Below are 56,776 nucleotides of genomic sequence, written 5' to 3' on the forward strand. Positions count from 1 at the left end.
TCCGGCGGTGCGGGCGCGGCCCCGCCGCCCCCTTCCGGGGTGCGCTTGCGGGTGGGTTTGTCGGTCGCCACGTCGCTCGTCACGCGGTCATCGTATTGACCGCGAGGCGGTGCGGTGCCCACCACGGGGGAGGATGGTGCCGTGGAACATGAACCCAGCGGTGTCCTCGTGCTTGCCGGTACTCCGATCGGCGAGGTCGGCGACGCGCCTCCCCGGCTGTCCGCGGAGCTCGCCGCCGCCGATGTCGTCGCGGCCGAGGACACCCGCCGTCTGCGCAGGCTCACGAACGCGCTGGGCGTCGAGATCCCCGGGCGGGTGGTCTCCTATTTCGAGGGCAACGAGTCGGCGCGTACGCCCGAATTGGTGCGCGATCTGCTCGGCGGCGCGCGTGTCCTGCTGGTCACCGACGCCGGCATGCCGTCGGTCTCCGACCCCGGCTACCGCCTCGTCGAGGCCGCCGTCGCGGAAGGCGTGCGGGTGACGGCCGTGCCCGGCCCGTCCGCCGTGCTGACCGCCCTGGCGCTGTCCGGCCTCCCGGTCGACCGGTTCTGCTTCGAGGGCTTCCTGCCCCGCAAACCGGGTGAGCGGGCCGGCCGTCTGCGCTACGTGGCCGCCGAGCCGCGCACGATGGTCTTCTTCGAGGCACCGCACCGCGTCGCCGACTCCCTCGCGGCGATGGCCGAGGCCTTCGGCGGCGAGCGGCGCGCGGCCGTCTGCCGCGAGCTGACCAAGACGTACGAGGAGGTACGCCGCGGCCCGCTCGCCGAACTCGCCGCCTGGGCCGTCGCCGGCGTACGCGGCGAGATCACCGTCGTGGTGGAGGGCGCGCCGCCCGCGAAGCCGTCCGATCTGGGACCCGACGAGCTGGCCGCCCTCGTGGCCCGCCGGGAGGATGCCGGCCAGCACCGCAAGGAGGCGATCGCCGAGGTCGCCGCCGAACTGGGGCTGCCCAAGCGCGAGGTCTTCGACGCGGTGGTGGCCGCGAAGCGCAAGGGCTGAGCCCCGGCCGCCCACTCGCGGGGACGCGCGTCAAGCGCGGGCAACGGGTCGGTAGCACAATGGGAGTGTTCGGCCCAAGCAGGCCCCAACTTCTTCATTCTCCTCACTAGAAGATGCCAAGGCCGCGTAACCACTGGTGCGCGGGGCCGCACCGGGCGCATTTCCTGGGAGTCGGGGCCGAGGAACCACCGAACCGTCGGTGGGAAGGCCGCGCGAGGAGGTCGCCATGAACCAATCGACCATCGTGCACGAGGCGTACTCGTTCGTGTGTCTTGGCTGCGGCCACGGCTGGGAGCGCGCGTACGAGATCCACCACGTCACCGACCTGCAGGGCAAGCAGGTCTGCCACTACTACCACGACGGCAACCGCGTACCGTCGCCGTTCAGCCGCCCCAGCTGCGAGCACTGCGAAGGCGCTCGCCTGCGGATCCTGCCCGCGGGCCGGGTCGCGTCCGCGGCGGCGCCCCCGCCCCGGCCGTCGTCCGGCCGACACCACTGGCATCTGCTGCGCCTGTCCCGCCGCTGAGCCACCGCCGACCTGCGGGGCGGCCCACCCCGGGACGGCCGGGTGGGCCGCCCCGCCGATACTCGGGGGCGACCCACCCACCGCGGGCCGTAGGATTTCCGGCATGGCGGCCACTGGATCCACTGATCTCTCCACGACCCCGGGCGGACACGCGGGCGGCAAGGCGTTCTACGTCACCACCCCGATCTACTACGTCAACGACGCCCCGCACCTCGGCCACGCCTACACGACCGTCGCCGGCGACGTGCTCACCCGCTGGCACCGCCAGCGCGGCGAGAAGGTGTGGTACCTGACCGGCACCGACGAGCACGGCCAGAAGGTCATGCGCACCGCCCTGGCGAACGGCCTGACGCCGCAGGAGTGGTGCGACCGGCTCGTCGAGTCGGCGTGGAAGCCGCTGTGGAAGCACCTCGAGATCGCCAACGACGACTTCATCCGCACGACCGAGCCGCGGCACGCGCAGCGCGTACAGGAGTTCTGGCAGAACCTGTACGACAACGGCGAGGTCTACAAGGGCTCGTACGAAGGCCCGTACTGCGTCGGCTGCGAGGAGTTCAAACTCCCCGGCGACCTCGTCGACGGCACCGGGGAGTACGAGGGCCAGAAGCTCTGCCCGATCCACGGCCGCCCGGTGGAGATGCTGTCGGAGGACAACTACTTCTTCCGGATGTCCGCGTACACCGACAAGCTCCTCGCGTTCTACGAGGCCAACCCGGACTTCATCCAGCCGGCCTCGGCGCGCAACGAGGTGCTGAAGTTCGTGCAGCAGGGCCTTCAGGACCTGTCGATCTCGCGTTCGACGTTCGACTGGGGCATCCCGATCCCATGGGACTCCGGGCACGTCCTGTACGTCTGGATCGACGCCCTGCTCAACTACGCCTCCGCCGTCGGCTACGGCACCGACCAGGCCAAGTTCGGCGAGACGTGGCCCGCGGACGTGCACATCGTGGGCAAGGACATCCTGCGCTTCCACGCGGTCATCTGGCCCGCGATGCTGATGGCGGCCGGGCTGCCGCTGCCGCACAAGGTGTTCGCGCACGGCTGGCTGCTGGTCGGCGGCGAGAAGATGAGCAAGTCGAAGCTGACCGGCATCTCGCCGCAGCAGCTCACCGACCACTTCGGCGTCGACGCGTACCGGTACTACTTCATGCGCGCGATCCCGTTCGGCCAGGACGGGTCGTTCTCGTGGGAGGACTTCTCGGCGCGCTACACGTCCGAACTCGCCAACGACTTCGGCAACCTCGCGTCGCGCGTCGCCGCGATGGTCGGCAAGTACTTCGGCGGCACGCTGCCCGCGGCAACCGCGGCCGGCGCACCGGAGAGCGCGCTGCACGAGGCGCTGGCGGAGACGGTGAAGACGTCGGACGCCAAGGTCGAGCAACTGGACTTCCAGGGCGCGCTGGACGACGTCTTCGCGTACGTCAAGCAGGTCAACGGCTACCTGACCGAGCAGGAGCCCTGGAAGGTCGCCAAGGACACCACTCCCGAGGGCCAGGCCCGCCTGGCGACGATCCTCTACTCGGCGGCCGAGTCGCTGCGGGCGCTCGCCGTCCTGCTCAACCCGGTCATGCCGGCGACCGCCGAGAAGTTGTGGGTCTCGCTCGGTGCCGAGGCGCACCTCGGCGCGCTGGCCGACCAGAAGCTCCTGGACGCGGGCAACTGGGGCCTGCTGCCCGCCGGTGCCACGGTCACCAAGGGCGACATCCTCTTCCCGCGCCTGGAAGAGAAGCGCGACGAGCAGAAGGACAGCTGACCCGATGGGCAAGCGCACACGCCGCGACGGCGGGCCGAGGGACACCACCCCGCCCCCCGCACCCCCGTCGCTGCGGGTGCCCGTCTGGGACGCGCACACGCACCTGGACCTGCAAGAAGGCGACATCGGCTCGGCCCTCGCCGCGGCCGCCGCGGTCGGGATCTCGACGCTCGTCCAGGTGGGCATCGACGTGCCGTCGTCCAAGTGGGCGGCCGAGGCCGCGCTCGACAACCCGCGCGTGCACGCCACCGTCGCCCTTCATCCGAACGAGGCACCCCGGCTCGTGCACGGGGACCCGGACGGCTGGTCCGGGCAGCGCCGCGAGCCCGGCGGCATGGCGGCCCTCGACGCCGCGATCGCGGAAATCGACGAACTGGCCGCGCTGCCCCAGGTACGCGGCATCGGCGAGACCGGCCTCGACTACTTCCGCACCGGCCCCGAGGGCACCGAGGCGCAGCAGGAGTCCTTCCGCCGCCACATCGCGATCGCGAAGCGGCACGGCAAGGCCCTGGTCATCCACGACCGGGAGGCGCACGACGACGTCCTGCGCATCCTCGTGGAGGAAGGCGCCCCGGAGACCGTGGTGTTCCACTGCTTCTCGGGCGACGCCGAGATGGCCAAGACCTGCGCCGAGCGCGGCTACGTCATGTCCTTCGCCGGCAACGTGACCTACCCCAGTGCGCAACCCCTGCGCGACGCGGTGGCCGTGGCGCCGCTGGACCTGCTGCTGGTCGAGACGGACGCGCCCTTCCTCACCCCGGCCCCGCACCGCGGCCGACCGAACGCGCCGTACCTCGTCCCGGTGACGGTGCGCGCGATGGCCGAGGTCAAGGGCGTCGACGAGGACACCCTGTGCGTGGCCCTCGCCGCCAACGCCGAACGGGTTTTCGGCACGGGCTGACCGTTCGGGCCCGGTTCACCCGTACGCGGTGGAACGGCAGTTGGGCATCGGCAACCTGTTACAGTCCCTGCTCGGTCGACTGGCACCGGTCGACCTGCACCGGCCGCACGTCGGCCTGTGGGCCGACCGGCAGGTGAGGGAGCCACCCTTTTGAGTCGTTCCGCCGAGCGCGGGCGTCGGCGCGGGAAAGCGCCCCGCCGCGGGTTCTCGCCGCGCATGCTGGTGCCCCAACTGCTGGTCGTGGCCGTGCTGGTGGGCGGCACCACGGCATTCGTGCAGTACGACAAGACGGTCACGATCGTCGTCGACGGCGAGAAGCGCCGCGTGCACACCTTCGCCTCGAACGTCGGCCAGGTCCTCGACCGCGAGCAGATCGACATAGGGGAGCACGACGTCGTCGCACCCGGCCGCAACGCCGACCTTGACGACGGCGACCAGGTCGCGATCCGGTACGGCCGCCTGCTGAACCTGACTCTCGACGGCCGCCCGCAGCAGGTGTGGGTGACCGCCATGTCGGTCGCCGAGGCGATGGACGAGCTCAAGGTGCGCACCGACGGCGCGTACCTGTCGGTGCCGCATGACGCGCCCATCGGCCGCGAAGGCCTTGCCGTCGACGTGCGCACCGAGCGGGGCGTGACCTTCATGGTCGACGGCCGCCAGATCCCGGTGCGCACGAACGCCGCGTCCCTGGGTGAGGTGCTGCAGCAGGCCCAGATCGCCATAGGGCCGCAGGACCGCATAAGCGTTCCCACCGACACCTACCCCACCGAGGGCATGACGGTGTCGGTCCTGCGCGTCACCGGCACGACGGTCGTGAAGGACGAGCGCATCCCCTTCGAGACCAGGAAGCAGGACGACCCCACGCAGTTCAAGGGCAACGAGTCGGTCGAGACCAAGGGCGCCGCCGGCATCAAGAGGGTGACGTGGGCGTACGAGACCGTCGACGGCGTCAAGCAGAACCCGCGCAAGGTGTCGGAGGTGATCGTCAAGGCCCCGGTGCACCAGATCGTCAAGGTCGGCACCAAGCCGCTGCCCACCTCGGTGGCCGGCGCCGACGGACTCAACTGGACCGCGCTTGCGAAGTGCGAGGCGGGCGGCCGTCCGACGGCCGTCGACGCGTCCGGGACCTACCACGGGCTGTACCAGTTCGACGCGCGCACCTGGCAGTCGATGGGCGGGACGGGGGTCGCGAGCACGGCGCCCGCGGCGGAGCAGACGTACCGCGCCAAGCTGCTGTTCGTGAAGCGGGGCGCGAGTCCGTGGCCCATCTGCGGCCGTAAGCTGTATACGTGAGTGATCGTCCCGCGGGACCCGGTCTCCTCGGTCCCGCGGACATCCGCGAGCTGGCCGGGGCACTGGGCGTCCGGCCCACCAAGCAGCTCGGCCAGAACTTCGTCATCGACGCCAACACCGTGCGGCGCATCGTCCGCACCGCCGAGGTGCGCCCCGACGACGTCGTGGTGGAGATCGGCCCGGGCCTCGGCTCGCTGACCCTGGCCCTGCTGGAGGCCGCGGACCGCGTCGTCGCGGTCGAGATCGACCCCGTGCTCGCCCGGCACCTGCCGACCACGGTCGAGGCGCGCATGCCCGAACGCGCCGACCGGTTCGCGCTCGTGCACGCCGACGCGATGACCGTCACGGAGCTGCCCGGCCCGCCGCCGACCGCACTCGTGGCGAACCTGCCCTACAACGTCTCCGTCCCCGTCCTGCTGCACATGCTCCAGACCTTCCCGAGCATCGAACGCACGCTGGTGATGGTGCAGTCCGAGGTCGCCGACCGCCTCGCCGCCCGCCCCGGCGGCAAGGTGTACGGCGTCCCGTCGGTCAAGGCCGCGTGGTACGCCGACGTCAAGCGCGCGGGCGCGATCGGCCGCAACGTCTTCTGGCCCGCCCCCAACGTCGACTCCGGCCTCGTCTCGCTGGTCCGCCGCGAACCGCCCGCGACCACCGCCACCCGCGAGGAGGTATTCGCCGTCGTGGACGCCGCGTTCGCGCAGCGCCGCAAGACGCTCCGCGCCGCACTCGCGGGCTGGGCGGGCTCGCCGGCCGCGGCCGAAGAGGCGCTGGTGGCCGCGGGGGTGGACCCCAAGGCGCGCGGCGAGGCGCTCGACGTCGGGCAGTTCACGCGCATCGCGGAGGCGGGGACGCGGTCCCGGCCCGGCTGCCCACCCCCCGCGTAACCACCTCCTCACGGGCCGTACGATCGACGCGACCCGCATCCGAGAACGAGGGGCACCCGCACTCGTGGCTTCCGTGACCGTCCAGGTTCCCGCCAAAGTCAACCTCCAGCTCGCCGTGGGGGCGGTCCGGCCGGACGGGTACCACGAGCTGGTGTCGGTGTTCCACGCCGTGTCGCTCTTCGACGAGGTGACCGTCACCCGCGCCGACACCCTCACGGTGACCGTCGAGGGCGAGGGCACCGACGGCGTCCCGCTGGACCGCACCAACCTCGCCGCGCGCGCCGTCGAACTGCTGGCCGACCGCCTCGGCACGTCCCCCGACCTGCACGTGCACATCCGCAAGGGCATCCCGGTCGCGGGCGGCATGGCCGGCGGCAGCGCCGACGCCGCCGCCACCCTGCTGGCCTGCGACACCCTGTGGCGCGGCAACACGCCCCGCGAGATGCTGCGCCGGCTCGGTGCGGAACTGGGCAGCGACGTGCCGTTCAGCGACCTCGGCGGCACCGCGATCGGCACCGGCCGGGGCGAGCGCCTGGCCGCGGTGCCCTCGGTCGGCCGCTTCCACTGGGTCTTCGCGCTCGCCGACGGCGGCCTGTCGACCCCGGCGGTCTACGGCGAGTGCGACCGGCTGCGGGCGGTCGCGGGGGCGGACGTACCGGATCCGGCGCCGCACGAGGGGCTGATCGCGGCGCTGCGCGCGGGCGATGCGGCCGCGCTGGGCGCGAGCATGGCGAACGACCTCCAGGAGGCCGCCCTGTCGCTGCGTCCGGCGCTGCGCGCGACGCTGGCGGCGGGCACCGCGGCCGGGGCGCTGGGTGCGCTGGTCTCCGGCTCCGGGCCCACCTGCGCGTTCCTCGCGGCCGACGAGGCCGGCGCACACGCGGTCGCCCGGGCATTGGAGACGTCGGGCACGTGCCGCACGACGAGAGTGGCGTACGGTCCGGTGGGCGGCGCCCGTGTCCTGCCGCGCCTGCGCAACGCGGAGAGCGCACCGGGCGTGCTCTGAGCGCATTGGGCGTGCTCTGTGCGTGCTTTGGCGTACCGGGCGTGGTCTGAGCGCACCGGGCGTGCTCTGCGCGCACCGGCCGAACCCGCTGTCACCCGAACCGCTGTCACCCGACCCGTAGAATCGGGTGTTTCCCGTCCCCCCAGAAGGTCGTGCTGTGGCGAACCTGGTCAACCTCGAGTCCGTCAGCAAGGCGTACGTCATGCGCACGCTGCTCGACGGCGTCTCCCTCGGCGTCGGTGAGGGCGACCGCATCGGCGTGGTCGGCCGCAACGGCGACGGCAAGACGACGCTGATCAGGGCGATGGCCCAGAAGGAGCCCGTCGACTCCGGGCGCGTCACGCACATCACCGGTCTGAGCCTGGGGATCCTGAGCCAGCAGGACGACCTGGACCCCGGCGCGACCGTGCGGCACGAGATCGTCGGCGACCGGCCCGACCACGACTGGGCGGGCGACGCACGCATCCGCGACGTCATCACCGGCCTGTTCGGCGGCCTGGACATGCCGGGCTTCCCGCAGGGCATGGACACCGTGATCGGGCCGCTGTCGGGCGGCGAGCGCCGCCGCATCGCGCTGGCCAAGCTGCTGATCGGCGAGCACGACCTGGTCATCCTGGACGAGCCCACCAACCACCTCGACATCGAGGGCATCTCGTGGCTGGCCGGGCACCTGAAGGCGCGGCGCTCGGCGCTGGTCGTCGTGACGCACGACCGCTGGTTCCTCGACGAGGTCTGCACGCGCACGTGGGACGTGCAGGCGGGGCGGGTGCACGACTACGAAGGCGGCTACTCGGCGTACGTCCTGGCGCGCGCAGAGCGCGAGCGGATCGCCGCGACCGAGGAAGTCAAGCGGCAGAACCTGATCCGCAAGGAACTGGCCTGGCTGCGCCGCGGCGCCCCGGCACGCACCAGCAAGCCCAAATTCCGCATCGAGGCCGCCAACGAGCTGATCGCCGACGAGCCGCCGCCGCGCGACCGCTCCGAGCTGATGCGGTTCGCGAACGCCCGGCTCGGCAAGACGGTGTTCGAGCTCAAGGACGTCACCGTGCAGGCCGGTCCCAAGACGCTGGTCGAGCACCTGACGTGGAACCTCGGCCCCGGCGACCGCATCGCCCTGGTCGGGGTCAACGGCGCGGGCAAGACGTCGCTCATGCGGGCAATGGCGGAGGCCGCGTACGAGGAGAAGGAGCCCGCGGCCGGGCGGGTCGTGGTGGGCAAGACGGTGCGGCTGGCGTACCTGTCGCAGGAGGTCGCCGAACTCGACGCCACGTGGCGCGTGCTGGAGGCGGTGCAGCGCGTGCGCGAGCGCGTCGACCTCGGCAAGGGCCGCGAGTTGACCGCGGGCCAGCTGTGCGAGCAGTTCGGGTTCACCGGCGAGAAGCAGTGGACGCCGGTCGGCGACCTGTCCGGCGGCGAGCGCCGCCGGCTGCAACTGCTGCGCCTGCTCATGGACGAGCCGAACGTGCTGTTCATGGACGAGCCGACCAACGACCTCGACATCGAGACACTGACCCAACTCGAAGACCTGCTGGACGGTTGGCCCGGATCACTCGTCGTGGTCAGCCACGACCGGTACTTCGTCGAGCGCACCACCGACACCGTGTGGGCCCTCCTCGGCGACCGTACGCTCCGCATGCTGCCCGGGGGCGTCGACGAGTACCTGGCGCGCCGCCGGGCCGCCGTGGAGGCCGCGGTGCCGTCCGCCGCGGTGCGGCAGCGCACCGGCGACACCCGCGCGGCCAAGAAGGAACTCCAGAAGATCGACCGCCAGTTGGCCAAGCTCGGCGAGCGCGAGGAGAAGCTGCACGCCGCCATGGCCGAACACGCGACCGACTTCGGGAAGGTCGCCGACCTGGACGCCGAACTGCGCGCCGTCGCCGCCGAGCGCGACGACCTGGAGTCCCGGTGGCTTGAACTCGCCGAGGAGGCGGGGGAGTAGGCAGGTGCCGGCGTCGGTGCCGGTGCCGAGCGCGGGGCCGGGCGGGCGGTTGGACGTCGTGCTGAGCGAGCTGTCGGACGTGGTGCCGAGCGCGCTGTTGGACGCGGTGCCGAACATGGTGCCGAACGTGCCGAGAGCGTGCGGTTGGACGCGGCGCGGGTCTGGTGCTGAACGTGCTGTTCGACGTGGTGCCGAGCGCCGTGCCTAAAGTGGCGAGCGTGTGGTTGGACGCGGTGACGTCTGGTGTTGAACGTGCTGCTCGACGCGGTGTCGAACTGCTGTTGGACGTGGTGCGAGCGGGCTGTCGGACGCGGTGCCGAACGGTGTCGAACCTACTGTTGGACACGGGGCCGGACGCGTTGTCGGACGTGGTGATGAGCTTGCTGTCGGACACGGTGCCGAAGGGGACCGAGCGTGTTGTTCGACGCGGTGTCGAACGTCGCGGGGTCTTCGTCGGTTCGAGTGGTCGGCGATGGCGGTCGGCACGTTGGGGTGGCGGCGAACGTTCCCGAGGTAAGGAAGGGTCGGGCGGGCGGAGCGGCGGTTGTCCCAAAGAATCGCCCCAATTCCCCACGGGCACCGCATCGCACCCGTAGTCTGAACGGCGGTACCGGTGGGCGTTCCCGCGCCTGCCGGGGTTGTGGGGGCGGGAGGGGCAGTCGCGGGGACGACGCCTGAGCGGGCTCGGTGGGTGCGGATGGGGATTTTCACCCGCGGGTCCGGTGGCGTCGACTCGGCACGTGACCGGAAGCGTTCTGCCGACGGTGACGATGCCCCTGACTTTGGGGGGCTTGATGGGGTTGGAGACCACGTCGGCAAATGCGCTGCGCGCGGGCCTGCGCACCCTGGTCGTGGGGGCCGGGTCGGCCGGTAGCGCGCTCGCGCGGGATCTGCTGCGCACACCCGAGTTCGGGTTGTGCCCGGTGGGATTCCTCGACGACGATCCGCACAAGAAGGAGGTCCGTGTCGCCGGACCGCCCTGGGAGGAGCCCGGCCTGCCGGAGACCCTCCCGGTGCTCGGCGGCCTGAACGAACTGGTGGGTGTCAGCCTCGAATTCGGTGTCGAAGTCGTGGTGCTCGCCATCCCCGGGCTGCCGCCCGAGGACTTCCGCAAGGTCGCGGCCGACGCCTCGGCCGTCGGCGCGAGCGTGCGCTACCTGCCGTCCTTCCTCGTCGCCCTGCGGCGCGACGTGGTCGGCTCGGACATGCGTACGCTCGACGTCAACCGGCTGATCGGCCGTCAGGAACTGCACGTCGTCTCGGCGTCGGTACGCGAGGTCATCGCGGGCCGCCGCGTCCTGGTGACCGGGGCCGGCGGCTCGATCGGCAGCGAACTGTGCCGCCAGGTGTACGGGTTCGGCCCCAGCAAGATGTACATGCTGGACCACGACGAGTCGAACCTGCACCGGCTGCAACTCGACGTGTGGGGCGAGGCCCTGCTCGACGACGACACGCTCGTGATCGCGGACATCCGGGACCGTCCGCGCATCGAGCAGCTCTTCCGCGACCTCAAGCCCGAGGTCGTGTTCCACGCCGCCGCGCACAAGCACCTGCCGCTGCTCGAACGGCACCCGTGCGAGGCGGTCAAGTCCAACGTGCTCGGCACCGAGAACCTGGTGCGCGCGGCGCTGGACATCGGCGTGGAGCGGTTCATCCTCATATCCACCGACAAGGCCGCCGACCCGGTCTCGGTCCTCGGCGCGACGAAGCGGCTCGCCGAGCTGATCGTGCAGGCCAACACGCAGGCCCCTGGGGTCTTCGCGGGCGTGCGGTTCGGAAACGTGCTGGGCAGCCGGGGCTCGCTCCTGTCGGTGCTCGCCGAACAGGTGCGCGGCGGCGGCCCGGTCACCGTGACGCACCCGGACGTCACCCGCTTCTTCATGACCATCGAGGAAGCGGTCGGTCTGGTCCTGGAGGCCGGGCGGATGGCCCAGGGCGGCGAGATCTTCGTACTCGACATGGGCGATCCGGTGCGGATCGTCGATCTCGTCCACAAGTTCGTGGAACAGGTGAACCAGCCGCAGGTGGAGATCCGCTTCACCGGCCTGCGGCCCGGCGAGAAGTTGCACGAGGCGCTGTTCTCCCAGGCCGAGGAACGCCTGCCGACCGAACACCCGCGTGTCTACGCGACGGTGCCGCCGGTGGACTCCCTCGGCGCGGTGGTGCGCCTGCCCGATTTGTACGGCGCGGCCGCGGGCAACGACAACGAGGCCGTCCGGGTGCTGCTGACGGAGCTGCTGCCCGGGTACGCTTCCGCACCGTCCGAGGGAGCCGCGGCCTTCGCGGCGCCCTACCCGGACGACTTCTGAGCGATCCCGCGCAGGCGCCGCCGGACGCCTGGCTCAGGGGCTGTCGGCCGCCCGCTCCGTGGCGCGGACGGCCGACAGCCTCTGAGCCGAACCGCCGAGTGCCGGGCCCTTCCCGTCACTCGGCGGACCGGGCCGTCGTTCTTCACGGCATGACGACGCCGATGACCCCGACGACGCCGACAACCGCGCAAGCCCGGTCGGCGAAGGCCGCCGCATCTGCCGCATCCGCCGCGCCCGCCGCGACCCAGCAGGCCCGCCAACCGGCCGAGGACATCCCGTCCCACTCTGGCGCCGACCGCATTCCGTACCATTCCGACGCCGACCGCATCCGGCGGCAACTGGCGCTGATCCGGCCCGTCGTCGAACACACCGTCAAGCCGCTCACCGTGCTCGACCTCGGCTGCGGCGACGGGTACGCGACCGCGCGCATCGCCCAACTGCCGGGCCTGGCCGCGAGCCCGAGCCACCGGGTGATCGGGGTCGACCGGTCCGAGGCCGCCCTCGAGCGCGCCCGGGAACGCGGCGTGCAAACCGTACGCTCGTCACTCGACGCGGGCCGGCTGCCCTTTGCGGACGGCGAGGCGGACATCGTCGTCATGAACGAGATCGTCCAGCACTTGGCCGACCCCGGGGCCGCGGTGGCCGAGGCGTACCGCGTCCTCCGCCCGGGCGGCCACCTGTTCGTGTCCACGCCGAATCTGGCCGCGTGGTTCAACCGACTGCGGCTGCTCGCGGGCGTGCAGCCGGCGTTCTCCGGGGTCGCGCCGTCCGGCGTGCCCGGGCCACCGGACGACAACGCAGCCGGCCGGCCACTGCTGTTCACCCGCCGCGCGCTCGTGGAGCTGCTGACCTCGGGCGGGTTCCGCGCGGTCCGGGTGACCGGCGCCGCGTCCGACGCGGTTCCGGCCCCCGGGCGGCCGCTGGACCGCCTGCTCACCCGGGTGCCGTCCGCGGCCGCGATCCTGCTGGCGCACGCGCGTACGCCGGCCCGGTTCAGCCGGAGAACTCCAGAAGCAGCGGGTGGTGCACCGAACGCCGGTCGCAGGGGCCCTGGAACACCACCCGGAAGTCGCCGAACTGCCGCCGTACCAGCATGAGCAGTTCGGAGTGCGGGTAGACGCCGCGCGCGCCGGACACCTCGACGTACAGGTAGTGCACGGTCATGCCGCCGAGGCACTTGAGCACTTCGAGCTCGTAGCCCTCGACGTCGATCTTGACGAGGTCGTACTCCTGGTTGCCGGTCACGGTCGAGGGGTCGCTGACGCTGCGCACCGCGAGGCTGCGCGGCGTTCCGACGGAGTCGATCTGGTCGGCGAGGACCGAACCGGTGGCGGAGCGCCCGGGGTCGAAGAACATCTCGTCGACCGGGCGCGGCGAGAGCGCGTACGGCCAGATGCGAACTCCCTTGAGCGCGGCGGTGTTCGCCTCCAACTGCGGGAGGATCAGCCCGTTCGGTTCGAAGACGTCGACCTCGGCCTCGGGGGCGAAGTGCCGGAGCGTGACCGCGAACTGCCCGAGATTGCCGCCCACATCGAGGGCGGTGCGGACCCGGAAGCCCGGCCGCATGTTGCCCAGCAGGTCGCGGCTCACCTCGCGCGGACAGGTCTGGAGGTTGAGCGGCGTCGCGATGTCGTCGAACGCGAACTCCTTGTCGAGGTAGCGGACGGTACGCCCCCGCCCCCGCGCGCACCGCGTGTACGACGCGACCATGTCGCCGTAGTAGCGCAGCTTGGCGCCGGTCGCCAGCTCCGAGCCCCACCAGGCCCGATTGCGCTGCCACAGACGCAGGTTCGTGGCGTAGCGGCGGTAGCGGGTCTCCGGTGCGCGCTCGTTGGCGTCGCGCGTCGTGCCCTGGGACGGCACCCGAGCCGCCGATGGCGCACCACCGCCCTCGGACGCGACGGAGGTGGCAGGGTCGGTCGGCTGATCCACGGCTCTCCTCGGGGGACGGCGTCGAACACCCTTCGCAGGGCGGACATACGGGGTAGGGCGGTAGGGCGATGAGTACGGCGAGCGGGCAAGCGGTCGACGAACAAACGATCGAGCAAACTGCCGAACGAGCTGCCGAACGAGTTGCCGAACGAGCAGACGGACGAACAGCGGAACGAACGGGCCTGCGCCGCGGACGAACGGGGGAACGCGAGGTCAACGAATCAGGGCACCAGGTGGTCACTTCGTCGCTCGATCAGGGGAACATCCGGTCGCGCCGGAACGCGTCGCGGCCTCAAGGCGATGCCGCGCTGGTACATCTGGGCCCGTGCGCGTCTGCCTGTTCAACTGGAAGGGCCCCGGCCACCCCGCGTCGGGCGGGGCCGAGGTCTACACCCGCGAAGTGCTGCGCCGGTGGGCGGCGCGCGGCCACCAGGTCACGTGGTTCAGTGCGGCGCTGCCCGGACGCGCGGCCGAGGAGACCGACGCCGACGGCGTACGCCTCGTCCGTGCGGGCGGGCAACTGGGCGTCCACCGCGCCGCCCGTATCTGGTACCGCGAAGCTCTTGCGCGCGGTGAGCGCTTCGACCTGCTGATCGACGAGGTCAACACCCGGCCGTTCGGCTGCGCGCGATGGAGCGGGGGAGTGCCGACGGTCGCGCTCGTGCACCAAGTCGCGCGGGAGACCTGGAACTGCGAACTCCCCTGGCCCGTGGCGATGGTGGGCCGCCACGTGCTCGAACCGCGTTGGCTGCGCGCGTTGGCGGACGTTCCGGTGCTGACCGTCTCGCCGTCGAGCCGCAGGTCGCTGCGGGCGTACGGGCTTCGGCGCATCGAGTTGGTGCCGGAGGGCGTCGACACGCGCACTCGGCCGTCCGTGCCGCGCGAGGTACGCCCCACGCTGGCCCACGTCGGTCGGCTGTCCGCGGTCAAGCAGATCGACCAGCTGTTCGACGCCTTCACGCTGCTGAAGCGTGAGATCCCGACCACCCGGCTGTGGCTGGTCGGGGACGGCCCGGAGTACGCGCGGCTGCGCAGGATCGCGCCGCAGGGCGTCAACTTCCACGGCCGGGTCCCGGGTGCGGTACGCGACCAGCTCGTCGCCCGCGCGCACGCCCTGGTGTGCACCTCGATCCGCGAAGGGTGGGGCCGCGTCGTCGACGAGGCCGCCGCGATGGGCACCCCCGCTATCGGGTACGCCAACCCGGGCCTGCTCGACTCGATCCCCGCCGCGGGCGGAGTCCTCGTCAGCCCCGACCCGCGCTCGCTCGCGGTCGGACTCGTCGAACACCTGCCCGCCTGGGCCGAGGCGCCGTCCCCGGAAGGCTGGCGCGGCGGGGCCGTCCCGTGGGACGACGTCGCCGACGCGGTCTGGTCGGCTTGCGAGTCGGCCCTTCCCGCCTCGGTCGAGGACACGGCGGACCGCCCCGAATACGCGGCCTGACCCGGAGGTGTAGGCGGTGTCCACGTGCTCGAACAGGTATTCGAGAACGTGAGCTATCGTTGCCCTTATGTCCGTCTATCTCCAGGCGTCGCTCTTCGGGCAGGGCGACGACGCCCGGCTTGGCCCGACGCGGGGGATGCGCCGTTCCGCCCTCGGCGAGGGGGCGTGGATCGACCTGCTCCCCGGCTGGCTCCGGGGCGCCGACGCACTGTTCGCCCGCCTCGCGGGGGAGGTCCCGTGGCGGGCCGAGCGGCGGCAGATGTACGACCGCGTCGTGGACGTCCCGCGCCTGCTCGCGTACTACGGCGCCGACGACGACCTGCCCGACGCCGCGCTCGCCACGGCACGCGAAGCGCTGTCCGCGCACTACGCATCCGAGCTTCGCGAGCCCTTCCGCACCGTCGGCCTGTGCTTCTACCGCGACGGCCGGGACAGCGTCGCCTGGCACGGCGACCGGATCGGCCGCGGTGCCACCGAGGACACGATGGTCGCGATCGTCTCGCTGGGTGCGCCGCGCGACCTGCTGCTCAGGCCGAGGGGCGGCGGTGCCGGCCGGACCGTCCGACGACGGCTCGGCCACGGTGACCTGCTGGTGATGGGCGGGTCGTGCCAGCGGACCTGGGAGCACGCCGTCCCCAAGACCGCCCGCCCCACCGGCCCGCGCATAAGCGTCCAGTTCCGACCCCAGGGCGTGGCCTGACCCGGCTCGGCCCCCGCTCGGACCCGCTCGGCCCCCGCTCGGACCCGCTCGGCCCCCGCTCGGACCCGCTCGGCCCCCGCTCGGACCCGCTCGGCTCCCGTTCGGAATCGGCCCGGCCCGGCTGCGACGCGGCTGGGATCCGGCTCGGCCCGGCCGGGACGCGCCTCAGCTGCGGCGGGCCCGGCGTTCCTCGGCCATGCCGCACAGCATGCCGCCGACCTCGACCGCCTTGAGGAGGACGAGGCCGACGGTGAGGGCCGGCGCCTTGGCGAGGCGTGCCGGCGAACCGACGAGCGACGTGCGTCCGAGCGGACGCCGCTGCTGACGCGGGAGCATCGCGTAGTCGTAGAAGTTGCGGCCGTAGTAGCGCTTCTTCGCGAACGCCCGGCCCAGCGAGACGCGCCCCTCGTCGTGGCCGACGGCGGACTTGAGGCGGCCGATCGTCCAGCCGTCGGCGGCGACCCGTTCGGAGAACTCCCAGTCCTCACCCGCGTAACCCGACTCCTCGTATCCGCCGGCCAGTTCGACCGCGTCCCGGCGGAAGAAGCGGGCGCCCTCGGTGTCGGGGCCGCCCGCGGACAGGCGCTTCTCGTGGGCGCGGCAGCGGGCGAAGAACCCGGCCCCGAACGCGTATTCGGGCACGATGAGGCCGCCGAGGCCCGGGTCCTCGCAGAAGGCCGCGGATGCCTCCGACGCGGCCCCGGCGTCCAGGACCATGTCGCTGTCGAGGAACGCCACGACGCGCGCCCGCGCGGCCTGCCACCCGGCGTTCCGCTGCGCGCTGCGCTCGGGGCCGTGGGTCAGGACGCGGTCGGCCCAGCGTGCGGCGATCTGCGGCGTCCCGTCGGTCGACGCGTTGTCGACGACGATCACCTCGACCGCGACCCCGACCTGTGCGCGCAGACTCCGCAGGCACGCCTCCAACGTGCGCCCCGAATTGCGCGTGGGCACGACGAATGAGACCTCGGGCACCGCAACCGCCTTCCGTGATGACCGGCCGGTGAGACCGGAGGACCGCACCGTGCGCCCCGGACCTCGAGCCCCGCGACCTTGAGCCCGGCCGACGCACAGTCGACGTATCGGGTCAACGAACAGAGGTCACGGCGGACACTCCGGAATCACCCTTTGGTGGGAAGCGCGTGCCCGGAGGCCCGCAAGATCGTTGTCGGGCGGGCGGTCTTCGCCACCGCCGCCGTACGCGGGGCGGCCGCGGCTCCGTCCACCGCGGCGCGCCACGGGTCGCGGCCTGCGCCTTCGCAGTTGCGTCCGCAGGTTGCCTTCGCAAATGCCTTCGAAACCGTCTTCCCCGACCCCGCCGTGTGTCCCACGTCACTAGGCGAGGTACCGTGGCCGCGTCGAACAACCGTCGGACCGTACCCGCAACTGCGCGGGACGGCACACGAGAGGCGGACGAGGATGATCGACCCGGAGTTGAAGGACGCGCTCGACCACATGCTCGGTGACCCCGAGCACTGGGTGCACGTCGGCACCGTGACACCGACCGGTGAACCGCATGTGACCCCAGTGATGCTGGCGTACGACGACGACCACCTCTATCTGAGCCTGACCGGTCGCACCAAGAAGTCGAACCTCGAGAAGAACCCCAAGGTCTGCATCTCGATAGCCGAGGACGGCGACATCGCCCACGTGATCGTGTGGGGCGAGGTGGAACTGCGCGAGGACGCGTGGGCCCAGGAGCGCTGGGAGTTCGCGATGCGGCACATCCTGGGCGACGAGGGACTGACCCAGCAGCACCGGGCGCTTTCGCGGGAAGGCACCAGCCTCGGCGTGGTCACCCCGACCCGCTGGCGCATCTTCGGCCTCGACGGCGGGCCGGGCGGTCCCGGCTACTTCGTCTGACCGCCGCGCCCGCCCGCAGGCCGGGTTCCTCGAACAACCCGCAGTCCCACGGCTTTCGGTCGCGCAGCCCCTCAGCGCCAGCCCCTCGGTCCCGCAGCCCCTCGGTCCCCGCTCAGTCCCGCAGCCCCTCGGCCCCCGCTCAGTCCCTCAGGCGCTGCGCTCAACTCTTGAGCCTCTTAGCTCCGCAGCCTCTCAGCCGCGCAGGCGCTCAGCCCCGCGGTCCCGCGCCGTCTCGGTCCCCGAACCGCCCCGCCCGCACCTCGACCGCGTCCAGCAGCAGGTCCAGGGCAAGCTCGAAGTTCTCCTGCGGCCCGACCGTGGGCAGGTACGCCGACGCCGCGGCGATGCGCGGGTAGCGGTCGGCGGGCGCCCCGGCATACTCGCGCGACCATGCGCCGTCGTCCCCCGACTGGGCCTCCTGATCCAGCGTCAGGAACGCGGCCTCCAGCCCGCTCCACGACAGGATGAAGTCGACGAGCACCCGGTAGTACCGGACCGCCTCCTCCGGCGGGAACCCCGCGTCCGCGAGCGCCCCGAGGATGATCTCCACGGCGGCCATCTCCGCGGGCCGCCGCGTCGTCCGGGCCACCGACAGCACGGCCGCCTCGGGGTGCGCGAGGTACACCTCGCGGCTGCGCACGAGCATGTCGCGCAGCGTCCCGCGCCAGTCGCCGGACGGTGCGAAGTCCTCCATGCTGCGCGCCAGCAGGCGGTCCGCGACGGCCAGCACAAGTTCGTCCTTGTCGCGGAAATGCCGGTAGAGCGCCGTCGGGTCCACCCCGAGGTACGCGCCGATCCGGCGGAACGTCAAGGCGTCCGCGCCCTGCTCGTCCAGCAGCGCGATGCAGCCGTCGACGATGCGTTCGGGGGACAGCCCGGGCCGTCCGCCCGCCCGGCTGGACGCCGCGCGCCGCCGGGTGCCGCGTACCCCGGCCCCTGATCCGGTGCCTGCCACGACGTACCCCTCCTTGCTCCGGCGGTCTTCCGGTGTTGTCCGGTGCTTTTCGGCGCCTTCCGATGCCTCTCGACACCTGGCGGCACCGCACGGCGCTTCCGCCGCCGCCCGCCGCCTCCCGGCCGCGCCGGGTCCCGCGAGCACCGCTTCCTGCCGCCCCATCTTGCCGTGCCCGGTGCGGGAAAGGGCCCGCAGGTGTCGAGGGGAACACTTTTGTCAACGCCATTGACTTATCCGTTGACATCCGTGTTTCCTTACGACTGCCTGACACCCCCCGGGACGCCGTGGCCGCCGACCGAGCCCACCCCGCGTCCCCCCGAGGAGGCGTTACCCGAGCTCCGCCTGTTCCGCCATGCCCTGCCCTGGAGTGCCGATATGTCCGTTGACACCGACCGCCCCGCGGTCCCGGACGCCTCGTCCGCGGCGTCGTCCCCGACGCCCGGCGAGCCGCGCCTCGCCAAGACCCTCGGCGTACGCCAGGGCGTGGTGATCGCGCTCGCGAACATGAGCCCGACGGTCAGCATCGGCCTCGGCCTGGGTCTCATCGGCATGGAGGTCGGCACCAGCCTTCCGGCCACCTTCCTCATCGCATGCCTGCCCATCCTGGGCATCGCCGTCGGCTATGCGCGTCTGTCCGCCCGCGACCCGAACGCGGGCACCACCTATATGTGGGTGCGCCGCGCGCTCGGGCCGTGGTTCGGCTTCATGGTCGGCTGGATCGGTGTCGCGAGCTCGATCCTGTTCCTCGCGTACGGCACGCAACTCGCCGGGCAGTTCACCCTCGGCGTCGCCGCCGAACTCGGCGCCGACATCGACCCGCTCAACTCGATGAAACTGGCCACCGCCATCGGCGTCGCCTGGGCCGCGCTCATCACCTACACCGCGGTACGCGGCGTCGAGATGGCCGCGCGTGTGCAGGCCATCCTGTTCGGGTTCGCCGCCGTTGTGGTGATCGTCGTGTGCGTGGCGGCCTTCGGGGGTTGGGGCGACGCGGCGCCGGTGAGCGACTTCAGCGCCGGGTGGTTCAACCCCTTCGGGTTCGACGACACCACGATGCTCGCCACCGGCGTGCTGCTGGCGGCGTACAACTTCTGGGGCTGGGAGACGGCGTTCAGCATCTCCGAGGAGAACGTCGACCGCCGCGTCGCCGGCAAGGCGGGCCTGCTGTCGATCGTGCTCGCCGCGGGGCTGTTCGTGTTCGCCGCCGTGGCGTTCCAACGGGCGCTCAGCCGCGAGGAATTCGCCGAGTACGGTGCCAACGCGCTGCCCTACCTCACCGACAAGATGTTCGGCGGACAGGGCGCGCTCATCGCCTACATCGCGATGTTGCTGTCGACTGTCGCGTGCCTCCAGTCGAGCGTGATCGGCGGCGCGCGCCTCACGATGGCGATGGGCCGCAACGGAGTCCTCGGCAAGAGTTGGGCGCGCCTGCATCCGGTCCACCGCACGCCCTCCGTCAGCACCTACCGCACCGTGGCGATCAGCCTGGTGCTGGCCGTCGCCGGGACCGCGCTGGGCAAGCTCACCGACGTCATCATGGCGACCGTGACCGCGGTCGGGATCCTGGTCTCGTTCGGCTACGGCATCACCGGGGTCGCCTGCGTGATGATCTTCCGGCGCGAACTGTTCGACTCGGTCCGCAACTTCGTGACCCTGGCGCTGCTCCCCGGGGTGGCCGGACTCGCACTTCTGCTGCTCGGCGGCTACATGGTGCACTCGAACTGGACCGCCTCCGACACCCTCGCGTTCGACGCCGAGAACGGGCGCTTCCTCGTCGTCGTGCCGCTCACGATCATCGCGTTGGGCGTCCCCATAGCCGCGTGGAACCGCTACGTACGCAAGCCCGCCTACTTCAGCCTGCCGAAGTCCGTCGACCCGGACACCGCCGCGGCGACCGCCGAACCCGGCAGCCCCGCACCGCACCCCGAGCACTCCGAGCACTCCGAGCACCCCGAGCACCCCGAGCACTCCGAGCCGCACCCGGCGCCGTAGTCCGCACCCGCGGCACCCCGGACCGCACCGAACACCGCAGCACACTCCCGAAAGGCCGCCGACACCCATGACGCACGCCGACCTCGTCCTGTTCAACGGTCCCGTCCTGACCGTCGACCCGGCCCGCCGCTGGGCCACCGCGGTCGCGGTACGCGGCGGCCGCATCGTGGCCGTCGGACACGACGAGGTCCGCGAACTCGTCGGCCCCCGCACCGAAACCGTCGACCTGGCCGGCCGCCTGCTGGTGCCGGGCTTCCAGGACGCGCACGTGCACCCGGTGTTCGCGGGCCTCACGATGAGCCGCTGCGACCTCTCGGACGCCGAGACGCAGGAGGACAGCATCGCGTCGGTGGCCGAGTACGCCGACGCGCACCCGGAGGTCGAGTGGATCCTCGGCGGCGGCTGGTCGTTCGAGGCGTTCCCCGGCGGTCTGGCGACCCGTCAGATGCTCGACGCGGTCGTCCCCGACCGGCCGGTCTACCTGCCCGTACGCGACGGCCACAGTGCGTGGTGCAACACCCGCGCGCTGGAGATCGCGGGTCTGGACAAGAACTCGCCCGACCCCGCCGACGGCCGCATCGAACGCGAGCCCGACGGCACCCCGAGCGGCATCCTGCACGAGGGCGCCATGGGCCTGGTCGGCCAGTACGCGCCACAGCCGACGCGCCAGGACTACCTGAAGGGCCTGGCCGACGCGCAGGCATATCTCCACTCGCTTGGCATCACCGCGTGGCAGGACGCCATCATCGGCGAATTCGGCGGCTGGAACGACCAGTTCGACGTGTACACCGAGGCGGCCGAGTCCGGCCTGCTGACCGCGCGAGTGCGCGGCGCGCTGTGGTGGGACCGCGAGAAGGGCGCCGAGCAGCTCGACTTCCTCCTGGACCGCCGGGCGCGCGGCACCATGGGCCGCTTCAACGCCGGCACCGTCAAGCTGATGCAGGACGGCATACCCGAGAACTTCACCGCCGCGATCGGCGAGTCGTACCTCGACGCCTGCGGCTGCCAGACCGGCAACAAGGGCCTGTCGATGGTCGACCCGGAGCTGCTGCGCGAATACATCACGCTGCTCGACGCGCACGGCTTCCAGGTGCACTTCCACGCGATCGGCGACCGCGCGATCACCGAGGTGCTGGACGCCGTCGACGCCGCCCGCCAGGCGAACGGCTTCAACGACCTGCGGCACCACGTCGCGCACGTGCAGATCGTCGAGCCGGGCGACATCCCGCGCTTCCGCGAACTCGACGTCGCCGTCAACATGCAGCCGCTGTGGGCCGCGCACGAGAAGCAGATGGACGAACTCTGCATCCCGTTCATCGGCACGGAGCGCAGCGCGTGGCAGTACCCGTTCCGCGCGTTCCAGCAGGCCGGCGCGGTCCTCGCGGCGGGCAGCGACTGGTCGGTCTCGACGCCCGACCCGATGGCCGGCATCCACGTGGCCGTCAACCGCCGCGTCCCCGGCTCCGACAGCCCGGTGTTCCTGCCCGAGCAGCGCCTCGACCTGGCCACCGCCATCGCCGCCTACACCGCGGGTTCGGCGTACGTGAACCACCTCGACGAGACCGGCTCCATCGAGGTCGGCAAGCTCGCCGACCTCACCGTCCTGGACCGCAACCCCTTCGCGGGTGCGCCCGAGGACATCCACGAGACGCGCACCGCCCTCACCTACGTCGAAGGTGCCCGCGTCCACGCCGCCGACAACGCCTGACCGCTCCGACGGCGGCCGGTCACACCCTGCCGGGGCGACCGGCCGCCGCACCAGCCGACCGGTCGACCAAGGGGTCCGGCGAACAGCCCGCCGAGCGGCCGACCGGGGGATCCGGCGAACGCCCCGCCGACCGTGCGCGGAACGGATACCCGCGGCCACGGGGGAGGCCGCGGAGCGGGCAGGCACTAGGCTCGGCCGAGCAGACCCTCGTGCCCGGTAACACCAAGGAGATGCTGTGCCGTCCATCGACGTCGTCCACGCCCGCGAGATTCTCGACTCCCGCGGCAACCCCACGGTCGAGGTCGAGGTGGTCCTCGACGACGGCAGCCAGGGCCGTGCCGCCGTCCCGTCCGGCGCCTCCACCGGTGCCTTCGAGGCCATCGAACTGCGTGACGGCGACACGTCGCGCTACGGCGGCAAGGGCGTCGAGAAGGCCGTCCTCGCCGTCATCGAGCAGATCCAGCCCGAGATCGTCGGCATCGAGGCGGACGAGCAGCGCATCGTCGACCAGACGATGATCGACCTCGACGCCACCGCCGACAAGTCCAACCTCGGCGCCAACGCCATGCTGGGCGTCTCGCTGGCCGTCGCGCACGCCGCCGCGGAGGCCGCCGAACTGCCGTTGTTCCGCTACCTCGGCGGGCCGAACGCGCACGTGCTGCCGGTCCCGATGATGAACATCCTCAACGGCGGTGCCCACGCGGACACCAACGTCGACATCCAGGAGTTCATGATCGCGCCGATCGGCGCGGAGACCTTCGCCGACGCGGTGCGCTGGGGCACCGAGGTCTACCACGCGCTCAAGTCCGTCCTGAAGTCGCGCGGTCTGGCCACCGGCGTCGGCGACGAGGGCGGCTTCGCCCCCGACCTGCCGAGCAACCGCGACGCGCTGGACCTGATCGTCGAGGCGATCGGCAAAGCCGGGTTCGAGCCGGGCCGCGACGTCGCGCTCGCGCTGGACGTCGCCGCCACCGAGTTCTACAAGGACGGCGCGTACACCTTCGAGGGCAACGCGAAGTCGGCGGCCGACATGGCGGCGTACTACGCGGAGCTGGTCGCGGCGTACCCGCTCGTGTCGATCGAGGACCCGATGAGCGAGGAGGACTGGGAGGGCTGGAAGCAGCTCACCGACACCCTCGGCGGCAAGGTCCAGCTCGTCGGCGACGACCTGTTCGTCACCAACCCCGAGCGGCTGCAGCGCGGCATCGACACCGCCACGGCCAACGCGCTGCTGGTGAAGGTCAACCAGATCGGCACGCTCACCGAGACCCTCGACGCCGTGTCGCTCGCCCACCGCAACGGTTACCGGTGCATGATGAGTCACCGTTCGGGCGAGACCGAGGACACCACGATCGCCGACCTGGCCGTCGCCACCGACTGCGGTCAGATCAAGACCGGTGCCCCGGCCCGCTCCGAGCGCGTGGCCAAGTACAACCAACTGCTGCGCATCGAGGAGATCCTCGACGAGGCGGCGGTCTACGCCGGCCGCAGCGCGTTCCCGCGGTTCTCGGCCGAGGCCTGACGCATCGTCGGACCGGCCGCGCGGGTGACCGTGCGGCCGGCCCGACGGCAGGGAGGGCGCGTGTCCGACGCGGACGCACGCAAGGGGACCGAACCGGGCAAGGCGGGCAGGGGAGCGGTGGCCGGCGGTACGGGCGGGCGGAACGCCTCGGGCAGCGGCTCGGGCGGCGCCGCCCGGCGTACGGGCGGCGGGGCGGCCAGGCCGTCCAGGACCGCCAGACCGTCCTCGTCCGCCAGGCCCGCACGGCCGACCCGGCCCGCGAAGGCCGCCGCGCCGGCCCGCAAGGCCACCGCGAACCGGCAGGCCGCGCCCGGCAGTCCCGCGCCGAAGCCGGCCAAGCGCCGCCGCATCGTCATCACGTGGGGCGGCACCAAGGGACGGCCCAACCGGCTCACCGGCCGCGCGGGGGTGCTCGCCCTGGTCGTGTGCGTCCTGGCCATCGCCCTCGTGGTGCCCGTCCGGCAGTACATCAGCCAGCAGCGCGAACGCGAGGACCTGCGCGAGCAGACGCGCGACCACCGCGAGGAGGTCGAGCGCCTGCGCGAGGAACTCGAGCGGTGGAAGGACCCCGCGTACGTCCGCCAGCAGGCGCGCATGCAACTCCACTACGTCAACCCGGGCGACGTCGCCTATTCGGTCGTGCCGCCGCCCGCGCCGACCACCTCGCCGGACGACGCGGCCAAGCCGAAGGGCGACTGGCCGGACAGCCTGTGGACGACCGTGCGCGAGGCCGACGCCAAGCCCACGCCGTCGACGGCTCCCCAGGCACCGCCTCCCCCGCCCGACGAGACCATCACCGACCCGCGGAGCGGCGGCCGCTGACCACCCGCACCAGCACCCGCCGCGGCCCGCGCCGAGACCGTGTGCCCGGCTCGGGTCGGGCTGCCCGTCGACCCACGCGGTACATCGTCCGCCCTCGGACCCGTCCGCCCGCCCCGCCCCCGTTCGCCCGCCGCGCCGCCACCGCGCCCGGACCACCCCACCGAATCGGAAATACTGACCGGCATGGATCAGCAGGACGTCGCCTCCGTCACCGCCCAGCTCGGCCGCACACCGCGCGGCCTGCGCGGGGTCGCCCACCGTTGCCCGTGCGCGCTGCCCGACGTGGTCGAGACCGCGCCGCGCCTGGAGGACGGCAGCCCCTTCCCGACGATGTACTACCTGACCTGCCCGCGGGCCGCGTCGGCGATCGGGACGCTGGAGTCCGACGGGCTGATGCGCGAGATGAACGAGCGCCTCGCCGCGGACGCCGACCTGGCGGCCCGCTACCGCGCCGCGCACGAGGACTACATCCGGCGGCGCGACGCGATCGAGGTGCTGGCGGGCTTCCCGTCCGCGGGCGGTATGCCCGACCGGGTGAAGTGCCTGCACGTCCTGGTCGCGCACTCGCTCGCCGCCGGACCGGGCGTGAACCCGCTGGGCGACGAGGCGCTTGCGGCGCTCCCGGAGTGGTGGAAGAAGGGTCCGTGCGTGGCCCCCGACGGCAGCGCCGCCGATGCCGATGCCGATTCCGCCTCCGCCGACCCCACCGCCACCGCCACACACTCCGACTCCGACGCGAACTCCGCCCCTGCCGCCCGGAACGGCGGCACCGGCACCGAAACCCGAGGGGACTCGTGACGACCGAACGCGTGGCCGCGATCGACTGCGGCACCAACTCGATCCGCCTCCTGGTCGCCGACCTGGACCCGGACACCGGAAGCCTGAGCGACCTCGACCGCCGGATGCGCATCGTGCGGCTGGGGCAGGGCGTCGACACGACGGGCCGGCTGGCCCCCGAGGCGCTGGAGCGCACGTTCGCCGCCTGCCGCGACTACCGCGACGCCATCGACGCGCTGGGCGCCAAGCGGCTGCGCTTCGTGGCGACCAGCGCGAGCCGGGACGCCGAGAACCGCGAGGACTTCCGCACCGGCGTGCGCGAGATCCTGGGTGTCGAGCCCGAGGTCGTCACGGGCGACGAAGAGGCCGCGCTGTCCTTCACCGGAGCCACCCGCGAACTCGCCGGCGCCTCGCCGGACGATCCGGGGTCCGCCGCGTCCGGCTTCGAACGCCCGTTCCTGGTCCTGGACATCGGCGGCGGCTCGACCGAGTTCGTGCTCGGCGGCGACCGGGTCGAGGCGGCCCGGTCGGTGAACATCGGCTGCGTCCGCATGACCGAGCGCCACCTGCGCTCCGACCCGCCCACCCCCGCGGAGATCGCCGCCGCCAAGGCCGACATCGAGGCCGCGATCGACCTGGCCGCCGAGTCGGTTCCGCTGGACCGTGCCAAGACCGTGGTGGGCCTGGCGGGTTCGGTCGCCACCGTGGCCGGCATCGCGCTCGACCTGCCGGAGTACGACCCGCGGCGCATCCACCACTCGCGCATCGCGGTGGACCGGGTCCGCGAGATCACCGAGAGCCTGCTCACCGGCACCCACGACCAGCGCGCCGCGATCCCGGTCATGCACCCGGGCCGCGTCGACGTGATCGGGGCGGGGGCGTTGGTCCTGCTGACCATCATGGAACGCGTCGGGGCCCGCGAGGTTGTGGTGTCGGAACACGACATTCTGGATGGAATCGCCTGGTCCGTGCTGGGCTGAACAGGCGGTCGTCCCACGCCTCGGGATATTTGGCGACTTTGTTTGTGAAACTCTTCACATGGGTGGCGCCGATTCTTTTCGTCACCTTGGGGCTAAGTGGGGGCGTTCGCGGGCCGGCCCGTGCGGCGAGCGGGTTTGGTTGACCCTGTCGTGGGCTCGTTCCCAAGATCATGACGGGGATCACACGGCCTGCGGGAGATCCCGGCCCGCGTGGATCGTTGCAGGTCACCGCCCTGTTCCGGGGGCCCGGTTGGGATACCAAGGCGTTCGGGGTCGACGGCCCGGACAACCGCAGGCGGGCGCCCCGGAAAACAAAACCGCGCAGGGTATCACGGGGATGCGGGCAGGCATCCAGCGGGCTCCCGACCGGACCCCCTCCAGCTCCGGGATACTTCCGTACATGAGCAGCAACAAGGACCGTCGCCACCGCATCCTCGTCGTCGGCGGCGGGTACGTCGGCCTGTACGCCGCACAGCGCATCCTCAAGAAGGCCAAGTACGGAGAGGTCTCCGTCACGGTCGTGGACCCGCGGTCGTACATGACGTACCAGCCCTTCCTGCCCGAGGCGGCCGCGGGAAGCCTCTCGCCGCGCCACGTCGTCGTCCCGCTGCGTCGCGCCCTTCCCAAGGCCGACGTCGTCACCGGCCGGGTCACGGTCATCGACCAGGACCGCAAGGTCGCCCGCATCGTCCCGCTCGTCGGCGAGGCGTACGACCACGAGTTCGACTACCTGGTCGTCGCCCTCGGCTCCATATCCCGCACGTTCCCGATCCCCGGTCTCGCGGAGAACGGCATCGGCTTCAAGACCATCGAAGAAGCCATCGCCCTCCGCAACCACGTGCTCGGCCAGCTCGACGTCGCCGACTCCACCACCGACCCGGAGATCCGCCGCAAGGCGCTGACCTTTGCGTTCGTCGGCGGCGGCTTCGCGGGCATCGAGGCCCTCGCGGAGATCGAGGACATGGCCCGCGACGCGGTGAAGTACTACAAGAACATCAGCCGCGACGACATGCGCTTCATCATGGTCGAGGCGATGCACCGCATCCTCCCCGAGGTCGGCGACGAACTCGGCAAGTGGACCTTGAAGAAGCTCAAGGAGCGCGGCATCGAGTTCTACCTCGAGACGTCGCTCCAGTCCTGCGTCGACAAGCACTGCGTGCTGTCGGACGGCACCGAGTTCGACGCGTCCACCATCGTGTGGACCGCGGGCGTCAAGCCCAACCCGGCGCTCGCCGACTTCGGCCTGCCGCTCGGCCCGCGCGGCCACGTCGACACCCGCCCGACGCTCCAGGTCACCGGCATGGACCACGTGTTCGCGGCCGGCGACAACGCGCAGGTGCCCGACCTCGCCGCCGGCGAGGGCGCCTGGTGCCCGCCGAACGCCCAGCACGCGGTACGCCAGGCCAAGCAGCTCGGCGACAACGTCATCAGCGTGATGCGCGACTTCCCCCCGGGGGAGTACAAGCACAAGAACCTCGGCGCGGTCGCCGGCCTCGGCCTGCACAAGGGCGTCGCGATCATGTTCGGCAAGTTCAAGCTCAAGGGCCTGCCGGCGTGGCTGTTCCACCGCACGTACCACATGTACGCGATGCCGACCTTCAACCGGAAGACGCGCATCGTCGCGGACTGGACGCTCGCGATGTTCTTCCGCCGCGAGATCGTCTCGCTCGGCTCCATGGAGCACCCGCGCGACGAGTTCGCGGAGGCGGCGCTGCCGCCCGCCCCGGCCCCCGAGGCCGCGGCGAGCAAGAGCGCCTGACCGCACGGCGGCCGCCGGCACGACGCGCGGACCGCACCTGATCGACCGTCAGGGCCCGTACCCCGGGAAGGGGTACGGGCCCTGACGCGTTGCCCGGGTACGACCCGGTTCCGCACCCACCGGTTGCGCGAAACCGGTTGCGTACGCCCGGCAAACGGACTAAATGGAGCGTCATTCACGCCGCTGCCGGGAAACGTAGGAAAGTCGACATGCAGCGGGAGTGAGGCGAGCGCAGTGAGCACGAGTACGACGAGCACCGGCAAGCCGAGCAGAGGTCCGGGCGGCGGTTCCGCACCGCGTCTGCGCACCGCGCCCGGCACCGCCGGAGCCGCGGCCGAACCGGGCAGCGCCCCGGACGCCGGGCGCTGGCCCGGCCTCGCCGAGGTCCCGGACGTGCCCGCGCGCGCCCTGGTGGCCAAACGCATCTTCCTGGCCGCCGTGCGCGGTCTGCGGGTTCGCGTCCACCTGCCCGGCGGGCGCGTGGTCGGCGGCGGCGGCTTCGGCGACCCGGTGATGCGCATCGTGCGGCCCGACGAGTTCTACCGCCGCATCGGCGCCGACGGCCTGATCGGGTTCGGCGAGGCGTGGATGACCGGCGCGTGGGACGCCGACGACCCGACGGGCGTGCTCACCGTGTTCGCGCGCCGCCTCGACCGCCTCGTCCCCAAGCCGCTGCAGAGGCTGCGCCGCTGGGCCGTCGCCGTGCGCCCGGTCGACGAGGAGAACACCCCCTCTGGAGCCCGCGGCAACATCAGCCGCCACTACGACCTCTCCAACGACCTGTTCGCGCTGTTCCTCGACGAGACGATGACCTACTCCTCGGCGCTCTTCGAGCCGGGCGACGAACTGGCCGACGCGCAGCGGCGGAAGATCGACGCCGTGCTCGACGCCGCGGCTGTCGGCGCGGGCACGCGCGTCCTGGAGATCGGCACCGGCTGGGGAGAACTCGCCCTGCGGGCCGCCGGCCGGGGCGCGGAGGTCGTCACCATCACGCTGTCGGAGGAGCAGCGCACGCTCGCCCGGCGCCGCTTCGAGGAGGCCGGGGTCGCCGACCGGGTCGACGTGCGACTGTGCGACTACCGCGAAGTGTCGGGCACGTACGACGCGGTGGTCAGCGTCGAGATGATCGAGGCCGTCGGCGAGCGCTACTGGCCGGCCTACTTCGCCGCCATCGACCGGGCGCTCGCCCCCGGCGGCCGGGCGTGCGTGCAGTCCATCACCATGGCCGACGACCGCATGCGCGCGGCCCGCGACACCTGGACGTGGATGCACAAGTACGTCTTCCCCGGCGGTCTGATCCCCTCGACCGAGGCGATCGACGACGCGCTCGCCGAGCACACCCGGCTGCGCGTCGTCCAGCGCCGCGACTTCGGGCCGCACTACGCGGAGACGCTGCGCCTGTGGCGCGAGGGCTTCCTGGCGCGCGCGGAGGAAGTCGAGCGCCTCGGATTCGACGCGACGTTCCGACGCATGTGGGAGTTCTACCTCGCCTACTGCGAGGCCGGATTCCGGGCGGGATACCTCGGCGTCTCGCAACTCACGCTCGCGCGGCGTGTCCGGTGAGCGCGGGTCCGACGACCGAGTCGTGCGCGGGTGGTCAACAGGGTGCTTCGATGCCGCTACGCTCGGCATCGCGCCCGGATGGTGGAACGCAGACACGGCGAGCTTAAACCTCGCTGGCCGCACGGCCGTGCCGGTTCGAGTCCGGCTCCGGGCACCGGATGAAATGGCTCTGACCTGGGGAAACGCCACCGACGCCGCCACGTCGGACCAGGCCGGGAGAGTTCGAGTCCGCACGGGAGGGATTCCCCGTGCGACGCCTCAACCCTCCGTACCGCACTCGTCACGCGCGGCAGAGCCCGGGAACGTTCCATAGAACTCCTGATGCCGGTGCCCCGGAGCGGCAATGACGGGTGTCCCTCACCACGCCGCTCCGGCATCGGGCACAATCACGGTCGCCCGCGCGTTCTCCATCCACAGGATGGGGAGATGAGTTCTCCGTCCTGCGGATGGGGTAGAGATCCTGCTCACGGGTAACACCAAGGCTTTACTGAACGATTACCCTTGAGCCAGACCCCGCACAGACGCAGGGGCATGGAGGAGTTGACATGAGGAGCAGCAACCCGGTCCTCTCGCGGCGGGGGGCCTTCGGAGCGCCGCAGGCCGGGCCGCAGCAGGCGCCGCAGTACGGCGCGCCTTACGGGCAGCAGCCGTCCGGCGGCGGCAACCCGTTCGGCGGGAACACCGCCCAGTACGGGCAGCAGCAGGCGCCGTACGGCCAGCAGATGACCCCCGACCAGCTGAACCAGATGTACCGGCAGCAGTCGGCCGGCCCGCTCCAGACGGGCCGCATGACCGTCGACGACGTCGTGGCCAAGACCGCCCTGACGCTGCTGACCGTCGTCGTCTTCGGCGCCGGCGCGTGGGCCCTGCTGCCCGCCGAGAACTACGCGTGGGCCTTCGCGTCCATGCTCGCGGCGTTCGGCCTCGGCATGTTCATCACGTTCCGGCGCACCATCCACCCGGCGCTGGTCATCGGGTACGCCGCACTGGAGGGCATCTTCCTCGGTGCCGCGAGCCACGCGTTCGAGAACGCGTACAGCGGCATCGTGGTGCAGGCGGTGCTCGGCACCGCGGCGATCTTCGTCGCGATGCTGTGGGCCTACAAGTCGGGCCGCATCCGGGTCACCGCGCGGTACGCCCGCATCGGTATCGCGATCGCCATCGCGTTCGTGCTGCTGATGATCGTGAACCTGATCTTCGTCGCCTTCGCCGGCGGCGACGGCGTGCGCGGCGGCGCGATGGGCATCGTGTTCGGTGTGATCGGCATCGCCCTCGGTGCGTTCTTCCTGTCGCTGGACTTCCACGAGGTCGAGCAGCTGGTGGCGGCGGGCGCCCCGGAGCGCGAGGCGTGGCGGGCCGCGTTCGGCCTGACCCTGTCGCTCGTCTGGATCTACCTGGAGCTGCTGCGCCTGCTCGCGATCTTCCGCGACTAGCGCGCCGGTTGCCGCCGGTTGCCGCGTGCGGCGTACCGGCTCAGAGCCGAGTCGCCGGCGCCCCGTCACCGGCAGAGTGGCAGGCGCGGTGAACAGCAGTAACAGCAGTAGGTGACAGCACAGTGGCGGTGGCCCTTCACAGGGTCACCGCCACAGCTGTTCTACGCACTTCTCCACGAAGGTCTCGGTGGTCGAGATTCCTGAGGGGCTGTGTCCCGGGTCAGCGCATGCCGCGCGACATGCGGCGCCGGTCGTGTTCACGCATGATCGCGGTGGCGTGGCCGTGCGCGATGCTGTGTTCGTCCTGGAGCCAGTGGACCCGGTCCTCGAAGCGGGAGAAACAGGGGCCCTCGTCGATCTCCTTGAACCATTCGGGGAGTTCGCGGCCGGTGACGGAGGGAACCCGGGCGAGAAGGTTCCTGTGCGTCTCTTCGGAGAAGTGCGGCAAGGACATAAGCGCCTCCGGTGAGCGTTCCGTGACCCGAGCGTGCATGACGGGCGAACGGTTGGCAACTGGTCGAAGCGCATCAGTCGGTGCGATCGCCGAACGGTACGCTCCGGATATGTCCACCCTCCCCGCTGAAACGCCCCGGCAACCGTCCGGAGACGGGTCCGGTTCGGCGCCCTCCGAAGTGGCGGTGCTGGCCCGGGAGGTGCGCAGACTGGCCGAGCGCTTCCGGCATCTCTCCGAGTCCCGGCTGCGTGCGCCCGTCTCGCCTGACGACCCATCAGATTCGGGTCGTTCGCGCGCTCAGGCGGGCCTCGCGCTGGCCCGCAGGCTGGCCGCTCTCGGCGACGCCCCGGACGGCCGCGAGGTCCCGGACCTCGGGGTGTTCGCGGTCGGCGACCAGATCGCGGTGACGGGGCTCGACCTCGCGGCGCATCTCGGTGCGCGCGTGCGAGCGGCGGCCGGGTCGGACGACCGGGCCGCCGCCGCGGTGTGTGCGGAGGTGTCGGAGACTGCGCTGCGCGAGGTGCGCGCGCTGGCCGCGCTCGTGTGAGCCGCCGCCGACGCGTGCGTCAGGCCGCGGGGCGGGCGTAGACGCGGTCGGCGAGGAAGAACGCCGTCGACTCGTGCACCTGGAAGGTCAGCGAGCGGCCGCCGCCGACCTCCGAGGTGCCGAGCAGGCGTACCTCCTGGCCCTCGGCGAGTGCGGCGCCGACGAGTTCGGCCACCTCGCGGTCGGACGGCATGACGACGATCGAACTGCCGTCGGCGAAGTCGAAGACGTCCAGTCCGCCCGCGGTGCCGGAGCGCAGTCCCGTGACGGCGGTGCCGCGGGCGGCGACGCCGAGCAGGTGCGCGCCGGTCAGATGGGCCGGGAGCATCGGGGGCAGGGCCTGCGACGGGTGATGGGTGGTGAACCGCAGCGGCGGCAGGTCGGCGGCTCCGGCACCGGCCTCGGCGCCGCCGTCGGCCTCGGGTGCGGCGGGCGGCGGAGTGAGGGCCGCCATCGCGGGATCCTGGCGCGGTATGCGGGGCGTCGGGACCTCGGAAGGAGCCGCGGCGGCGCCCTCCGGGACGTCCTCGAAGGCGGGCTCGGGCGCGGCCCCGTACCCCGGGTCGCCGGCATTTTTCGGCCTCGGTCCCGGACCCGGCCTCGGACCCGGCCTCGAACAGGGCCGCCATGAACTCCGCGTCCCAGAGCTCGTTCGTCCGGCGCTCGGCCCGGGAGCGCAGCGCGTGCTTTGCCGCGAACGCGACTCCGGCGGCGCAGGCGGCGGCGATGAGGGCGGGGACAACGTACGACGACATGGCGAACCTGGACCCTTCGCAAGCGTGGGTGGGGGACTCCTCCAGGGGTTGTGCAGGTCTCCGGGGGAGTACGTCCAGGTTCGCCCGCGGCAGGGGGTCGGCGGCAGGGTGCGACGTCCTGACCTGCGGGGACCTTTGGCGTCAGCCGAACGGGTGACGGGGTGGCCGGGGTGCGGAAACCGCGGCGCCCACCTGAGAACGTGCAGGTCAGGTGGGCGCCGCGGGGATGCGTGAGATGTCCGTCTCAGGACTTTCGGCCGGAGCGGGAGCGCGAGCCCCGAGTCCGGAGTCCCAAGTGGGGCCGGAGCAGGGTCAGCTCAGGCGCTCCAGCACCATCGCCATGCCCATGCCGCCGCCGACGCACATGGTCTCCAGGCCGAACTGCTTGTCGTGCCACTGGAGCGAGTTGATCAGCGTGCTGGTGATGCGCGCGCCGGTCATGCCGAACGGGTGGCCGATCGCGATCGCGCCGCCGTTGACGTTGACCTTGTCCACCTCGAAGCCCAGGTCGCGGTAGGACGGGATGACCTGCGCCGCGAACGCCTCGTTGATCTCGACCAGGTCGATGTCCGCGGTGGTCAGGCCGGCGCGCTTGAGGGCGAGGCGCGAGGCCTCGACCGGGCCGTACCCCATGATCTCCGGCGAGAGGCCGGTGACCGCGGTGGACACGATGCGGGCCAGCGGGGTCAGGCCCAGCTCGCGCGCCTTGGTGTCGGACATGACCACGACCGCGGCGGCGCCGTCGTTGAGGGGGCACGCGTTGCCGGCCGTGACCGTGCCGTCGGGGCGGAAGACCGGCTTGAGCTGCGAGACGCCTTCGAGCGTGGTGCCCGCACGCGGGCCGTCGTCCTTGGTGACCACGGTGCCGTCGGCCAGCGTGACCGGCGTGATGTCCTTGGCCCAGAAGCCGTCCGCGATGGCCTTCTCGGTCAGGTTCTGCGAGCGGACCGCGAACTCGTCCTGGTCCTCGCGCGTGACGCCCTTGGCCTGTGCCAGGTTCTCGGCGGTGAAGCCCATGCCGATGTAGACGTCCGGCAGCAGCCCCGACTCACGCGGGTCGACCCACGTGTCGCCGTTCTCGACCGCGGCGGCGGTACGCGCGGCGGCGTCCGCGAACAGCGGGTTCTTGGTGTCCGGGATCGAGTCGCTGGAGCCCTTGGTACGGGTCGAGCTGACCATCTCCACACCCGCCGAGATGAACACGTCGCCCTCGCCGGCCTTGATGGCGTGCAGCGCCATGCGGGTCGTCTGGAGCGACGACGAGCAGTAGCGGGTGATCGTGGTGCCGGGCAGGTGGTCGAAGCCGAGCATCACGGCCACGTTGCGGCCCATGTTGAAGCCCTGCTCGCCGCCGGGGAGGCCACAGCCGAGCATCAGGTCGTCGATGTCCCGCGGGTCCAGCGAGGGGACCTTGTCGAGCGCGGCCTTGACCATCAGCGCGGTCAGGTCGTCGGGACGCACGTCCTTGAGCGAGCCCTTGAAGGCGCGGCCGATCGGCGAACGCGCGGTGGCGACAATGACTGCTTCGGGCATGGGACTACTCCTTGGCCGTCTCGGTACGAGGACAGGGGTGGTCTCTCGTCTGGAGCTGAAGCTACTTCCTGGTAGTCGAGGTGGCGAGGGGGTCGGCGCGCATTCGCCGTGCGATCTGCCCCACGTCCGACCTGACGGCCAGTCAGATCAGGCTACTCGACGGCGCGTCGGTACCCTCCGCCGCGTCCCGGCCGCCCGGTCCGGTGCCGGTCGCGCCCTTGCGCTCCTTGCCGTCGCCCGCCTGCCCCTCGGCCTGCCCTTCCGTCTTCCCGGCCGCCTGCCCGTCGGCCTGGCCCTCGATCTGCCCCTCGGCCTGCCCGTCGGCCTGCTCGTCGGACTGTGTGGGCGCCGGGATGCGCCGGCGGCGGCGGTGCCGCAGCAGGGCCCAGCGGCCGCGGGGGCCGCGCTCGTTCCCGGCGACCTGGGTGCCGGCGACCTCGGTGCCGCCCTCCTCGACGGCCTCCACCGCCGCGACCGCGATCGGCAGCACGCCCTCGCCGCGGAAGCTGTCCGGACGCTCCTCGTCCAGCGGCCACAGGTCGAGCGCCGCGCACACGGACGGCAGGATCGCCATCGCCGCGGTCGAGTAGCCCTCCGCGGACGGGTGGAACCGGTCCGGGCCGAACAGGTCGCCGGGCCGCGCGGCGAACTCCGGGCCCAGCAGCGCCCCGATGGACACCGTGCGCCCGCCCGCCTCGACCACCGCGATGGTCTGCGCGGCGGCCAGGCTGCGGCTCCACTGCCGGGCCAGGTAGCGCAGCGGCTGCGCGATCGGCTCGATGGTGCCCAGGTCGGGGCAGGTGCCGACGACGACCTCGGTGCCGGCCGCGAGCAGGCGGCGCGTGGCCTGCTCCAGGCGGCGTACCGAGTCGGCGGGGCGTACCTGGTGGGTCACGTCGTTGGCGCCCACCATGATCATCGCGACCTCGGGCTCGGCCTCCAGCGCCAGCGTGACCTGGCGTTCCAGGTCCGACGACTGCGCACCGGACTTCGCCACGTTGACCAGCTGTACGGGCCGCTCCGCGACCGCCGCGAGCCCGCACGCCAGCAGCGCGCCGGGGGTGTGCAGCGGGTTGTCGACGCCGAGCCCGGCCGCCGAGGAGTCGCCGAGCACCGCGAGGCGGATCGGCGGGCCGTCGAACTCCGGGAACTCGCCGTACACGCCGTCCGCGGTGGGCGGTTGGCCGACCGGTACGCCGACGGTACGCCGGGCGATCTTGGCCTCGGTATACAGCACCGCGACCATCGCACCGGTCAGGATGCCGACGCCGCCGCCGCCGAACGCGGCGGCCGCGGCGATCCGGCGCGCGGTCCTGGTCCGGATCATCGCGGCGGTCCGGAAGTGGTCGGGGTGTTCATCGGCCGGACTCCTCCCGTCGCGCGCTTCGGCAAGCCGTGCGACGACCCTAACCGACGGTCACGACGCGCCATTCCCCGCAAGGCCGGTGGAGAGAGCCACCCGGGGTATCACCCGGGATATTTCGTCCTAAGGTGTCCGTTGACCGGTCACCCCGGTCACCCTGGCGGACCAGGGAAGGACGTGAAGAGGAGCCCTGTGCGCTACGTCGACTCGATGCTCGACCTGATCGGCAACACCCCCCTGGTCAGGCTCAACAGCGTCACGCAAGGACTGCAGGCGACCGTGCTGGCCAAGGTCGAGTACCTCAACCCCGGCGGCTCGGTGAAGGACCGCATCGCGGTGCGCATGATCGACGCCGCCGAGGCGTCGGGGCAGCTCCAGCCGGGCGGCGTGATCGTCGAGCCGACGTCCGGGAACACCGGCGTGGGCCTCGCGATGGTCGCCCAGCAGCGCGGCTACCGCTGCATCTTCGTGTGCCCCGACAAGGTGAGCACCGACAAGATCAACGTGCTACGGGCGTACGGCGCCGACGTGGTGGTCTGCCCGACCGCCGTCGACCCGGCGCACCCGGACTCGTACTACAACGTGTCCGACCGCCTGGTGCGCGAGACGCCGGGGGCATGGAAGCCGGACCAGTACTCCAACCCGCACAACCCGGAGTCGCACTACGTCGCCACCGGCCCGGAGATCTGGGAGCAGACGGAAGGGCGCGTCACCGCGTTCGTCGCGGGCGTGGGCACCGGCGGGACCATCAGCGGCACCGGGCGCTTCCTCAAGGAGGTCTCCGGCGGCGCGGTGCGCGTGATCGGGGCGGACCCGGAGGGGTCGGTGTACTCGGGCGGCAGCGGTCGGCCGTACCTCGTGGAGGGCGTCGGCGAGGACTTCTGGCCGACGGCGTACGACCGCACCGTCGCGGACGAGATCATCGCGGTGTCGGACCGCGACTCGTTCCTGATGACCCGTCGGCTCGCGCGCGAGGAAGGCCTGTTGGTCGGCGGCTCGTGCGGCATGGCGGTGGTCGCGGCGCTGCGCGCGGCGGAGGGCCTCGGCCCGGACGACGTCGTGGTGGTCCTGCTGCCCGACTCCGGGCGCGGCTACCTGTCGAAGATCTTCAACGACGAGTGGATGGCCGACCACGGCTTCCTGGAGGCGGCACCGGGCGAGGCCAAGGTCGCCGACGTCCTGTCGCGCAAGCAGGGCGACCTGCCGGCCCTCGTGCACGTGCACCCGGACGAGAGCGTCGGCGAGGCGATCGGCATCCTGCGGGAGTTCGGCGTGAGCCAGATGCCGGTGGTGAAGCCGGGCGCGGGGCACCCGGACGTGATGGCCGCCGAGGTGGTCGGCAAGATCGCCGAGCGCGACCTGCTCGACGCGCTGGTCGCCGGCCGCGCGGGGTCGGACGACCCGCTGGAGAAGCACATGTCGTCGCCGATGCCGGTGGTGGGTTCCGGCGAGTCGGTCTCCCGGCTCGCCGCCGTACTCGAATCGGCGGATGCCGCCCTCGTGCTCGTCGACGGCAAGCCGCAGGGCGTCGTCACGCGCCAGGACCTGCTGGGACACCTCGCCGGGACGTGACGCGAGGGGTACGCGGGGGTGGTGCGCTGCGCCGCCCCCGCGTCCGCTTGCATTCCTGTTCTCGTCACCTCCGTGTTCTCGTCACCTCCGTGTCCTCGATGCCCGCTCGCGCCGAGATGCGGTTCTTACACGATGGGCCATGTCCGAATCGTCTGGTCATGTCCGCGTAGCCGTCCCGTAACACGGCCAGGTGAGGGTTGCTCACGTGCCCACCCACGCACGGAGGTGATCAACCATGGCGCTGTGGCGAGTTCGCGCACAGGTCGACGACGATCCGGGACGCCTGGCCCGGCTGACGGCAGTACTCGCCGCCCAGGACGCCAATGTGCTGGCCCTCAACGTCCAGGCCTGCGAAGGCGGTCCGGTCGACGAGTTCTTCGTGCACACCCCCGCCCGGGTCAAGGACTGCGACCTGCGCGACGGCCTGGTCGCCGCCGGCGGGCGCGGCGTGGTCGTGGTGCCCGCCGACGCGCACGAGCTGGTCGACGGCCCCACCAAGGCCCTCGTGTTGGCCGCGCACCTGCGCGACCACCCCGACGCGCTGCCGCAGTCCCTCGCCGAACTGCTCGGCGCCACCGACGCCGTGTGGATCGACCCGGACGCGTCCCTCGGCGGTGTCTACACCGGCGACCCCGAGGTGCTGTACGTCCCGGTGCCGGACGGGCGGGCGGTCCGGGTCACGCGTACCGGCATGCCCTTCACGATGACCGAGGCGGCCCGTGCCGCCGCGCTCGCGCGCATCCCGTCCGAGGCGCCCATGCCGCCGTCCGCGTCGACGGGGACGTGGCTGCTGCTCACCGACGGCACGGAGGTCCTGGTGCGCCCGGGTCGGGCCGACGACGTGGCGGGCGTACAGCTGATGCACGACCGCTGCTCGCCGGAGAGCCGTCGGCTGCGCTACTTCACCTCGATCCCGAACCTCCCGCGCAACGCACTGGAGCGGCTGCTCGTGCCGCGTGCCGGCGTCACGCTGGTCGCGGTACGCCCCGACGGCGGCATCGCCGCGGTCGGCTCGCTCCTGCACACCCGCGAACCCGGCAGCGGCGAGATCGCCCTGCTCGTCGAGGACGCCTGGCAGGGCCGCGGACTCGGCACCGCCCTGCTGCGGCGCCTTGGTTCGCTCGCGCAGTCCCGCGGCATGGCCGAGATCCGCGCCCACGTGCTGCCGGGGAACCGCCGCATGCTCGGGGTGTTCGACCGGGCGGGGCTCGCCGGGCAGCGCACCTTCGAGGAGGGGGTCGTGCTGCTCAGCATGCCGGTGGTGCCGAGCGCGCTGCCGGGGCGCTGCGCCTGACTTGGTGCCGCGGGTGCCGCGGGTGCCGCGGTGCCGCCCCGCGCCTGCGCGCTCGGCCGGTGCTCCCGCTGGTGCTTCGGCCGGCGCGATCCGGCGGCGCGGGGCCGTGCGGGCCCGCGCCGGAAAGCGGACGGCGCGTCACCCGGAAGGTCCCGCGCTTCGCGCCACTAGGCTCCTGCCATGGACACCGCACCTGTATCCGACAACCCCCAGTTCATCCGGCTGAGCCTGGACATCGTCCTTGAGGTCACCGATGAAGGGGCCCTGCGCGCCGCGGCCTTGGAGGCCGTCAAGGGCGACGAGGACCTGACCGCCGAGGAGCGCTCCGACGCCCTCGCGGCGATCGACGCCGACCTGGCCGAGTCGGTCTCGTACCTGATCGACCCGTTCAGCCTGGTCGCCGATGTGCCCGGCACCGAACTGAGCGAGGCGGGCTGGCAGTCGGAGGGCGCCGAGTACGCCCCCGACGACGAGGACGAGGTCGACGAGGACGAAGCCTGACACGTCCCGGACGAGTTCCGGACCTTTCCTTTTCCCGCGCATTCACCGTGTTTTCCCCGCGTCTTGCGACCGCGCGGGCGGCCCGTCCCGACCGGGGTGCGGACGCCGTACGACCGGTCGTGCCGCGCCGGGACGAGCCGACGTCCCCCGGGTAACGCTGTCGGCTCCCAACGGGTGAATCCCGCTCGGGGGCGTTGCCCGCTCCCGAGCTCCTTCGTTGTCCCGGATGCCGCGCCGGTTCGCGCGGCACTGTGACATGGAGGATCAATGAACACGGTCAAGAAGGCGGTCTTCGTTTCCGCCGCCGCCGGCGGTCTCCTGGCCGCGGGCATGGGCGCCGCCTACGCCAGCTCGGACGCCGACGGCGCGACCACGGGTTCGCCCGGCGTCGCCTCGGGCAACCAGATCCAGGTTCCCGTGCACGTTCCGGTCAACGTGTGCGGCAACACGGTCAACGTCATCGGTCTGCTGAACCCCGCGTTCGGCAACACCTGCGTGAACTACGGCTGACCTGGCGTCAGGCGCGGCGAAGGCCGCAAACGTGCGGCGGGCGCCGGACGGGACCACCAGTCCCTGTCCGGCGCCCGCCGTCGTCGTGCCGGGGTTGCGCGTCGAACCGTGCGTACCGCGCGCGTCAGGCGTGCGTACGCCGCGCGTCAGGCGTGCGTGCCGCCGTCGATGCGCAGCGTCGTACCGGTGACGAACTTGCCGTCCTCCGAGGCCAGCGCGGCGATCATGCCCGCGATGACGTCCGGGTGCGCCATGCCCTCGCCGATAAGCGGCATGAGCTTGCCGAACAGCTCCCATTCGGCGTCGGCCGGCACCTGGTTGGGGGTGTCGTCGACGATGCCGCTGGAGATGCTGCCGGGTGCGACGCACAGCGCGCGCAGGCCCTGGCGGCTGTACTCGAGCGCGATGGCGTGCGTGAAGGCGTCGATGCCGCCCTTGGACGCGGCGTACGCGGCCATGTAGGGGTGCGCGAACGCCGCCGACGTGGAGCTGAAGTTGACGATGACCGCGCCCTCGCCGGTCTCCAGCAGCGCGGGCAGCGCGGCACGGGTCATCAGGAACGTGCCGGTCAGGTTGATGTTGATGACCTGGTTCCACACGTCCAGTGAGAAGTTGTGGGTGTGGCCCGCGCGCAGGATGCCCGCGGCGTTGACCAGCACGTCCAGGCCGCCGAGGCGCTCCACCGTCTCGCCGACGCCCTCCGCGACCGCCGCCTCGTTCGAGACGTCGAGCACTGCCGTCGACAGCTTCGCGTCGACCCCGGCCTCCTTGGCCATCGCGCGCGTCTTCTCCAGCCCGTCCGCGTTGACGTCGACCGCGTGCACGGTGCCCGCCTCGCGCAGCAGGCGCAGGACGGTCGCCTGGCCGATACCCGACCCGCCGCCCGTGACGATGATGCGCCGATCCTGGAACCTCTCCACTGCTTTCCTCCTCGCATGGGCGGCCGGTGGCCCGCCCGGGGTCGTCTGACCCCATCAGATGCGCAAGACGCCGCCGGTTCAAGTGCTTCGGTCGGCGAATTGAAACACGTTCCAGTGGCGGGTAGGCCCCCGAGCTTCACCCATGCGCGTGATTGATGTGATTTGCAGGGGAATGCCGGGAACGAATCCGGGGAATGTCTGGGACTTGTACGCAGGACCGCGCACCGTCCGCGGACGACAAAGCGCGACCGACCAATCGCGAACGACCAATCGCGCACGATGAAAGAGGTTCCCCATGGCAGAGCGCCCGATCAAGGCGGCCGAGGCCGGAAACGCACCGTCCGGCTCCTCGTCCGGCCACTCGATCCAGGTGTCGGCGCTCGAGTCCGACAAGGGGCGTACCGCGATCGCCGACTCCGTGGTCGCCAAGATCTCCGGCATCGCGGCCCGCGAGATCTCCGGCGTGCACGACCTCGGCAAGGGTGTCTCGCGGGCGTTCGCGTCGGTGCGCCAGCGCGTCCCGGGCGGCAAGCCCAACGTCGCGCAGGGCGTGAGCGTCGAGGTCGGCGAGCGGCAGTGCGCGGTGGACCTGACGATCATCGTCGAATACGGCGTCGCCATCTCGGAGGTCGCGCACGCGGTCCGGGAGAACATCATCGAGGCCGTGGAGCGCATGACCGGCCTTGAGGTCGTCGAGGTCAACCTGTCTGTCGACGACATCTACATCGACATGGGCGACGACGACAGCTCGTCGGGCCGGTCGCTGCAGTAGTCCCGCGGAAACCCGCGCAGCAGCCCGTACACGGGGGATCCCTGGAACGGCCTCTTCTGGCGGGAGGCCGGGGGTACGGCGGTCGCAGAGGGGCGGCCGCCGTACCCCCGTTTCACTTCCCGGGCGGGAACGGCGACGGACCCAGCACCTCGTAGCCGGCCCGGTGCGCGGCCTCGGCGACCGCCGGCAGATTCGCGTCCGACAGCTCGGTGTCCGCCATCTCGGCGGCGAACTCCTCGAATCCGGACGGCTGCGTCAGGTGCAGCGTCACCGCCTCGTCCGACACCACCCGGAACGCGTGCGGCACGCTGTGCGGCAGGAACACGAACGCACCGGTCTCGGCCCGCCAGCGCGCGTCGCCGCACGCGACCTCCAGTTCGCCGGACAGCACGTAGAACGCCTCGTCCTCGATGTGGTGCACATGCCACGGGGTACTGAACGCATGTTCGGCCCGCCGCTCGAACACGGTGACCTCGTCGCCCGTCTCGCGCCCGGTCGCCAGCATCCGCAACGGCTGTCCGAGGAACGTGCGCGAGCCGCCGAGGCCCTCCCCGGCCTTCAGCATGTACCGCCTGTCTCCGCTGGTCATGACGCCTCCTGAACCCCCGGAGGACCTGCGTTGTCCTGCCCTCCCAGTATCCGCGCGTGACCACCCGGACGCCCACAGCAGCACCGTGCCGCGCTCTTGCCCCGCACGCCGCGGCGGAGAGACCCTGGAACCACGCGCGACCGGGTACGCCCGAAGCGCCGCCTCCCACGACGCCGTGCGCGGTCCGCGCCGAAACCAGGTGAACGTCATGCGCGTGCTGCTGACCGGACGTATGGACAACGACGCGGCCAACCAGGCAATTGCCGACGGCACAATGCCGAAACTGCTGCAATCCCTCGTCGAGCAGATCAAGCCCGAAGCGGCCTACTTCACCACCACGAACGGGCAACGCACCTGCTTCTTCGTGTTCGACATGCAGGACTCCTCGCAGATGCCGGCCATCGGCGAACGCCTGTTCGCCAACGGCATGTCGGTCGCGATACGTCCCGTCATGAACCTCGAAGACCTGCAGAAGGGCCTCGCCGCGATAGACCGCTGACCCGCGACCCACCCGGTTGGGCCCGCCCGGCACCGGGCATCAGGACGAGACGTACGCCGATCGGAGCAGCCATGGTCACCATCGCCCTGTTCGCCGCCGCCCTGGCAGCGGCGCTCATCGCCCTGACCATCCTGGTCACCCGCCGCAGCCCGTCCCGCACCACGACCGTGGAAGGCCTCGCCACGGAGCGGGCCCACACCACCACCGCCCGCGCCGTGGGCGGCCTCTGGGGCGTCCACGGCGCCGGCACCGAAGCCACCGCCGGCCTCACCGCCCCCGAGTCCACCAAGTCCTTCCACTGACCCCGCCGCGGAAGGACCCGGCAGAGTTGGCCCTGAACTCGGCAGATTCAGGCCGTGCACGTTGCCGGGACCGGGCATGACGGCCGGCCTGCGCCGCCGCGTACCGTCGCCGAGCGGGGACCGGCGAGGGGGCGATGGTGGCAATCGGCGCGGCACAGGACGGGCTCTTTCTGATGGCCTGGGGGATCGGAGCCACGGCCCTCGGTGTCGTCATCGCGACGGACTTCCGCGGCGCCGCCCGGCGCGTCTACGGGTTGGCCGCGCGAAGTATGTGGTTCGCCGCGCACCGAGACCCGACCCGACGAGCCGTCGCGTTCCTTCGCGCGGGAGCCGGCCTCTTCGCGCTGGTGGGGCCGATCGCCTTGGCGTGGGGCGTGTTCGAGCTGTCCCGAGGACGGCAGGGGCCCGGATTCCCGGAGCGATTCCCCACTCCGGTCATCGTGATGTGGTTTCTGATCGCCGCGGTCGGACTGCTGCAACTGTGGACGAGATCCGGGTGGCTCCGCCGCGCGTGCGCCGAGGGCGGCACCCTTCGGCGCGCCGCCGCGGCGGTACTCACCGCAGCCATGGTCGGCTTTGTGGCCGCGGGTTCCTTCGGCCAACCGGTGACCATGTTGTGCTGCTGGCTGGTCGGCATGTCGGCGGCCCTGACGCTGCTCCTTACCGGCAAGGAGCTACCCGCGAACCCATGAACCTGGCGTGGTCCGTGACTTGTCATGGGTCGGTCAGGGGGTCCAGGGCAGGCGCAGGGCCTCGATCTCGGTGTCGTTCAGCAGCGCGTCGACGAGATCCGGGTGCCCGGCGACCTTCGTCGCCCACAGGTCGTAGTCGGTGCACAGGACCCAAGAGCGGTCCTCGGCCCAGAGATTGGACGGGCTGAAGTCGACCTCGGGATGGTCGTACAAGACCTCGGCGTCACCGAGGCGGCCGGAGCGTATGAGGAGGTTGTCGAAGTCGGCGACCCCGAGCAACAGCGGGCTGTAGTAGGCCATACAAGGCGTGTCCGGTCCGGCAGGACTGCACTCGGCGAGGATGCCGATAAGCCGGTTCCAGGTCTCACGGTCCAGGCTGCCCTCGGTAGGCAGCGCGATGTCCGGCAGCCGACTGCCCTCCTTCGGGGAGAAGGGGAGGCACCGATAGCAGGGCAGCAGGCCCTCGGGCACCACGGGGTTCCCGGTCCGCCGGGCCAGTTCCGCCCAGCGCAGCCGCCGCCAACCAGGACCGGGATTCTCGGCACGCCCCAAGCCACCACCCGGGGCCGTACCGCCAATGTCGAGAGCGATCCCGGGCGCGTGTTCGCGCTCGTACATGGCGTTGAGCACCCAGGCGGAATCGGGCATCGCAGGCGGCATGAACCCGGTCACCCCGTCGCCGCACAGCTCCAGCAACCACGCCGTCGCACCGGGCGGCGTCACCGACCACAGGTCAGACAGCCGACGCAATTCCTCTCGCATCCACCCATGATCCCGACCCACCCCCCAGCCCGCCGCCGGTCACCAGGCCAGCCGAGGCTTCCTCAGCCGTTGGCTTTGGCGACGCCGATGGGGCACGTGACTCCGGTGCCGCCTAGGCCGCAGTAGCCGTTGAGGTTCTTGCCGAGGTACTGCCGGTGCCAGTGTCTGCGACTGCATCGCCTGGGAAGTGTCTTCAAAGACCCGGCGGGAATTTGAAGACACGACCTTGGTTCGGGCGCCGTTGGGCCGGGTCTTGGAGGGAGTGCTTGGTCATGCGGACGGTGTCGGTCTCACGCGTACGTTGCCGCTGTGGTCGCAACTCGCCATCATGCTGCCGTCGCGGTTGAACGCGACGGTGTAGAGGGTATTGCCCCAAATTCGTGGAGTGCCGTCCGCGTAGACGGTCGGGTTGTTGTGCGCGTTGTAGGGGTCGCCGAAAGGTTGGCGTGTGTGGGCGTCCCAGAGGCGGACGGTGCCGTCGTCACCCGCAGTGGCGAGCAGTCGGCCATCGGGGTGGAACGCCAGTGAGAAGACCGACCCTTTGTGCCCGATCAGAGGGTCGCCGATCGGGCTGCGGGTCTGTGTGTCCCACATTCGTACGGTGCCGTCTTGGCCGCCGGTGGCGAAGAGGTGGCCGCCAGGGTGGAACGCCACACTGAACACCCAGTCTTGGCGCGTGGCCAGGGGTGCGCCGACTGGACGGCGGGCCTCGGTGTCCCACAGACGTACAGTGCAGTCCTCCCCGCCGCTGGCGAGGAGTCGGCCATCGGGGTGGAACGCCATCGTCCACACCGGCTTGTCGTGCCCGGTGAGGGCCTCGCCGACCGGACAGCGCCTCACGGGGTCCCACAGCCGCACTGTGGCCTCCGACCCGGCTGAGGCAAGGAGGCTTCCATCGGGGCGGAATGCCATTGTCTTCACTTCACCGGTGTATCCCTCGAGGGGTACACCGGTTTCTTGCTGGGTGTCGCTGTCCCACAGGCGTATGACAACGCCCGCAGTGGCGAGCAGTCGGCCGTCGGGCTGAAACGCCATGGCCCTCATGCCACCGTGATCGATGAGAAGTTCGCCAACCGTCTCCCGCGTGTGGATGTCCCACAGCTGAGTCCAGTAGTAGCCAGTAGTGACGGCAAGACGACGACCGTCGGGGTGGAAAGTTACCGTCTCCATGGGCTCGTCTGCGGTGGTCAGGACGTACCCGTCCAGCGGCCCCGAACCCGTCTCCTCAGCCATCTGCATTGGCTACGCCTATGGGGCAGGAGACGCCGGTGCCGCCCAGGCCGCAGTAGCCGTTGGGGTTCTTGTCGAGGTACTGCTGGTGGTATGTCTCGGCGAAGTAGAAGGTGTCCGCCGGGAGGATCTCGGTGGTGATGTCGTCGTGCAGGGCCTTGGTCAGGACCTGCTGGTAGGCGTCGCGCGAGGACTTTGCGGCGGCTTCCTGGTCGGGGGAGTGGGTGTAGATCGCGGAGCGGTACTGGGTTCCTTCGTCGTTGCCCTGGCGGTAGCCCTGGGTGGGGTCGTGGGCTTCCCAGAAGACCTTGAGGAGGGCTTCGTACGAGACCTGGGCGGGGTCGAAGACGACGCGGACGGCCTCGGTGTGGCCGGTGCGGCCGCTGCAGACCTCTTCGTACGTCGGGTTCGGTGTGGTGCCGCCCTGGTAGCCGACGGCGGTCGTCCACACGCCGGGGGTCTGCCAGAACTTGCGCTCCGCACCCCAGAAACAGCCCAGGCCGAAGTCCGCGACCTCAAGGCCCTCGGGGTACGGACCCTCCAGCGGGTTGCCGAGCACCGTGTGCCGGTCCGGAATCGAGAAGGGGCGTCCCGCCCGGCCCTTCAGGACTTCGTCGGGGTCGGGCATGCGCGGGGTGAAGTCCCTGCGGTCGAAGAGCACGGCGTCCTCCGTCGTCGGGTACCGGCGGTTGAGGGGTGTGTCGCGGGCGACGACACAGTACGGCCAACAATCCGAGGGGTGCCGGGATTCCGCCGCGCGATGATGCCGGACAGGTTGCGCGGGAAGAGCGAGTGATCGGTACGTCCGGCGCGCGACGGCGCGGGGGAGGTGGGCGGGACCCATTAGCGTTGCGTCATGAGCGCTGCGAATTCCGGCCATCCCGGCACCACCGGTACCCCCCACACCCCGCACGGCTTCGAGACGCTGGCCATCCACGCCGGCCAGGAGCCCGACCCGCTCACCGGCGCGGTCGTTCCGCCGATCTACCAGGTGTCGACGTACAAGCAGGACGGCGTCGGCGGCCTGCGCGGCGGCTACGAGTACAGCCGCTCGGCCAACCCCACGCGGACCGCGCTGGAGGAGTGCGTCGCCGCGCTGGAGGCCGGCGCGCGGGGCCTCGCCTTCGCGTCGGGGCTCGCCGCCGAGGACTGCCTGCTGCGTACCGTGTGCAAGCCCGGCGACCACGTGGTGATCCCGAACGACGCGTACGGCGGCACGTTCCGCCTGTTCGCCAAGGTCCTCGACCGCTGGGGCCTGGACTGGACCCCGGCGCACTCCGGCGACGCGGACGCGGTGCGCGAGGCGATCCGCCCCGGCGTCACCAAGGTCATCTGGTGCGAGACGCCCAGCAACCCGCTCCTCGGCGTCGCGGACATCGCGCAACTCGCGGACATCGCGCTGGAGTCGGGGGCGCTGCTGGTGGTCGACAACACGTTCGCGTCGCCGTATCTGCAGCAGCCGCTGACGCTCGGTGCGGACGTCGTCGTGCACTCGACCACGAAGTACATGGGCGGCCACTCGGACGTTGTCGGCGGGGCACTCGTCGCGGCCGACGCGGAGCTCGGCGAGCGGCTGGCGTACCACCAGAACGCGATGGGTGCGGTGGCCGGGCCGTTCGACGCGTGGCTGACGCTGCGCGGGATCCGGACCCTGGGCGTACGCATGGACCGGCACTGCGCCAACGCCGAGCGCGTCGTCGAACTGCTGAGCGGGCACTCGGCCGTCGCCGAGGTGCTGTACCCGGGCCTGCCCGGCCACCCGGGCCACGACGTCGCGGTCAAGCAGATGAAGGCCTTCGGCGGCATGGTGTCGTTCCGGGTGACCGGCGGCGAGCAGCGCGCCGTCGACGTCTGCAACCGCGCCCAGCTGTTCACGCTCGGCGAGTCGCTGGGTGGCGTCGAGTCGCTGATCGAGCACCCGGGGCGCATGACACACGCGTCGGCGGCCGGTTCGGCGCTGGAGGTCCCGGCGGATCTGGTACGCCTGTCCGTCGGCATCGAGTCCGCCGACGACCTGCTGGCCGACCTGGAGCAGGCACTGCGCTGACGCCGACATCAGGCACCCGACACCTCACACCTGACACCTCACACCTGACACCTGACACCTGACATTCGGCACCGGCAAGCGGGGCCGGGGCTTGCCTCGAGGGCGAGTCCCGGCCCCGGCTCGTCGGCCCGTCCGGGTCGGCCCGGTTCGACGGGTCAGGTGGCGATGCGCCCCGCCGCCATGCAGTCGTTGCACGACGCGAACGACGAGCCGTCCGGCTCCAGAACCTCCACCGACACCGCCCCGGTACGACTGAACCCCCACAGGAACATGACCCCGGGCAGCCCCGGCACCCGGTCGGTCGCCATGTCGCCGGAACCGGCGGCGTCGGTGAGGCGCCCCCGCAGCGACGCGGGCGGCGCGGTCGGACCGATCGCCACCGCGACGACCAGCGAGTATCCGGCGGGCGCGTACTCGCCGGGGTTCAGGACCGCCACGTCCAGCCCGCCTGGGCGCGGCAGGAACCGGCACGAGTTCACGACCCCGGTCGACTGGTCCGCCGCCAGGTCGCCGATGCACCAACCCTGGGCGTGCACCCATGCGTTCGCGCCCAGTCCGACGGCCGTACGCGGGATGGGGCGACTCGGGTTGCTGGGCTCCGGACCGGGCGGCGACGGTACGGGCGCAGGCCCCGCCTGCCGTTCCGTCGGCGCCGGGACGGTGACCGCCGCCACCGCGGCGAGCCCCGCGCCGACCGCGACGGCGGCGATCAGCCGGGTGAGCCGCAGCCGGGCGGCGGTACGCCGCGCGCGTCGCGAACCACCCGCAGGCAGCGGGCGCATCGGGTAGTCGGGCGGCGTCCCTACGGGCTGGTCGGGCGGGAGCGCGGCAGGCGTCGGTTCGATGGTGATGCTCATGCCACCGCCTCCACCATCGCCCCTAGGCCAACCCCTGTTCTCGCTCCTGCATCGGACCGTGCGGCCGCGGTGGCGGGGCGCGTGCCCCTACCGGCTCGGTCGCAGCGCTCGCTCATCGGCCCTCCTCGGACCGGACAGCCGGGAGACACACGGCTGTTGGCGCCGTTTCCGGCGCCGCATCGAGTTTGTCGGCCACTTCTTACGCGATGCCCGGCGCGGAGTCCGGGAAACGCTCCTTGGCCCCGGTGGGCCCGGCGTGTCCGCGTGCCGCGGCCGCACCGCGCCGGCGTCGCCAACTCCCGTGCTACACATGTGGTTTCGTGCCGCCACTCGGGTGCATGCGACCCACCTCCCCCGAAGAGGCAGATGTGGTGGATGCGGCTGACGAGCCGAACGTGTCGACCGAGCCAACCGAGCCGACCGAGCCGAACGTGTCGAACTCGGCAGCCGCACCGGCCGCGACCGACGAGGCCGCGGAGTCCGGAGCGCCCGGCGCGAGCGTCTGCCCGTGGGTGACGCCGACGCCCGCGGTCCACGTGATCGTTTCCCTCGACCGCCGTCGGTTCGCGCCGCCGGGCTGCGCGGCGGTGCCCACACCCGCGGCCGCGGCCAGGCGAGCCGCGGCCCGTCCGTACGCCGAGCGCACCGTCGCCTCGCGCACCGCCAGCGCTTCGGCGGTGTCGAACTCGTCGAGCCGCGCGTACGCCCGCAGCACCGTGACCGCACGCTCCAACCGCGTCAGCCCGTCCAGCCCCCGCAGCACCTCGTCGCGAGCCCGTTCCGCCTCGGCGTCCGTGCACGAGCCCGGTTCGCCGGCCCCGACCGCGGCGCCGACTCCGGCCCCCGGTGCGACTCCCGCCCAGACCTCCGCGGAACCGGCCGCCCACCCTCGGCCCGGCCCCCGCGTCGGCTGCGGCCGCCACGGCAACGGCCGCCACGGGTCCAGGTATCCGGCCACCAGTGCCCGGTGCGCGATGCGCGTCGGATCCGACTCCGCCGAGTGCCGCCACTTGAGATAGGTGCGGGCCAGCGCCCTGTTGACCCGCCGCTCCGCACGTACCGGATCGCCGGTCAGGAGTTCGGCGGTATGCAGCAGCCGGTCCCCCACGGCGCGGACGAACGCGTCGAACTCACGTTGATCGCGGCGATGCACGACACCTCCCGGCGGTGCGGCTTGTGATGTGCACTTGTTCCACCAGGGGAGCCAATAGATTCCCTTGACCGGAATATCACGCGTAGGCGCATATCTGGACCGGTTTCACGAGGATTCCTCCTCGCGAAGATCATTCGATCGATCCCGGAACGTCCGTTTCACGCTGCCCGGTTGCGCGGGCCGCACGCCCGCCTCCGCGGGCGACATGCGCGGGATGCGGTGAGCGGCATCCGGTACGCCGTGCCGGTCGGGGCCCTATCCTTCGTGCCACCACATCCCCACGACGAGTGAGCCGCAATGACACCCGACCTGGCGCCCGACGACGCGCTGTACGACCGGATGCAGCACGAGGTCGCGCTGTTCGCGCGGCGTGCCGAGCAGACCCGCCTGGGCGCGGCCGGCGAATTGCGCTACACCATGGACCGCGCGGCGTACCTGCTGCTCGGCCGCCTCGAAGTCGACGGCCCCATGGGCGTGAAGGCACTCGCACAAGCCATGTCGATCGACTCGTCGACCGTGACGCGGCAGGTGACGCCGCTGGTCGAGCAGGGGTACGTCGACCGCGTGCCCAACCCCGACGACGGCCGCGCGGTCCTGCTGCGGCTGTCCGAGATGGGCCTGGACCGGCTGCACCAGGTCCGCCGGGCGCGGATCCAGCTGATGGCCGAGATGTGCGACGACTGGGCGGCGGAGGACCGCGAGCGGTTCACCGAGCTGCTGGCCCGGTTCAACCAGGCGATGGTGCGGCGCCAGGCGGCGCGTGCGGGGGCCGAGGGGCAGCCCGCGGCCGAAGGGCGACCCGCGTCCGAGGACTGAGCGCGTCCCGAGAACCGCGCGCGGGCGACTGACGGCTCGTCAGCCCCGGGGCGCGCGAAGGCCCGTGCCGACTCACGCTGTCCGACTCACGCTCTCCGACTCAGGCTGTCCGACTCACGCTGTCCGACTCGGGCTTTCGGCTTCAGCTTGGTCCGATTCAGGGTTGTCCCCGAGGCGCCCCGCGGGCCGTCCGGGCCACCATGAACCCACCGATCGCCGCGGCGTTCCGGTGGCGGCAAGTACGGGACCCCGCCCGTACGCCGAACGCCACCGCCGCGCGGTGAGGCCCCGGGGGGAGGTCTCACCGCGCGGGGCTCCGCACCAATACGTTCGGCCCGCATCGACCCGGGCCGCACGTGGGGGGTCCAGGGGGACACCCGGTGCAAGGCGGAGCCGAAGAACCCGCGGCGATCGGCCCACCCGGCCCGCCGACAGTCGCTCTGCCGCGCTTCGCGGTTCGACGGCCCAGCGGCGGAGGAGGATGTCCCGGTGGCTGCAACCGGATCACCGCTGACCGTCGTCCTCGTCGACGACCACGAGGGTTTCCGCAGGCTGGCGACCCGGCTGCTGACCTCGTGGGGGTACCGGGTCGTGGGGGAGGCGGCCGACGGCCCCGGGGGCGTCGAGGCGGCCCGGCGGCTGCGTCCCGACCTGGTGCTGCTCGATGTGCAGCTTCCGGGGTACGACGGCTTCACGGCGGCCGACCGGATCCGGGCGGACGACGCGGGGGTGGGGATCGTGCTGATATCCGGGCGGGCGCGCGACGACTACGGCGACCGCATCGCGGGGGCGCACGCCGACGGCTACATCTCGAAGGAAGAGCTGTCGCCGCAGAGCCTGGCCGCGACCCTGCGCGCTTCGGCCGCACGGAGCCCGACCGCGCCGACTCCGGCCGCGCCGAGTTCGACCGCGCAGAGCCAGACCGCGCAGCGCCCGGGTGACCCGCCCGTCGCGGACGACCGGTGAACCGCAGCACGCGCGTCACCCGGACCATCATCGCGGGCCAGGCCGCCGCCACCCTCCTCGCGATCGTCGCCGTCCGCTACGGCGGCTACCACCTCACATGGTCCGAGACCATCAGCCGCACGGTGCTGCCCCTGCTCGCCGGATGGGCGTTCACCTGGTGCGCCGTCGTCGCCGCGGAACGCCGCCGCCCGGGCGAGACGATCTGGCCGATGCTGCTCGCCGCCGTGATGTGCACGCTGATCCTGTTCGGCGGGGTGCACCACAAAGTCGCCTTCCTCGTCGGCTTCTTCGCCGACTGGCTGGTCATGGGCGTGATCGCGCACGTCATGACCGACTTCGCGCGGGGCAAGGTGTACCCGCGGCTGCGGCGTGCGCTGCTGGTGGCCGCGTACGTCACCACCGGCCCGTGCGTGGTCGTGTGGTTCTGGCTCGGCGGCGGCTGGGACGTCCGGCCGCGCGACCTGCTCGCCGAGACCGACGTCGCCAACATCTCGCCGCGCCGCGCCGACATCGTGTTCTCGATGCTGCCGACCATCGTGTACCTCGTCGCGCTCAGCCTCTTCTGCGTCCGCTGGTGGACCGCGAGCCGGCTGCTGCGCCGCGGCTGGACCCCGGTGCTGCTCGGCAACATCGGCATGACCGGCGTGTACGTCTACACGGGACTGATGGTCATGGTCCCCGCGCTGCGGTCGACGTACGGCACCGGCATCGCCGCCGCCCGCGTCTCGCTCGCCGTGTGGCCGCTGTTCCTGCTGGCCGGCATGATCCGGGCCCGCGCGGGGCGTTCGGTGGCCGCCGACCTGGCCGCCGAACTCGGCCATTCGCCCCCGCCGCCCGGCCGCCTGCAAGGTGCCCTGGCCCGCTCGCTGCGCGACCCGAGCCTGCGGCTGATCTACTACCGCCCCGGGTACGACGACTACGTCGACCCCGACGGCCGGCCGCGCCCGCTCCCGGAGCCCGGGCCGGGCCGCGCGGTCATCGCGCTTCCCGGCGTCGGCGCCATCGCATACGACCCCGCACTCGACGAATCCCCGGACCTCATCTGGGCGGTGGCCGCCACCGCGCGGCTGCTGATGGAGAACGAGCGCCTGCACGCCGAGGTCCGGGCGCAGCTGGCCGAGGTCCGCGCGTCGCGCACGCGCATCGTCGAGGCGGGCCTCGCCGCACGGCGCCGGATCGAACGCGACCTGCACGACGGAGCGCAGCAGCGGCTGGTGACGCTGGCGCTGATGCTGCGGGTCGCACGTACCCAGGTGCCGGGCGGCGACGAGGCACTCGCGGCAAGCCTCGACGAGTGTGCCGGGGAGCTCAAGCTCGCCATCGCCGAACTGCGCGAGCTGGCCCGCGGCATCCACCCGGCGGTGCTGACCGAGGCCGGGCTCGGTGCCGCGCTCGTGTCGCTCGCCGAGCGGTCGCCGGTGCCGGCCGAGGTGGTCGCCGTGCCCGAGGACCGGTTCCCGCCGGGCCTGGAGGAAGCGGTGTACTTCGTGGTCAGCGAGTCGCTGGCCAACGCCGCGAAGCACGCCGGCGCCGCCCGCGTGACGATCGCGGTCCATCAAGGGGAAGGGACGATGACGGTGGAGATAGCCGACGACGGGGCGGGCGGCGCGGATCCGTGCGGTGGCTCGGGCCTGCGCGGACTCGCGGACCGCGTCGAGGCGTTGGACGGCGTGCTGACCGTGCACAGCCCCGAGGGCCACGGCACCCGGGTCGTCGCGGAGCTGCCGTGCGCGTCGTGATCGCCGACGACGCCCTGCTGTTCCGCGAGGGCGTCGCGCGCCTGCTGGCCGAGGCCGGCTTCACCGTGGTCGGACAGGCCGGCGACCCGGACGGGCTGGTCGCGCTGGTCCGCACCGAGCACCCCGACGTCGCGATCGTCGACATCCGCATGCCGCCGACGCACACGACCGAGGGGCTGGACGCCGCCGTCACCCTCGACTCGGTACGCCCCGGCATCGGCGTGCTGGTCCTGTCCCAGTACGTCGAAGGCCACCACGCGGTACGCCTCCTCGGCGGCGACGCGCCCGGCCGCGGCTACCTGCTCAAGGAGAGCGTCACCGACCTCGACCGGTTCGCCGCCGCGATCCGCACGGTCGCGGACGGCGGCGTCGTCGTCGACCCGGAGGTGGTCGCCGGCATGCTCGGCCGCCGACGTACCGGCGGGGCCCTGGCGGGGCTGTCGGACCGTGAGGCCGAGGTGTTGTCGCTGATGGCGCAGGGACGTTCCAACCAGGCCATCTGCGCCGAGCTGTTCCTCAGCCCGAAAACGGTCGAGACCCACGTGCGCAACATCTTCGGCAAGCTCGAACTCCCGCAGGGCGCGGACGGGAACCGGCGGGTACTCGCGGTCCTGACCTTCCTCCGCGAGGGGAAGATCGGCCGGTGACACACTGAGGGCATGAGTTCGCCCTCACCCCAGTCGGTCTCACTGGACGACATCCGCGTCGCGCACAAACTGCTCGACGGCGTCGCCCGCACCACGCCCCTCGCGGGCTGCCGTGCGCTGACCGAGCGCATCGGCGGTCCCGTCTACCTCAAGTGCGAGAACCTCCAGCGCACCGGCTCGTTCAAGATCCGCGGCGCGTACGTGCGCATCGCGGGCCTCACCGAGGACGAGCGGGCGCGCGGCGTCGTCGCGGCCAGTGCCGGCAACCACGCCCAGGGCGTCGCGCTCGCCGCGCAGCTGCTCGGCGTACGGTCCACCGTCTTCATGCCGGCCGGGGCGCCGCTGCCCAAGATCGCCGCGACCCGCGGCTACGGCGCCGAAGTGCTCCTGGAAGGCACCACCGTCGAGCACTGCCTGGTCGCCGCCAAGGAGTACGCCGACGCGACCGGCGCGGTGTTCATCCACCCCTTCGACCACGAGGACATCGTCGCGGGCCAGGGCACGGTCGGCCTGGAGATCCTGGAGCAGTGCCCGGAGGTGCGCACGATCCTCGTCGGCACCGGCGGCGGCGGTCTGCTCGCGGGCGTCGCGGTCGCGGTCAAGGCGCTGCGCCCGGACATCAAGGTGATCGGCGTGCAGGCGGCCTCCGCGGCCGCGTACCCGCCGTCGCTGGCGGCGGGCCGCCCGGTCGCGCTGCCGTCGGTGACGACGATGGCCGACGGCATCGCGGTGGGCTGCCCCGGCGAGGTGCCGTTCTCGCTGATCAGCGAACTGGTCGACGGGGTGCGCACGGTCGGCGAGGAATCGCTGTCGCAGGCGCTGCTGCTGTGCATGGAGCGGGCCAAGCTGGTCGTCGAACCGGCCGGCGCGGCGTCGGTCGCGGCGCTGCTGGAGGCGGGCGGCTCGCAGTCGTACGTCACCATCGAGCCACCCGTGGTCGCGATCCTGTCCGGCGGCAACGTCGACCCGCTGCTGATGCTGCGCGTGCTGCGGCACGGCCTCGCGGCCGCCGGGCGCTACCTGTCGCTGCGGGTACGCATCCCCGACCGCCCCGGCGCGCTGGCCACGCTGCTCGCCGAACTGGCCGCGACGGACGCGAACGTGGGGAACGTGACGCACGTGCGTACCGACGCCTCGCTGCAACTGGGCGAGGTGGAGGTCGAACTCCAGTTGGAGACCAAGGGCGTCGAGCACTGCCGCGAGGTGATCGCGGCGATGACCGAGGCGGGGTACCCGGTCACGGAGGCGTGAGCGGTCGGACGGGCGGCACACACGCGCAGCACGTACACGCGGACCGTCTCGCGACACGCGCGGACCTTCCGCGGCCGGATCTTGCCCTCACGCTGTGTCAGTGCGCTGTGCTTGGCTGGTGACGACCTGTGGCCGGGGGAAAACCGGTCGCGCCGGTTCGGGTCGCGCGGCAGGGTGGAAAGCGACACGCACAAGATCGGATACCCGTCCGGTCGCGACGGCCGCCGACCCGGCCACGCGCCGCCATCACGACTGACGCGGAACACCGCCCGAGGAGTGATCCAACAACATGCAGGATGCGATCGTCGCCGAAGATCTGGTCAAGACTTTCGGCGAAGTACGGGCGCTCGACGGCGTCGACCTCAATGTGCCGACGGGGACCGTCCTCGGCCTGCTCGGGCCGAACGGGGCCGGGAAGACCACGACCGTGCGGGTCCTCACCACCTTGCTCACCCCCGATTCCGGACACGCCACGGTGGCCGGGTTCGACGTCGTCAAGCAGCCGAACCAGGTCCGCCGCTCGATCGGGCTGTCCGGCCAGTTCGCCGCCGTGGACGAGTACCTGACGGGGCGTGAGAACCTCCAGATGGTCGGCGAGCTCTACCAGATGAGCGCGAAGGACTCGAAAGCCCGCGCCGTCGACCTGCTCGAATGGTTCAACCTCGCGGACGCGGCCGACCGGCCGGCCAAGACGTACTCGGGCGGTATGCGCCGCCGGCTGGACCTGGCCGCCGCCCTGGTGGTCCGGCCTCCGGTGATGTTCATGGACGAGCCGACCACCGGCCTCGACCCGCGCAACCGCCTCGCCCTGTGGGAGGTCATCCAGGACCTCGTCGCGGACGGCACCACGCTGCTGCTGACCACGCAGTATCTGGAGGAGGCCGACCACCTCGCGCACGACATCATGGTCGTCGACCACGGCAAGGTGATCGCGCGCGGCACCGCCGACCAGCTCAAGGCCCAGACGGGTGGCGAGCGCGTCGAGGTGGTCGTCCACGACCGCGAACTGATCGGCACCGCGACCGAGGTCCTGCGCGGCTTCAGCCGCGACGACGTGGCCATCGACCAGCACACCCGGCGCCTGACCATCCCCGTGCAGGGCGGCGCCAAGCTGCTCGCCGAGGTCATCCGCGAACTCGACCAGCGCGGCGTCGAGATCGACGACATCGGGCTGCGCCGCCCGACCCTCGACGACGTGTTCATCTCGCTCACCGGCCATCACGCCGAGGACGCCGACGACAACGGCGACGGCGGTGACGACGAAGGCGGGGACGCCGGACGCCGTACCGCCGACAAGGCCGCACAAACCCGGAAGGACGCCGCCCGATGACGACCGACACCGTGGCGAAGGGCTCGATCTCGCCCACCTCTCTCGCGCCGAAGCCGCGCGGGGGGCTGGTGCAGTCGTTCCACGACTCGATCGTCATCGCCAAGCGCAACCTGATCCGCATGACCCGGATCCCGGAGATCGTCGTCTTCGGCATGATCCAGCCGGTCATGTTCGTGCTGCTGTTCGCGTACGTCTTCGGCGGCTCGATCAACGTCGACGGGTCGACCGACCCGAAGATGTTCCGCGAGTTCCTGATGGCCGGCATCTTCGCCCAGACGGTCACCTTCGCCACCGCCGGTTCGAGCGCGGGCATCGCGGAGGACATGACCAAGGGGCTCATCGACCGCTTCCGCTCGCTGCCCATGGCGCGCGGCGCGGTGCTCACCGGGCGGACCATCGCCGACCTCGTGCAGACGGCGCTCACCATGGTCGTGCTGATCGTGGTGGCGCTCCTGGTGGGCTGGCGGGTCCACGAGGGCATTCCGAAGGCGCTGGGCGCGATCGCGCTCATGCTCCTGCTCGGCTACTCGTTCACCTGGATCGGCGCGCTGATCGGGCTGTCGGTGCGTACGCCGGAGGCGGCGACCTCGGCCGGCCTGATCTGGCTGTTCCCGCTGA

The 56,776-nt window shown here is 71.9% G+C and carries 52 protein-coding genes, 1 tRNA gene and 2 pseudogenes (1 of these 55 cut by a window edge); 40 read left to right on the top strand and 15 right to left on the bottom strand.

Annotated features, from left to right (window positions below; genetic code table 11):
• Positions 1-141 precede the first annotated feature (141 nt).
• From rsmI to AB0C36_RS19015, 10 genes are all read left to right on the top strand, one after another.
• A complete protein-coding gene (gene rsmI / locus AB0C36_RS18970; protein WP_358355456.1) occupies positions 142-999 on the top strand; it encodes a 16S rRNA (cytidine(1402)-2'-O)-methyltransferase in 858 nt (285 codons plus the stop codon).
• A gap of 226 nt (positions 1,000-1,225) precedes the next feature.
• Positions 1,226-1,525 (top strand): hypothetical protein, encoded by a 300-nt coding sequence (locus tag AB0C36_RS18975; RefSeq protein ID WP_358355458.1) that lies wholly within the window; start codon positions 1,226-1,228, stop codon positions 1,523-1,525.
• A gap of 103 nt (positions 1,526-1,628) precedes the next feature.
• Positions 1,629-3,278 (top strand): methionine--tRNA ligase, encoded by a 1,650-nt coding sequence (gene metG / locus AB0C36_RS18980; protein WP_358355460.1) that lies wholly within the window; start codon positions 1,629-1,631, stop codon positions 3,276-3,278.
• 4 nt (positions 3,279-3,282) lie between these two features.
• Entirely contained in the window at positions 3,283-4,179 is an 897-nt protein-coding gene (locus AB0C36_RS18985; protein ID WP_358355462.1) for a TatD family hydrolase, read from the top strand.
• 150 nt (positions 4,180-4,329) lie between these two features.
• Positions 4,330-5,472, top strand: coding sequence for a resuscitation-promoting factor (locus tag AB0C36_RS18990; RefSeq protein WP_358355464.1), 1,143 nt, complete (start codon positions 4,330-4,332; stop codon positions 5,470-5,472).
• Entirely contained in the window at positions 5,469-6,359 is an 891-nt protein-coding gene (rsmA, locus tag AB0C36_RS18995) for a 16S rRNA (adenine(1518)-N(6)/adenine(1519)-N(6))-dimethyltransferase RsmA (protein ID WP_358355466.1), read from the top strand. The genes AB0C36_RS18990 and rsmA overlap by 4 nt, the downstream gene beginning before the upstream one ends.
• A gap of 64 nt (positions 6,360-6,423) precedes the next feature.
• Positions 6,424-7,365 carry a 4-(cytidine 5'-diphospho)-2-C-methyl-D-erythritol kinase gene (locus AB0C36_RS19000; RefSeq protein ID WP_358355467.1) on the top strand — a complete coding sequence of 314 codons (942 nt, stop codon included), beginning with the start codon at positions 6,424-6,426 and terminating at the stop codon, positions 7,363-7,365.
• Positions 7,366-7,567: 202 nt separating this feature from the next.
• Positions 7,568-9,304, top strand: coding sequence for an ABC-F family ATP-binding cassette domain-containing protein (locus tag AB0C36_RS19005; RefSeq protein ID WP_358355542.1), 1,737 nt, complete (start codon positions 7,568-7,570; stop codon positions 9,302-9,304).
• A 794-nt stretch (positions 9,305-10,098) separates the two neighbouring features.
• On the top strand, positions 10,099-11,613 hold the full coding sequence (locus AB0C36_RS19010; RefSeq protein ID WP_358355469.1) for a polysaccharide biosynthesis protein: 1,515 nt from the start codon (positions 10,099-10,101) through the stop codon (positions 11,611-11,613).
• A 149-nt stretch (positions 11,614-11,762) separates the two neighbouring features.
• The gene (locus AB0C36_RS19015; RefSeq protein ID WP_358355471.1) at positions 11,763-12,710 is read left to right on the top strand and encodes a class I SAM-dependent methyltransferase; all 948 of its coding nucleotides are present in this window, start codon (positions 11,763-11,765) and stop codon (positions 12,708-12,710) included.
• On the opposite strand, the gene AB0C36_RS19020 is transcribed toward AB0C36_RS19015, so the two are convergent.
• Positions 12,607-13,545, bottom strand: coding sequence for an FkbM family methyltransferase (locus AB0C36_RS19020; protein WP_358355473.1), 939 nt, complete (start codon positions 13,543-13,545; stop codon positions 12,607-12,609). The two genes, AB0C36_RS19015 and AB0C36_RS19020, sit on opposite strands and share 104 nt — an antisense overlap.
• A gap of 325 nt (positions 13,546-13,870) precedes the next feature.
• On the opposite strand from AB0C36_RS19020, the gene AB0C36_RS19025 reads away from it, so the two are divergent.
• Both AB0C36_RS19025 and AB0C36_RS19030 read left to right on the top strand, forming a co-directional pair.
• Positions 13,871-14,986: a glycosyltransferase family 4 protein gene (locus tag AB0C36_RS19025; RefSeq protein ID WP_358355474.1), complete on the top strand. Its 1,116-nt coding sequence runs from the start codon at positions 13,871-13,873 to the stop codon at positions 14,984-14,986.
• A gap of 67 nt (positions 14,987-15,053) precedes the next feature.
• On the top strand, positions 15,054-15,686 hold the full coding sequence (locus AB0C36_RS19030) for an alpha-ketoglutarate-dependent dioxygenase AlkB (RefSeq protein WP_358355476.1): 633 nt from the start codon (positions 15,054-15,056) through the stop codon (positions 15,684-15,686).
• Between the two features lie 165 nt (positions 15,687-15,851).
• On the opposite strand, the gene AB0C36_RS19035 is transcribed toward AB0C36_RS19030, so the two are convergent.
• A complete protein-coding gene (locus AB0C36_RS19035; protein ID WP_358355478.1) occupies positions 15,852-16,658 on the bottom strand; it encodes a glycosyltransferase family 2 protein in 807 nt (268 codons plus the stop codon).
• Between the two features lie 444 nt (positions 16,659-17,102).
• Here AB0C36_RS19035 and AB0C36_RS19040 point away from each other — a divergent pair, with 444 nt between their 5' ends.
• Positions 17,103-17,546 (top strand): pyridoxamine 5'-phosphate oxidase family protein, encoded by a 444-nt coding sequence (locus AB0C36_RS19040; RefSeq protein ID WP_358355480.1) that lies wholly within the window; start codon positions 17,103-17,105, stop codon positions 17,544-17,546.
• A gap of 208 nt (positions 17,547-17,754) precedes the next feature.
• On the opposite strand, the gene AB0C36_RS19045 is transcribed toward AB0C36_RS19040, so the two are convergent.
• On the bottom strand, positions 17,755-18,501 hold the full coding sequence (locus AB0C36_RS19045) for a TetR/AcrR family transcriptional regulator (RefSeq protein WP_358355482.1): 747 nt from the start codon (positions 18,499-18,501) through the stop codon (positions 17,755-17,757).
• Positions 18,502-18,876: 375 nt separating this feature from the next.
• On the opposite strand from AB0C36_RS19045, the gene AB0C36_RS19050 reads away from it, so the two are divergent.
• The 10 genes and pseudogenes from AB0C36_RS19050 (at position 18,877) to AB0C36_RS19095 (ending at position 31,057) form a co-directional block, all read left to right on the top strand.
• Positions 18,877-20,493, top strand: a complete 1,617-nt coding sequence (locus AB0C36_RS19050) for an APC family permease (protein WP_358355484.1) — start codon at positions 18,877-18,879, stop codon at positions 20,491-20,493.
• Between the two features lie 67 nt (positions 20,494-20,560).
• On the top strand, positions 20,561-22,201 hold the full coding sequence (locus AB0C36_RS19055) for an amidohydrolase (RefSeq protein ID WP_358355485.1): 1,641 nt from the start codon (positions 20,561-20,563) through the stop codon (positions 22,199-22,201).
• Between the two features lie 235 nt (positions 22,202-22,436).
• Entirely contained in the window at positions 22,437-23,723 is a 1,287-nt protein-coding gene (gene eno, locus AB0C36_RS19060) for a phosphopyruvate hydratase (RefSeq protein WP_358355487.1), read from the top strand.
• Between the two features lie 60 nt (positions 23,724-23,783).
• Positions 23,784-24,545, top strand: a complete 762-nt coding sequence (locus AB0C36_RS19065) for an FtsB family cell division protein (protein ID WP_358355489.1) — start codon at positions 23,784-23,786, stop codon at positions 24,543-24,545.
• Positions 24,546-24,728: 183 nt separating this feature from the next.
• Positions 24,729-25,235 (top strand): annotated as a pseudogene (locus AB0C36_RS19070) (DUF501 domain-containing protein); the annotation flags it as partial.
• 104 nt (positions 25,236-25,339) lie between these two features.
• Positions 25,340-26,302 carry a Ppx/GppA phosphatase family protein gene (locus AB0C36_RS19075; RefSeq protein ID WP_358355491.1) on the top strand — a complete coding sequence of 321 codons (963 nt, stop codon included), beginning with the start codon at positions 25,340-25,342 and terminating at the stop codon, positions 26,300-26,302.
• A 400-nt stretch (positions 26,303-26,702) separates the two neighbouring features.
• Entirely contained in the window at positions 26,703-28,061 is a 1,359-nt protein-coding gene (locus AB0C36_RS19080; protein ID WP_358355493.1) for an NAD(P)/FAD-dependent oxidoreductase, read from the top strand.
• Between the two features lie 300 nt (positions 28,062-28,361).
• A complete protein-coding gene (locus AB0C36_RS19085) occupies positions 28,362-29,624 on the top strand; it encodes a class I SAM-dependent methyltransferase (RefSeq protein ID WP_358355544.1) in 1,263 nt (420 codons plus the stop codon).
• A 72-nt stretch (positions 29,625-29,696) separates the two neighbouring features.
• Positions 29,697-29,778: transfer RNA gene (locus tag AB0C36_RS19090), tRNA-Leu, on the top strand.
• Positions 29,779-30,169: 391 nt separating this feature from the next.
• Positions 30,170-31,057, top strand: a complete 888-nt coding sequence (locus AB0C36_RS19095) for a Bax inhibitor-1/YccA family membrane protein (RefSeq protein ID WP_358355495.1) — start codon at positions 30,170-30,172, stop codon at positions 31,055-31,057.
• 220 nt (positions 31,058-31,277) lie between these two features.
• Here AB0C36_RS19095 and AB0C36_RS19100 read toward each other — a convergent pair whose 3' ends face one another.
• Positions 31,278-31,511: a DUF4287 domain-containing protein gene (locus tag AB0C36_RS19100; protein ID WP_358355496.1), complete on the bottom strand. Its 234-nt coding sequence runs from the start codon at positions 31,509-31,511 to the stop codon at positions 31,278-31,280.
• A 109-nt stretch (positions 31,512-31,620) separates the two neighbouring features.
• On the opposite strand from AB0C36_RS19100, the gene AB0C36_RS19105 reads away from it, so the two are divergent.
• On the top strand, positions 31,621-32,058 hold the full coding sequence (locus tag AB0C36_RS19105) for a hypothetical protein (protein ID WP_358355498.1): 438 nt from the start codon (positions 31,621-31,623) through the stop codon (positions 32,056-32,058).
• A 19-nt stretch (positions 32,059-32,077) separates the two neighbouring features.
• Here AB0C36_RS19105 and AB0C36_RS19110 read toward each other — a convergent pair whose 3' ends face one another.
• The 3 genes from AB0C36_RS19110 to AB0C36_RS19120 all read right to left on the bottom strand — a co-directional run bounded on the left by AB0C36_RS19110 (position 32,078) and on the right by AB0C36_RS19120 (position 35,673).
• The gene (locus tag AB0C36_RS19110) at positions 32,078-32,512 is read right to left on the bottom strand and encodes a hypothetical protein (protein WP_358355500.1); all 435 of its coding nucleotides are present in this window, start codon (positions 32,510-32,512) and stop codon (positions 32,078-32,080) included.
• A gap of 613 nt (positions 32,513-33,125) precedes the next feature.
• Complete coding sequence (locus AB0C36_RS19115; RefSeq protein ID WP_358355502.1) at positions 33,126-34,346, bottom strand: acetyl-CoA C-acetyltransferase; 1,221 nt, start codon at positions 34,344-34,346, stop codon at positions 33,126-33,128.
• Positions 34,347-34,488: 142 nt separating this feature from the next.
• Positions 34,489-35,673, bottom strand: coding sequence for an SGNH/GDSL hydrolase family protein (locus tag AB0C36_RS19120; protein ID WP_358355503.1), 1,185 nt, complete (start codon positions 35,671-35,673; stop codon positions 34,489-34,491).
• A gap of 228 nt (positions 35,674-35,901) precedes the next feature.
• Here AB0C36_RS19120 and AB0C36_RS19125 point away from each other — a divergent pair, with 228 nt between their 5' ends.
• The 4 genes from AB0C36_RS19125 (at position 35,902) to AB0C36_RS19140 (ending at position 39,586) form a co-directional block, all read left to right on the top strand.
• Complete coding sequence (locus AB0C36_RS19125) at positions 35,902-37,281, top strand: cystathionine beta-synthase (protein ID WP_358355546.1); 1,380 nt, start codon at positions 35,902-35,904, stop codon at positions 37,279-37,281.
• Between the two features lie 235 nt (positions 37,282-37,516).
• The gene (locus AB0C36_RS19130) at positions 37,517-38,575 is read left to right on the top strand and encodes a GNAT family N-acetyltransferase (protein ID WP_358355505.1); all 1,059 of its coding nucleotides are present in this window, start codon (positions 37,517-37,519) and stop codon (positions 38,573-38,575) included.
• Positions 38,576-38,755: 180 nt separating this feature from the next.
• On the top strand, positions 38,756-39,076 hold the full coding sequence (locus AB0C36_RS19135; RefSeq protein ID WP_358355507.1) for a hypothetical protein: 321 nt from the start codon (positions 38,756-38,758) through the stop codon (positions 39,074-39,076).
• A gap of 267 nt (positions 39,077-39,343) precedes the next feature.
• On the top strand, positions 39,344-39,586 hold the full coding sequence (locus AB0C36_RS19140; protein WP_358355509.1) for a chaplin: 243 nt from the start codon (positions 39,344-39,346) through the stop codon (positions 39,584-39,586).
• A 146-nt stretch (positions 39,587-39,732) separates the two neighbouring features.
• Here the strand turns inward: AB0C36_RS19140 and AB0C36_RS19145 are convergent, their stop codons facing one another.
• Positions 39,733-40,506: an SDR family NAD(P)-dependent oxidoreductase gene (locus tag AB0C36_RS19145; protein ID WP_358355510.1), complete on the bottom strand. Its 774-nt coding sequence runs from the start codon at positions 40,504-40,506 to the stop codon at positions 39,733-39,735.
• 295 nt (positions 40,507-40,801) lie between these two features.
• Here AB0C36_RS19145 and AB0C36_RS19150 point away from each other — a divergent pair, with 295 nt between their 5' ends.
• Complete coding sequence (locus AB0C36_RS19150) at positions 40,802-41,278, top strand: Asp23/Gls24 family envelope stress response protein (protein WP_358355512.1); 477 nt, start codon at positions 40,802-40,804, stop codon at positions 41,276-41,278.
• Positions 41,279-41,390: 112 nt separating this feature from the next.
• On the opposite strand, the gene AB0C36_RS19155 is transcribed toward AB0C36_RS19150, so the two are convergent.
• Positions 41,391-41,867: a cupin domain-containing protein gene (locus AB0C36_RS19155; protein WP_358355514.1), complete on the bottom strand. Its 477-nt coding sequence runs from the start codon at positions 41,865-41,867 to the stop codon at positions 41,391-41,393.
• Between the two features lie 208 nt (positions 41,868-42,075).
• On the opposite strand from AB0C36_RS19155, the gene AB0C36_RS19160 reads away from it, so the two are divergent.
• The 3 genes from AB0C36_RS19160 (at position 42,076) to AB0C36_RS19170 (ending at position 43,360) form a co-directional block, all read left to right on the top strand.
• The gene (locus AB0C36_RS19160) at positions 42,076-42,366 is read left to right on the top strand and encodes a hypothetical protein (RefSeq protein WP_358355515.1); all 291 of its coding nucleotides are present in this window, start codon (positions 42,076-42,078) and stop codon (positions 42,364-42,366) included.
• Between the two features lie 71 nt (positions 42,367-42,437).
• Positions 42,438-42,668: a hypothetical protein gene (locus tag AB0C36_RS19165; RefSeq protein ID WP_358355517.1), complete on the top strand. Its 231-nt coding sequence runs from the start codon at positions 42,438-42,440 to the stop codon at positions 42,666-42,668.
• A 134-nt stretch (positions 42,669-42,802) separates the two neighbouring features.
• The gene (locus AB0C36_RS19170) at positions 42,803-43,360 is read left to right on the top strand and encodes a hypothetical protein (RefSeq protein ID WP_358355518.1); all 558 of its coding nucleotides are present in this window, start codon (positions 42,803-42,805) and stop codon (positions 43,358-43,360) included.
• A gap of 33 nt (positions 43,361-43,393) precedes the next feature.
• Here AB0C36_RS19170 and AB0C36_RS19175 read toward each other — a convergent pair whose 3' ends face one another.
• The 4 genes and pseudogenes from AB0C36_RS19175 to msrA all read right to left on the bottom strand — a co-directional run bounded on the left by AB0C36_RS19175 (position 43,394) and on the right by msrA (position 45,980).
• Positions 43,394-44,122 carry a hypothetical protein gene (locus tag AB0C36_RS19175; RefSeq protein ID WP_358355520.1) on the bottom strand — a complete coding sequence of 243 codons (729 nt, stop codon included), beginning with the start codon at positions 44,120-44,122 and terminating at the stop codon, positions 43,394-43,396.
• 62 nt (positions 44,123-44,184) lie between these two features.
• A pseudogene (locus AB0C36_RS19180) lies at positions 44,185-44,283 on the bottom strand (peptide-methionine (S)-S-oxide reductase MsrA); the annotation flags it as partial.
• A 109-nt stretch (positions 44,284-44,392) separates the two neighbouring features.
• Complete coding sequence (locus AB0C36_RS19185; RefSeq protein WP_358355521.1) at positions 44,393-45,355, bottom strand: WD40 repeat domain-containing protein; 963 nt, start codon at positions 45,353-45,355, stop codon at positions 44,393-44,395.
• Positions 45,348-45,980: a peptide-methionine (S)-S-oxide reductase MsrA gene (msrA, locus tag AB0C36_RS19190; RefSeq protein ID WP_358355548.1), complete on the bottom strand. Its 633-nt coding sequence runs from the start codon at positions 45,978-45,980 to the stop codon at positions 45,348-45,350. The genes AB0C36_RS19185 and msrA overlap by 8 nt, the downstream gene beginning before the upstream one ends.
• A gap of 228 nt (positions 45,981-46,208) precedes the next feature.
• On the opposite strand from msrA, the gene AB0C36_RS19195 reads away from it, so the two are divergent.
• Complete coding sequence (locus AB0C36_RS19195) at positions 46,209-47,399, top strand: cystathionine gamma-synthase (protein ID WP_358355523.1); 1,191 nt, start codon at positions 46,209-46,211, stop codon at positions 47,397-47,399.
• 155 nt (positions 47,400-47,554) lie between these two features.
• Here the strand turns inward: AB0C36_RS19195 and AB0C36_RS19200 are convergent, their stop codons facing one another.
• Positions 47,555-48,256, bottom strand: coding sequence for a hypothetical protein (locus tag AB0C36_RS19200; protein ID WP_358355525.1), 702 nt, complete (start codon positions 48,254-48,256; stop codon positions 47,555-47,557).
• A 304-nt stretch (positions 48,257-48,560) separates the two neighbouring features.
• Positions 48,561-49,409 (bottom strand): SigE family RNA polymerase sigma factor, encoded by an 849-nt coding sequence (locus AB0C36_RS19205; protein WP_358355527.1) that lies wholly within the window; start codon positions 49,407-49,409, stop codon positions 48,561-48,563.
• Positions 49,410-49,706: 297 nt separating this feature from the next.
• On the opposite strand from AB0C36_RS19205, the gene AB0C36_RS19210 reads away from it, so the two are divergent.
• The 7 genes from AB0C36_RS19210 to AB0C36_RS19240 all read left to right on the top strand — a co-directional run.
• Positions 49,707-50,225, top strand: a complete 519-nt coding sequence (locus AB0C36_RS19210; RefSeq protein WP_358355529.1) for a MarR family winged helix-turn-helix transcriptional regulator — start codon at positions 49,707-49,709, stop codon at positions 50,223-50,225.
• A gap of 489 nt (positions 50,226-50,714) precedes the next feature.
• Positions 50,715-51,191, top strand: coding sequence for a response regulator (locus AB0C36_RS19215; protein ID WP_358355531.1), 477 nt, complete (start codon positions 50,715-50,717; stop codon positions 51,189-51,191).
• Complete coding sequence (locus AB0C36_RS19220) at positions 51,188-52,930, top strand: sensor histidine kinase (RefSeq protein WP_358355533.1); 1,743 nt, start codon at positions 51,188-51,190, stop codon at positions 52,928-52,930. Before AB0C36_RS19215 ends, AB0C36_RS19220 begins: the two co-directional genes overlap by 4 nt.
• Complete coding sequence (locus AB0C36_RS19225) at positions 52,918-53,577, top strand: response regulator transcription factor (protein ID WP_358355535.1); 660 nt, start codon at positions 52,918-52,920, stop codon at positions 53,575-53,577. The genes AB0C36_RS19220 and AB0C36_RS19225 overlap by 13 nt, the downstream gene beginning before the upstream one ends.
• Before the next feature lie 12 nt (positions 53,578-53,589).
• The gene (gene ilvA / locus AB0C36_RS19230) at positions 53,590-54,828 is read left to right on the top strand and encodes a threonine ammonia-lyase (RefSeq protein WP_358355536.1); all 1,239 of its coding nucleotides are present in this window, start codon (positions 53,590-53,592) and stop codon (positions 54,826-54,828) included.
• 289 nt (positions 54,829-55,117) lie between these two features.
• Positions 55,118-56,158 carry an ATP-binding cassette domain-containing protein gene (locus tag AB0C36_RS19235; protein ID WP_358355538.1) on the top strand — a complete coding sequence of 347 codons (1,041 nt, stop codon included), beginning with the start codon at positions 55,118-55,120 and terminating at the stop codon, positions 56,156-56,158.
• Positions 56,155-56,776: the 5' portion of an ABC transporter permease gene (locus tag AB0C36_RS19240; RefSeq protein ID WP_358355540.1), read on the top strand. The gene runs 245 nt beyond the window's last position; the window shows 622 of its 867 coding nt (coding positions 1-622); it begins with the start codon at positions 56,155-56,157; its stop codon lies off the right edge, out of view. The genes AB0C36_RS19235 and AB0C36_RS19240 overlap by 4 nt, the downstream gene beginning before the upstream one ends.

It is taken from the genome of Streptodolium elevatio (genome assembly GCF_040649515.1).
Taxonomy (GTDB): Bacteria; Actinomycetota; Actinomycetes; order Streptomycetales; family Streptomycetaceae; genus Yinghuangia; species Yinghuangia elevatio.

Excerpts from the sequence above, each read along its gene's own strand:
- AB0C36_RS19195 (WP_358355523.1), top strand. The coding sequence starts at position 46,209 with ATGAGCGCTGCGAATTCCGGCCATCCCGGCACCACCGGTACCCCCCAC.
- AB0C36_RS19235 (WP_358355538.1), top strand. The coding sequence starts at position 55,118 with ATGCAGGATGCGATCGTCGCCGAAGATCTGGTCAAGACTTTCGGCGAA.
- AB0C36_RS19015 (WP_358355471.1), top strand. The coding sequence starts at position 11,763 with ATGACGACGCCGATGACCCCGACGACGCCGACAACCGCGCAAGCCCGG.
- AB0C36_RS19135 (WP_358355507.1), top strand. The coding sequence starts at position 38,756 with ATGGACACCGCACCTGTATCCGACAACCCCCAGTTCATCCGGCTGAGC.
- AB0C36_RS19010 (WP_358355469.1), top strand. The coding sequence starts at position 10,099 with ATGGGGTTGGAGACCACGTCGGCAAATGCGCTGCGCGCGGGCCTGCGC.
- AB0C36_RS19115 (WP_358355502.1), bottom strand. The coding sequence starts at position 34,346 with ATGCCCGAAGCAGTCATTGTCGCCACCGCGCGTTCGCCGATCGGCCGC.
- AB0C36_RS19080 (WP_358355493.1), top strand. The coding sequence starts at position 26,703 with ATGAGCAGCAACAAGGACCGTCGCCACCGCATCCTCGTCGTCGGCGGC.
- AB0C36_RS19030 (WP_358355476.1), top strand. The coding sequence starts at position 15,054 with ATGTCCGTCTATCTCCAGGCGTCGCTCTTCGGGCAGGGCGACGACGCC.
- AB0C36_RS18975 (WP_358355458.1), top strand. The coding sequence starts at position 1,226 with ATGAACCAATCGACCATCGTGCACGAGGCGTACTCGTTCGTGTGTCTT.
- AB0C36_RS19100 (WP_358355496.1), bottom strand. The coding sequence starts at position 31,511 with ATGTCCTTGCCGCACTTCTCCGAAGAGACGCACAGGAACCTTCTCGCC.
- AB0C36_RS19150 (WP_358355512.1), top strand. The coding sequence starts at position 40,802 with ATGGCAGAGCGCCCGATCAAGGCGGCCGAGGCCGGAAACGCACCGTCC.
- AB0C36_RS18985 (WP_358355462.1), top strand. The coding sequence starts at position 3,283 with ATGGGCAAGCGCACACGCCGCGACGGCGGGCCGAGGGACACCACCCCG.
- AB0C36_RS19040 (WP_358355480.1), top strand. The coding sequence starts at position 17,103 with ATGATCGACCCGGAGTTGAAGGACGCGCTCGACCACATGCTCGGTGAC.
- AB0C36_RS19105 (WP_358355498.1), top strand. The coding sequence starts at position 31,621 with ATGTCCACCCTCCCCGCTGAAACGCCCCGGCAACCGTCCGGAGACGGG.
- AB0C36_RS19155 (WP_358355514.1), bottom strand. The coding sequence starts at position 41,867 with ATGACCAGCGGAGACAGGCGGTACATGCTGAAGGCCGGGGAGGGCCTC.
- AB0C36_RS19200 (WP_358355525.1), bottom strand. The coding sequence starts at position 48,256 with ATGAGCATCACCATCGAACCGACGCCTGCCGCGCTCCCGCCCGACCAG.
- AB0C36_RS19055 (WP_358355485.1), top strand. The coding sequence starts at position 20,561 with ATGACGCACGCCGACCTCGTCCTGTTCAACGGTCCCGTCCTGACCGTC.
- AB0C36_RS19165 (WP_358355517.1), top strand. The coding sequence starts at position 42,438 with ATGGTCACCATCGCCCTGTTCGCCGCCGCCCTGGCAGCGGCGCTCATC.
- AB0C36_RS19120 (WP_358355503.1), bottom strand. The coding sequence starts at position 35,673 with ATGATCCGGACCAGGACCGCGCGCCGGATCGCCGCGGCCGCCGCGTTC.
- AB0C36_RS19170 (WP_358355518.1), top strand. The coding sequence starts at position 42,803 with ATGGTGGCAATCGGCGCGGCACAGGACGGGCTCTTTCTGATGGCCTGG.
- AB0C36_RS19160 (WP_358355515.1), top strand. The coding sequence starts at position 42,076 with ATGCGCGTGCTGCTGACCGGACGTATGGACAACGACGCGGCCAACCAG.
- AB0C36_RS19110 (WP_358355500.1), bottom strand. The coding sequence starts at position 32,512 with ATGGCGGCCCTCACTCCGCCGCCCGCCGCACCCGAGGCCGACGGCGGC.
- AB0C36_RS19130 (WP_358355505.1), top strand. The coding sequence starts at position 37,517 with ATGGCGCTGTGGCGAGTTCGCGCACAGGTCGACGACGATCCGGGACGC.
- AB0C36_RS19095 (WP_358355495.1), top strand. The coding sequence starts at position 30,170 with ATGAGGAGCAGCAACCCGGTCCTCTCGCGGCGGGGGGCCTTCGGAGCG.
- msrA (WP_358355548.1), bottom strand. The coding sequence starts at position 45,980 with ATGCCCGACCCCGACGAAGTCCTGAAGGGCCGGGCGGGACGCCCCTTC.
- AB0C36_RS19175 (WP_358355520.1), bottom strand. The coding sequence starts at position 44,122 with ATGCGAGAGGAATTGCGTCGGCTGTCTGACCTGTGGTCGGTGACGCCG.
- AB0C36_RS19005 (WP_358355542.1), top strand. The coding sequence starts at position 7,568 with ATGCGCACGCTGCTCGACGGCGTCTCCCTCGGCGTCGGTGAGGGCGAC.
- AB0C36_RS19210 (WP_358355529.1), top strand. The coding sequence starts at position 49,707 with ATGACACCCGACCTGGCGCCCGACGACGCGCTGTACGACCGGATGCAG.
- AB0C36_RS19050 (WP_358355484.1), top strand. The coding sequence starts at position 18,877 with ATGTCCGTTGACACCGACCGCCCCGCGGTCCCGGACGCCTCGTCCGCG.
- AB0C36_RS19185 (WP_358355521.1), bottom strand. The coding sequence starts at position 45,355 with ATGGCTGAGGAGACGGGTTCGGGGCCGCTGGACGGGTACGTCCTGACC.
- AB0C36_RS19140 (WP_358355509.1), top strand. The coding sequence starts at position 39,344 with ATGAACACGGTCAAGAAGGCGGTCTTCGTTTCCGCCGCCGCCGGCGGT.
- metG (WP_358355460.1), top strand. The coding sequence starts at position 1,629 with ATGGCGGCCACTGGATCCACTGATCTCTCCACGACCCCGGGCGGACAC.
- ilvA (WP_358355536.1), top strand. The coding sequence starts at position 53,590 with ATGAGTTCGCCCTCACCCCAGTCGGTCTCACTGGACGACATCCGCGTC.